At 61.1% G+C, this 55,334-nt stretch carries 56 protein-coding genes (2 of these 56 only partly in view); 37 read left to right on the top strand and 19 right to left on the bottom strand.

The window, feature by feature from the left end:
• The 11 genes from J5M56_RS03870 to J5M56_RS03820 form a co-directional block, all read left to right on the top strand.
• A protein-coding gene (locus J5M56_RS03870; RefSeq protein WP_207869824.1) for a MurR/RpiR family transcriptional regulator crosses the window boundary here: on the top strand, window positions 1-169 show its 3' end. The gene continues 704 nt to the left of window position 1, outside the view; the window shows 169 of its 873 coding nt (coding positions 705-873); its start codon lies off the left edge, out of view; the stop codon is at window positions 167-169.
• A 21-nt stretch (window positions 170-190) separates the two neighbouring features.
• Entirely contained in the window at window positions 191-943 is a 753-nt protein-coding gene (locus J5M56_RS03865) for a transporter substrate-binding domain-containing protein (protein WP_207869822.1), read from the top strand.
• Between the two features lie 100 nt (window positions 944-1,043).
• Window positions 1,044-1,763, top strand: a complete 720-nt coding sequence (locus J5M56_RS03860; protein WP_207869820.1) for an ABC transporter permease subunit — start codon at window positions 1,044-1,046, stop codon at window positions 1,761-1,763.
• Window positions 1,760-2,470 (top strand): ABC transporter permease subunit, encoded by a 711-nt coding sequence (locus J5M56_RS03855; RefSeq protein WP_060479643.1) that lies wholly within the window; start codon window positions 1,760-1,762, stop codon window positions 2,468-2,470. Before J5M56_RS03860 ends, J5M56_RS03855 begins: the two co-directional genes overlap by 4 nt.
• A gap of 15 nt (window positions 2,471-2,485) precedes the next feature.
• Window positions 2,486-3,730 (top strand): FAD-binding oxidoreductase, encoded by a 1,245-nt coding sequence (locus J5M56_RS03850; RefSeq protein ID WP_186477348.1) that lies wholly within the window; start codon window positions 2,486-2,488, stop codon window positions 3,728-3,730.
• Between the two features lie 22 nt (window positions 3,731-3,752).
• On the top strand, window positions 3,753-4,535 hold the full coding sequence (locus J5M56_RS03845) for an amino acid ABC transporter ATP-binding protein (RefSeq protein WP_186477349.1): 783 nt from the start codon (window positions 3,753-3,755) through the stop codon (window positions 4,533-4,535).
• A 298-nt stretch (window positions 4,536-4,833) separates the two neighbouring features.
• On the top strand, window positions 4,834-5,643 hold the full coding sequence (locus tag J5M56_RS03840; RefSeq protein WP_186477350.1) for a type 1 glutamine amidotransferase: 810 nt from the start codon (window positions 4,834-4,836) through the stop codon (window positions 5,641-5,643).
• A gap of 435 nt (window positions 5,644-6,078) precedes the next feature.
• Entirely contained in the window at window positions 6,079-6,990 is a 912-nt protein-coding gene (gene kdgD, locus J5M56_RS03835; RefSeq protein WP_207869818.1) for a 5-dehydro-4-deoxyglucarate dehydratase, read from the top strand.
• A gap of 102 nt (window positions 6,991-7,092) precedes the next feature.
• Window positions 7,093-8,457: an MFS transporter gene (locus J5M56_RS03830; protein ID WP_060479648.1), complete on the top strand. Its 1,365-nt coding sequence runs from the start codon at window positions 7,093-7,095 to the stop codon at window positions 8,455-8,457.
• 78 nt (window positions 8,458-8,535) lie between these two features.
• A complete protein-coding gene (gene garD, locus J5M56_RS03825) occupies window positions 8,536-10,089 on the top strand; it encodes a galactarate dehydratase (RefSeq protein WP_207869816.1) in 1,554 nt (517 codons plus the stop codon).
• Between the two features lie 18 nt (window positions 10,090-10,107).
• Complete coding sequence (locus J5M56_RS03820; RefSeq protein WP_186477352.1) at window positions 10,108-11,688, top strand: aldehyde dehydrogenase (NADP(+)); 1,581 nt, start codon at window positions 10,108-10,110, stop codon at window positions 11,686-11,688.
• Between the two features lie 214 nt (window positions 11,689-11,902).
• Here the strand turns inward: J5M56_RS03820 and J5M56_RS03815 are convergent, their stop codons facing one another.
• Window positions 11,903-12,652, bottom strand: a complete 750-nt coding sequence (locus J5M56_RS03815) for a FadR/GntR family transcriptional regulator (RefSeq protein ID WP_186477353.1) — start codon at window positions 12,650-12,652, stop codon at window positions 11,903-11,905.
• 304 nt (window positions 12,653-12,956) lie between these two features.
• Between J5M56_RS03815 and J5M56_RS03810 the strand changes: the two genes are divergently transcribed.
• Window positions 12,957-13,286: a hypothetical protein gene (locus J5M56_RS03810; protein ID WP_060479652.1), complete on the top strand. Its 330-nt coding sequence runs from the start codon at window positions 12,957-12,959 to the stop codon at window positions 13,284-13,286.
• A gap of 151 nt (window positions 13,287-13,437) precedes the next feature.
• Window positions 13,438-14,343 (top strand): LysR family transcriptional regulator, encoded by a 906-nt coding sequence (locus tag J5M56_RS03805; RefSeq protein WP_207869814.1) that lies wholly within the window; start codon window positions 13,438-13,440, stop codon window positions 14,341-14,343.
• Here the strand turns inward: J5M56_RS03805 and J5M56_RS03800 are convergent, their stop codons facing one another.
• The 3 genes from J5M56_RS03800 to J5M56_RS03790 form a co-directional block, all read right to left on the bottom strand.
• On the bottom strand, window positions 14,344-14,850 hold the full coding sequence (locus J5M56_RS03800) for a DMT family transporter (RefSeq protein ID WP_207869812.1): 507 nt from the start codon (window positions 14,848-14,850) through the stop codon (window positions 14,344-14,346). It abuts the gene before it with no gap.
• Between the two features lie 163 nt (window positions 14,851-15,013).
• Window positions 15,014-16,303 carry a sorbosone dehydrogenase family protein gene (locus J5M56_RS03795; protein ID WP_207869810.1) on the bottom strand — a complete coding sequence of 430 codons (1,290 nt, stop codon included), beginning with the start codon at window positions 16,301-16,303 and terminating at the stop codon, window positions 15,014-15,016.
• Entirely contained in the window at window positions 16,300-16,728 is a 429-nt protein-coding gene (locus J5M56_RS03790) for a DUF2231 domain-containing protein (RefSeq protein WP_207869808.1), read from the bottom strand. The genes J5M56_RS03795 and J5M56_RS03790 overlap by 4 nt, the downstream gene beginning before the upstream one ends.
• Before the next feature lie 173 nt (window positions 16,729-16,901).
• On the opposite strand from J5M56_RS03790, the gene J5M56_RS03785 reads away from it, so the two are divergent.
• A complete protein-coding gene (locus tag J5M56_RS03785; RefSeq protein WP_207869806.1) occupies window positions 16,902-17,201 on the top strand; it encodes a hypothetical protein in 300 nt (99 codons plus the stop codon).
• Between the two features lie 94 nt (window positions 17,202-17,295).
• On the opposite strand, the gene J5M56_RS03780 is transcribed toward J5M56_RS03785, so the two are convergent.
• A complete protein-coding gene (locus J5M56_RS03780) occupies window positions 17,296-19,482 on the bottom strand; it encodes an OsmC domain/YcaO domain-containing protein (RefSeq protein WP_207869804.1) in 2,187 nt (728 codons plus the stop codon).
• Between the two features lie 246 nt (window positions 19,483-19,728).
• On the opposite strand from J5M56_RS03780, the gene J5M56_RS03775 reads away from it, so the two are divergent.
• The 4 genes from J5M56_RS03775 to J5M56_RS03760 are packed head-to-tail and all read left to right on the top strand — an operon-like array spanning window position 19,729 to window position 24,824.
• Window positions 19,729-20,184 carry a (2Fe-2S)-binding protein gene (locus J5M56_RS03775; RefSeq protein ID WP_060479658.1) on the top strand — a complete coding sequence of 152 codons (456 nt, stop codon included), beginning with the start codon at window positions 19,729-19,731 and terminating at the stop codon, window positions 20,182-20,184.
• Window positions 20,184-22,433 carry a xanthine dehydrogenase family protein molybdopterin-binding subunit gene (locus J5M56_RS03770; RefSeq protein ID WP_207869802.1) on the top strand — a complete coding sequence of 750 codons (2,250 nt, stop codon included), beginning with the start codon at window positions 20,184-20,186 and terminating at the stop codon, window positions 22,431-22,433. Before J5M56_RS03775 ends, J5M56_RS03770 begins: the two co-directional genes overlap by 1 nt.
• A gap of 18 nt (window positions 22,434-22,451) precedes the next feature.
• Window positions 22,452-23,798, top strand: a complete 1,347-nt coding sequence (locus J5M56_RS03765; protein WP_207869800.1) for a cytochrome c — start codon at window positions 22,452-22,454, stop codon at window positions 23,796-23,798.
• 12 nt (window positions 23,799-23,810) lie between these two features.
• Window positions 23,811-24,824 (top strand): XdhC family protein, encoded by a 1,014-nt coding sequence (locus J5M56_RS03760; protein ID WP_207869798.1) that lies wholly within the window; start codon window positions 23,811-23,813, stop codon window positions 24,822-24,824.
• Window positions 24,825-24,929: 105 nt separating this feature from the next.
• On the opposite strand, the gene J5M56_RS03755 is transcribed toward J5M56_RS03760, so the two are convergent.
• From J5M56_RS03755 to J5M56_RS03745, 3 genes are all read right to left on the bottom strand, one after another.
• Entirely contained in the window at window positions 24,930-26,282 is a 1,353-nt protein-coding gene (locus J5M56_RS03755) for a PAS domain-containing protein (protein ID WP_207869796.1), read from the bottom strand.
• Between the two features lie 276 nt (window positions 26,283-26,558).
• Entirely contained in the window at window positions 26,559-26,879 is a 321-nt protein-coding gene (locus tag J5M56_RS03750) for a hypothetical protein (protein ID WP_060479663.1), read from the bottom strand.
• 182 nt (window positions 26,880-27,061) lie between these two features.
• Window positions 27,062-27,889 carry an amidohydrolase family protein gene (locus J5M56_RS03745; protein WP_207869794.1) on the bottom strand — a complete coding sequence of 276 codons (828 nt, stop codon included), beginning with the start codon at window positions 27,887-27,889 and terminating at the stop codon, window positions 27,062-27,064.
• A 302-nt stretch (window positions 27,890-28,191) separates the two neighbouring features.
• Here J5M56_RS03745 and J5M56_RS03740 point away from each other — a divergent pair, with 302 nt between their 5' ends.
• The 3 genes from J5M56_RS03740 to J5M56_RS03730 all read left to right on the top strand — a co-directional run bounded on the left by J5M56_RS03740 (window position 28,192) and on the right by J5M56_RS03730 (window position 29,890).
• Window positions 28,192-28,893 carry a DUF3053 domain-containing protein gene (locus J5M56_RS03740; protein ID WP_207869792.1) on the top strand — a complete coding sequence of 234 codons (702 nt, stop codon included), beginning with the start codon at window positions 28,192-28,194 and terminating at the stop codon, window positions 28,891-28,893.
• A 159-nt stretch (window positions 28,894-29,052) separates the two neighbouring features.
• Complete coding sequence (locus tag J5M56_RS03735) at window positions 29,053-29,406, top strand: hypothetical protein (RefSeq protein WP_207869790.1); 354 nt, start codon at window positions 29,053-29,055, stop codon at window positions 29,404-29,406.
• Window positions 29,407-29,479: 73 nt separating this feature from the next.
• Window positions 29,480-29,890 carry a hypothetical protein gene (locus J5M56_RS03730; protein WP_186477800.1) on the top strand — a complete coding sequence of 137 codons (411 nt, stop codon included), beginning with the start codon at window positions 29,480-29,482 and terminating at the stop codon, window positions 29,888-29,890.
• Window positions 29,891-30,081: 191 nt separating this feature from the next.
• Here the strand turns inward: J5M56_RS03730 and J5M56_RS03725 are convergent, their stop codons facing one another.
• Window positions 30,082-30,846 (bottom strand): hypothetical protein, encoded by a 765-nt coding sequence (locus J5M56_RS03725; RefSeq protein ID WP_207869788.1) that lies wholly within the window; start codon window positions 30,844-30,846, stop codon window positions 30,082-30,084.
• A gap of 79 nt (window positions 30,847-30,925) precedes the next feature.
• Window positions 30,926-31,414, bottom strand: coding sequence for a cysteine hydrolase family protein (locus J5M56_RS03720; RefSeq protein WP_186477802.1), 489 nt, complete (start codon window positions 31,412-31,414; stop codon window positions 30,926-30,928).
• A gap of 118 nt (window positions 31,415-31,532) precedes the next feature.
• On the opposite strand from J5M56_RS03720, the gene J5M56_RS03715 reads away from it, so the two are divergent.
• Window positions 31,533-32,381 (top strand): GGDEF domain-containing protein, encoded by an 849-nt coding sequence (locus J5M56_RS03715; protein ID WP_186477997.1) that lies wholly within the window; start codon window positions 31,533-31,535, stop codon window positions 32,379-32,381.
• A gap of 84 nt (window positions 32,382-32,465) precedes the next feature.
• Window positions 32,466-32,762, top strand: a complete 297-nt coding sequence (locus J5M56_RS03710; protein WP_060477134.1) for a DUF3144 domain-containing protein — start codon at window positions 32,466-32,468, stop codon at window positions 32,760-32,762.
• 3 nt (window positions 32,763-32,765) lie between these two features.
• On the opposite strand, the gene J5M56_RS03705 is transcribed toward J5M56_RS03710, so the two are convergent.
• Window positions 32,766-34,391, bottom strand: coding sequence for a methyl-accepting chemotaxis protein (locus J5M56_RS03705; protein ID WP_186477803.1), 1,626 nt, complete (start codon window positions 34,389-34,391; stop codon window positions 32,766-32,768).
• A gap of 217 nt (window positions 34,392-34,608) precedes the next feature.
• Here J5M56_RS03705 and J5M56_RS03700 point away from each other — a divergent pair, with 217 nt between their 5' ends.
• Together J5M56_RS03700 and J5M56_RS03695 are read left to right on the top strand one after the other, a co-directional pair.
• On the top strand, window positions 34,609-34,812 hold the full coding sequence (locus tag J5M56_RS03700; RefSeq protein WP_207869786.1) for a hypothetical protein: 204 nt from the start codon (window positions 34,609-34,611) through the stop codon (window positions 34,810-34,812).
• A gap of 87 nt (window positions 34,813-34,899) precedes the next feature.
• Window positions 34,900-37,065, top strand: a complete 2,166-nt coding sequence (locus tag J5M56_RS03695; RefSeq protein WP_207869784.1) for an HAD family hydrolase — start codon at window positions 34,900-34,902, stop codon at window positions 37,063-37,065.
• 18 nt (window positions 37,066-37,083) lie between these two features.
• On the opposite strand, the gene J5M56_RS03690 is transcribed toward J5M56_RS03695, so the two are convergent.
• Complete coding sequence (locus tag J5M56_RS03690) at window positions 37,084-37,977, bottom strand: LysR substrate-binding domain-containing protein (protein ID WP_186477805.1); 894 nt, start codon at window positions 37,975-37,977, stop codon at window positions 37,084-37,086.
• 168 nt (window positions 37,978-38,145) lie between these two features.
• On the opposite strand from J5M56_RS03690, the gene J5M56_RS03685 reads away from it, so the two are divergent.
• Window positions 38,146-38,319 (top strand): DUF2986 domain-containing protein, encoded by a 174-nt coding sequence (locus J5M56_RS03685; RefSeq protein ID WP_186477806.1) that lies wholly within the window; start codon window positions 38,146-38,148, stop codon window positions 38,317-38,319.
• A gap of 82 nt (window positions 38,320-38,401) precedes the next feature.
• On the opposite strand, the gene J5M56_RS03680 is transcribed toward J5M56_RS03685, so the two are convergent.
• Window positions 38,402-38,602 carry a DUF1289 domain-containing protein gene (locus tag J5M56_RS03680; protein ID WP_060477130.1) on the bottom strand — a complete coding sequence of 67 codons (201 nt, stop codon included), beginning with the start codon at window positions 38,600-38,602 and terminating at the stop codon, window positions 38,402-38,404.
• A 64-nt stretch (window positions 38,603-38,666) separates the two neighbouring features.
• Complete coding sequence (locus tag J5M56_RS03675; RefSeq protein WP_186477807.1) at window positions 38,667-40,832, bottom strand: methyl-accepting chemotaxis protein; 2,166 nt, start codon at window positions 40,830-40,832, stop codon at window positions 38,667-38,669.
• A gap of 244 nt (window positions 40,833-41,076) precedes the next feature.
• On the opposite strand from J5M56_RS03675, the gene J5M56_RS03670 reads away from it, so the two are divergent.
• The 3 genes from J5M56_RS03670 to J5M56_RS03660 are packed head-to-tail and all read left to right on the top strand — an operon-like array spanning window position 41,077 to window position 43,254.
• Window positions 41,077-41,751, top strand: coding sequence for a histidine phosphatase family protein (locus J5M56_RS03670; protein ID WP_207869782.1), 675 nt, complete (start codon window positions 41,077-41,079; stop codon window positions 41,749-41,751).
• Between the two features lie 2 nt (window positions 41,752-41,753).
• A complete protein-coding gene (locus tag J5M56_RS03665; RefSeq protein WP_207869780.1) occupies window positions 41,754-42,611 on the top strand; it encodes a phosphatase PAP2 family protein in 858 nt (285 codons plus the stop codon).
• A complete protein-coding gene (locus J5M56_RS03660; protein ID WP_186477810.1) occupies window positions 42,592-43,254 on the top strand; it encodes a methyltransferase domain-containing protein in 663 nt (220 codons plus the stop codon). Before J5M56_RS03665 ends, J5M56_RS03660 begins: the two co-directional genes overlap by 20 nt.
• A 71-nt stretch (window positions 43,255-43,325) precedes the next feature.
• Here J5M56_RS03660 and J5M56_RS03655 read toward each other — a convergent pair whose 3' ends face one another.
• Entirely contained in the window at window positions 43,326-44,204 is an 879-nt protein-coding gene (locus J5M56_RS03655) for a hypothetical protein (protein ID WP_207869778.1), read from the bottom strand.
• 189 nt (window positions 44,205-44,393) lie between these two features.
• Between J5M56_RS03655 and J5M56_RS03650 the strand changes: the two genes are divergently transcribed.
• The 3 genes from J5M56_RS03650 to J5M56_RS03640 all read left to right on the top strand — a co-directional run bounded on the left by J5M56_RS03650 (window position 44,394) and on the right by J5M56_RS03640 (window position 47,715).
• Window positions 44,394-45,365, top strand: coding sequence for an aliphatic sulfonate ABC transporter substrate-binding protein (locus J5M56_RS03650; protein WP_207869776.1), 972 nt, complete (start codon window positions 44,394-44,396; stop codon window positions 45,363-45,365).
• Between the two features lie 16 nt (window positions 45,366-45,381).
• Window positions 45,382-46,746 (top strand): LLM class flavin-dependent oxidoreductase, encoded by a 1,365-nt coding sequence (locus J5M56_RS03645; RefSeq protein ID WP_207869774.1) that lies wholly within the window; start codon window positions 45,382-45,384, stop codon window positions 46,744-46,746.
• Between the two features lie 132 nt (window positions 46,747-46,878).
• On the top strand, window positions 46,879-47,715 hold the full coding sequence (locus J5M56_RS03640; protein WP_060477124.1) for a bifunctional allantoicase/(S)-ureidoglycine aminohydrolase: 837 nt from the start codon (window positions 46,879-46,881) through the stop codon (window positions 47,713-47,715).
• A 245-nt stretch (window positions 47,716-47,960) separates the two neighbouring features.
• Here J5M56_RS03640 and sodC read toward each other — a convergent pair whose 3' ends face one another.
• On the bottom strand, window positions 47,961-48,476 hold the full coding sequence (gene sodC, locus J5M56_RS03635; RefSeq protein WP_186477814.1) for a superoxide dismutase family protein: 516 nt from the start codon (window positions 48,474-48,476) through the stop codon (window positions 47,961-47,963).
• A gap of 122 nt (window positions 48,477-48,598) precedes the next feature.
• On the opposite strand from sodC, the gene J5M56_RS03630 reads away from it, so the two are divergent.
• The 3 genes from J5M56_RS03630 (at window position 48,599) to J5M56_RS03620 (ending at window position 51,192) form a co-directional block, all read left to right on the top strand.
• Window positions 48,599-49,516 carry an AEC family transporter gene (locus J5M56_RS03630; protein WP_060477122.1) on the top strand — a complete coding sequence of 306 codons (918 nt, stop codon included), beginning with the start codon at window positions 48,599-48,601 and terminating at the stop codon, window positions 49,514-49,516.
• Between the two features lie 47 nt (window positions 49,517-49,563).
• Window positions 49,564-50,175, top strand: coding sequence for a cell wall hydrolase (locus J5M56_RS03625; protein ID WP_207869772.1), 612 nt, complete (start codon window positions 49,564-49,566; stop codon window positions 50,173-50,175).
• A 165-nt stretch (window positions 50,176-50,340) separates the two neighbouring features.
• On the top strand, window positions 50,341-51,192 hold the full coding sequence (locus J5M56_RS03620) for a CAP domain-containing protein (protein ID WP_207869770.1): 852 nt from the start codon (window positions 50,341-50,343) through the stop codon (window positions 51,190-51,192).
• On the opposite strand, the gene J5M56_RS03615 is transcribed toward J5M56_RS03620, so the two are convergent.
• Window positions 51,159-52,163 carry a helix-turn-helix domain-containing protein gene (locus J5M56_RS03615; protein WP_207869768.1) on the bottom strand — a complete coding sequence of 335 codons (1,005 nt, stop codon included), beginning with the start codon at window positions 52,161-52,163 and terminating at the stop codon, window positions 51,159-51,161. The genes J5M56_RS03620 and J5M56_RS03615 overlap by 34 nt on opposite strands.
• 99 nt (window positions 52,164-52,262) lie before the next feature.
• Here J5M56_RS03615 and J5M56_RS03610 point away from each other — a divergent pair, with 99 nt between their 5' ends.
• Window positions 52,263-52,874, top strand: coding sequence for a LysE family transporter (locus J5M56_RS03610; protein WP_207869766.1), 612 nt, complete (start codon window positions 52,263-52,265; stop codon window positions 52,872-52,874).
• A gap of 6 nt (window positions 52,875-52,880) precedes the next feature.
• On the opposite strand, the gene J5M56_RS03605 is transcribed toward J5M56_RS03610, so the two are convergent.
• Both J5M56_RS03605 and J5M56_RS03600 read right to left on the bottom strand, forming a co-directional pair.
• Window positions 52,881-54,080, bottom strand: a complete 1,200-nt coding sequence (locus J5M56_RS03605) for an MFS transporter (protein ID WP_207869764.1) — start codon at window positions 54,078-54,080, stop codon at window positions 52,881-52,883.
• 111 nt (window positions 54,081-54,191) lie between these two features.
• Window positions 54,192-55,091: a LysR family transcriptional regulator gene (locus J5M56_RS03600; protein ID WP_060477116.1), complete on the bottom strand. Its 900-nt coding sequence runs from the start codon at window positions 55,089-55,091 to the stop codon at window positions 54,192-54,194.
• Between the two features lie 118 nt (window positions 55,092-55,209).
• On the opposite strand from J5M56_RS03600, the gene J5M56_RS03595 reads away from it, so the two are divergent.
• Window positions 55,210-55,334, top strand: the beginning of a protein-coding gene (locus J5M56_RS03595) for a cupin (protein ID WP_207869762.1). The gene runs 229 nt beyond the window's last position; the window shows 125 of its 354 coding nt (coding positions 1-125); the start codon lies at window positions 55,210-55,212; its stop codon lies off the right edge, out of view.

Below are 55,334 nucleotides of genomic sequence, written 5' to 3'. Positions count from 1 at the left end.
CAATCTGTTCTGGGAGTCCACCGCGACGATGCTGTCGTGGGTCCATCTGATGGTCAACGAGGTCTGCAAGAAACTCGGGCCGGATGTTGAAAAGCGTTTGCAAGCAACTGCCGCTCTTCATAACGAGTTCGTCGGCTACACCTCGTGGCCAGCGGGCAAACAACAATAGTAAGCGTGCAAGAGGTGTGAGATGACCAAAACCATGGCTATGCTGGGTGCGTGTGCTCTGTTGCTCACAGGTAACGCCAGCGCAGAGACCCTGCGCTTTGCCACCGAAGGTGCCTACCCGCCGTTCAACTATGTCGATGCCAACAACCAGCTACACGGCTTCGACATCGATATCACCCATGCTCTTTGCGAACAGATGAAGGTCGAGTGCACGTTGGTCGCCCAGGACTGGGAGGGCATCATTCCGGCGCTGATGGCGCGCAAATACGATGCGGTGGTCGCATCGATGATCAATACAGAGGAACGGCGCAAGAAAATCGCCTTCACCGACCACTACTATCGCACCCCACTGACCGTCGCAGTGGCCAAGGACAGCAAGATCGAGGATGCACAGACCAACTTCGACGGCTACACCGTCGGCGCCCAGTCGTCCTCGACACAGGCCATCTATGCCGAAGACGTGTACGCCAAGGCCGGGGCCAACGTGAAGCTGTACCCGACCATGGACGAGGCCAACGCCGACCTCGCTGCCGGGCGCCTGGACGGGGTGATCGCCGACAAATTCCCCCTGCACGAGTGGATGAACAAGAACGGTCAGGGCTGCTGCAAGGTGCTGGGCGACGTTGCCGGAACCCGGGCTGATGCCGCTATTGCCGTGCGCAAAGACGACGAGGCCCTGCGCCAGCGGCTCAATACCGCACTGGCCGCGATCGTCGCCAACGGTACCTACCAGAAGATCGCCAGCAAATACTTCGCTTTCGATATCTACAACTGATCTTCGGAAACGACGCGATCGCCAGGGCCGCTCAGCGGCCCTTTGCCCAAACGAGGCCGTAGCAGCACCAAAGCCGCGCTGCCCATGCAAGGGGTTCGTCATGCTCGATCAATTGTATTTACTGTCATTGGCCAATGGAGGCTGGGGCCAAGCGTTGCTCGCTGGGGCGCTGGTGACCGTTTCGCTGGCCCTGGCCTGCCTGCCCATCGGCCTACCACTGGGGCTGCTGGTGGCAATCGCGGCGCGCTCGAACAAACGCCTGCCAAGAGCTTGGGCGACCCTGTTTTCCACCGTGTTCCGCGGGCTGCCCGAGCTTCTGACCCTCCTCATCATCTACTACGGATGCCAGATCGCGGCGCAAAAGCTGCTGGGCGCCATGGGCTATGAAGGCGAGTTCCTGATCAACACCTTCCTCGCGGCGATGATCGCCTTCAGCTTGGTGTTCGCAGCCTTCTCCAGTGAAATTTGGCTGGCTGCGTTCAAGACCCTGCCCAAAGGGCAACTTGAAGCTTGTTCGGCGCTGGGGCTGAGCAAGCGCACCGGGTTCATCAAGGTGGTACTGCCACAACTGACTCGCATCGCCCTGCCGGGGCTGTCGAATAATTGGCTGTCATTGCTCAAGGACACCTCGCTGGTATCGACCATCTCGCTGGTCGATCTGATGCGCCAGACCAACCTGGCAGTCAGCGTAACCAAGGAGCCGATGTTCTTTTACGCCGTGGCCTGCGTTGCTTACCTCCTATTCTCCGCTGTTTCGGGTCGGGCGTTCGCCTACATCGAACGCCGCAGCAACCGCCATCTGCAAGGAGCCCGCGTATGAGTGCCGATCAACTACTGGGGCTGATCATGGACCCTGACCTGCTGGAGCGCTATGGCCCACGTTTCGTCGATGGTTTGCTGGTAACCGCCAAGCTGGTGGCCATTTCCTTCAGCCTGGGCGCCGTCCTTGGCCTGCTGCTGGCCCTGGCGCGTATGTCTGGCAATTTGATCCTGCAACGCTTGGCCGCCAGTTACATCTACTTCTTTCGCGGCTCGCCGCTGCTGGCACAACTGTTCCTGCTCTACTACGGCCTTGGCTCTCTGAAGGGGTTCTGGCAAGACGTTGGGCTGTGGTGGTTTTTTCGTGAAGCCTGGTTCTGCACATTGCTGGCGTTCACCCTCAATACCGCCGCCTACCAAGCCGAGATCTTTCGCGGCAGCCTGATGGCTGTCGCGCCGGGCCAGTATGAGGCAGCGCGGGCGCTGAATTTGAAGCGCTCGACCACCTTCTTCAAGGTGATCCTGCCGCAATCGTTGCTGGTAGCCATCGGCCCGCTGGGTAACGAGCTGATATTGATGATCAAGGCCAGTGCCATCGCTTCACTGGTGACCATCTACGACCTCATGGGGGTGACCAAACTGGCGTTCTCACGCAGTTTCGACTTCCAGATCTACCTGTGGGCCGCGGTGCTGTACCTATTGATCGTCGAACTGGTACGGCGCCTGCTCAAACAACTAGAGGCCCGGCTGGGCCGCCACCTGAACTGACTCAAGGACCTATCCATGCATTGCCAAACCCTTGTACTAGGCGCCGGAATCGTCGGCGTCAGTACCGCACTGCACCTGCAGGCCCGAGGGCGCCAGGTAATCCTGATCGACCGCAACGCTCCAGGCAGTGGCACCAGCCATGGCAACGCCGGGCTGATCGAGCGATCCAGCGTGATTCCCTATGCCTTCCCCAGGCAGTGGGGCGCGCTGTTGCGTTATGGCCTGAACCGTCAGCCAGACGTGCGCTACAGCCTGCAGCATCTGCCCAAGGCGGCGTCTTGGCTGATGCGCTACTGGCACCAGTCGGCACCGGCGCGCCTTGCCGGGGCAGCGGCCGACATGCTGCCGCTGGTGCAGCGCAGTGTCGTAGAGCACGATGCGCTGGTTCACGCGGCCGGCCTTGAAGGGCTGATCCAAGCCAAAGGCTGGATCGAGGTGTATCGCGACCCTTGCCTGTTCGAACAGGCAAAGGCTGAGCTCAAAGGGCTGGCCCGTTATGGCTTGCAGTATGAAATCCTCGAGCGCGGCCAACTCCAGGCCCGCGAGGATGCACTTGGCAGTACGGCGGTCGGCGGTATCCACTGGCTGGACCCCAAGACCGTCACCAACCCAGGCGCCCTCACCCGAGGCTACGCCGCCCTCTTCACCCAGCGCGGCGGGCAATTCTTGCATGGCGATGCGCGCAGCCTGCGCCAGGTCGCCGGCCACTGGCAGGTCGACAGCCAGCGCGGGCCGATTACTGCACATGAGGTGGTAGCGTGCCTCGGACCTCAGTCCGGAGCGCTTTACCAACAGCTGGGCTACCGGATTCCGCTGGGCATAAAGCGCGGCTACCACATGCACTATGGCACCCGTGACGGCGGGAAGTTGTTGCATTCAATTTGCGATACCCAAGGCGGCTATGTACTGGCGCCCATGGCCCAAGGCGTGCGCCTGACCACCGGCATCGAGTTCGCCGCCAGCGACGCGCCGGGGAACGAAATTCAGCTCCAGCGCTGCGAGGCCCTGGCCCGCAAGCTGTTCCCAGCCCTCGGTGAGCGCTTGGACGACAAACCTTGGCTCGGCCGCCGGCCATGCTTGCCTGACATGCGCCCAGTGATAGGGCCAGCGCATCGGCACCCGGGGCTGTGGTTCAACTTCGGCCACGCCCATCACGGCCTCACACTCGGCCCAGTCAGCGGCCGCTTGGTGGCCGAGCTCGTCACTGGCGAACACCCTTTTACCGACCCTGCGCCCTACAGCGCTGCGCGTTTCGACTGATATCCAGCGGGAGAACAACAACATGACCGCACCAATGAGCGTTGCCAGCCCGGCCCCGGAACATGACCCACGCCGGGAGCTTATTCGCATCGAGCGCCTGAACAAGCACTATGGCGCCTTCCATGTGCTGCGCGATATCGACCTGCGCGTGCGCGAAGGCGAGCGTATTGTTCTGTGTGGCCCGTCTGGTTCGGGCAAGTCGACCCTGATCCGCTGCATCAATCGCCTGGAAATCGCCGAGCAAGGTAGCATCCGGGTTGCCGACACCGACCTGGCTGCCAATACCCGCCAGGCAGCTCAGGTGCGTAGCGAAATCGGCATGGTGTTCCAGCACTTCAATTTGTTCCCGCACCTGAGCGTGCTGGACAACTGCCTGCTGGCCCCCACCAGCGTGCGTGGCCTGTCGCGCAAGGATGCCGAGGAGCTGGCCTATCATTACCTGAGCAAAGTCGGTATCCAGAGCCAGGCTAAGAAGTACCCAAGCCAATTGTCGGGCGGCCAACAGCAGCGGGTGGCGATTGCCCGTGCGCTGTGCATGAAACCGCGCATCATGCTGTTCGATGAACCCACTTCTGCGCTCGACCCGGAAATGGTCGCCGAGGTACTGGAGGTGCTGGTGCAACTGGCCGGCTCCGGGATGACCATGCTCTGCGTTACCCATGAAATGGGCTTCGCTCGGCAGGTAGCGGAGCGGGTGCTGTTTCTAGAGGGTGGTCAAATCATCGAAGACAGCCCGCCGCAAGTATTCTTCAATCAACCACGCACCCCACGAGCCAAAGCATTCCTCGCTCAGATCCTGCACTGAAGCGCAGATCATTGCAGCGCTGCAATGAGCCAACTGCATCGTTAAATATAATTGACCTTGGCCCCTGCCAAACCCTTGCTGGCTAAGGCTCGCAAGGAGGCAAGACCCCATGATTTGGGGGCCTGAACGCGTTTGACTCGTTTGACATATCGAACGGCTCTGGCAAGCTATCGACAAGCCCCGACCGGATTCGCCCAGTGACGAGCCGGCAGTGCTCGGGACTTCAGGCAGCACACCCAGGCCACAGGCCGTGCACCTGCACAACAACGACAGGCAGAGCCCTGTCATAAGGTGACATATGTCCAACAGCAACATTGGCAACAAGCAACCTTCCCTGCGCAAACCCGTCGTTCTGATGACCATGGGCAGCCAAGAGCGCAAAGGCCATGACTATCAGGTCATGACTCACAAATACATCACTCCGCTGGTCGACTTCGCCGATTGCGTCCCGGTTCTGGTGCCTACCTGCTGCGGCATCGACGACCTGGAGACCTATCTGGACATGGCCGACGGCGTGTACCTGACCGGTGCCGGCAGTAATATCGACCCGGCGCTGTATGGCCAGGAAAACGAAACACCCGGTAAAGGCCAGGACAAGAACCGCGACCTGTTCGACATCCCGCTGGTCAAGGCAGCCCTCAAGCGCGGCCTGCCGATTTTCGGCATCTGCCGTGGCATGCAGGAAATCAACGTTGCCTTGGGCGGCGACATTTACCAGAAGGTCTATGCCGAGCCTGGCTTCAACGACCACCGAGAAAACCCGCAAGACCCTGTGGATGTGCAGTACGCACAAGTGCATGGGGTGAAGATCAAGCCGGGCAGCTGGCTGCGCGAAACCCTGGGTGTCGACGAGATTCGCGTGAACTCACTGCACGGCCAGGGCTTGCGCAACCTGGGTGCAGGCATCGAGCCGATCGCCCATGCCGAAGACGGCCTGGTCGAGGCAATCCACGCACCGAGCATCTCGCCTTTCCTGTTTGCCGTACAGTGGCACCCGGAATGGCAGGCAGCGCAAAACCCTGATTCGATCAAGATCTTCCAGGCTTTCGGTGATGCCTGCCGCGCGCAAGTGCGCAAAAGCCAGCTCAAGCGCCAACAGGCTGCCTGACACTCTTTTTCAGCTTCGTTAGCTTTGATCGCGGGGCGGCGCAAGGTCGCCCCCGTTCCCTCGGTCACCCTCTGCTGGTCCCAGAACACTTCCCGTAGGAACGGGCGGCGGGCTTGCGCCTGTCTCCGCGATCGTTTTTGAATCCCGCCAAGAGATACGATGACAAGCCTGCAGCTGAGCGGCGTTCAGGCTGCCATTCAGGTCATCGAGCACCAGTAATGACCCGTCGGCCGTGTAATCCACCCCACCCATATCCCCTGACACTATCCCTTTGGAAAATGGTTTGTCCGCGTAGAGGCCGGTAACTCCCTGGGCTGCCTGTTACGCTGCGAAAAATATTCTGCAAAGGGGGCTAGTCATCCGCGAGGTTGTACGATAACTTACCTCCAATGCAAAACAACACCCTCACCCAAGCGCCTTAGGATGCCTACAACAATGAATCCACAAGAACTCAAATCCATCCTCTCTCACGGCCTGCTTTCCTTCCCGGTCACTGACTTCAACGCTCAAGGCGATTTCAACCAAGCCAGCTACATCAAACGCCTGGAGTGGCTGGCCCCGTACGGTGCCAGCGCACTCTTCGCCGCAGGTGGTACGGGTGAGTTCTTCTCCCTGGCCGCCAGCGAGTACAGCCAGGTGATCAAGACCGCGGTCGACACCTGCGCCAAGTCGGTACCCATCCTCGCCGGCGTAGGCGGCTCGACCCGCCAGGCCATCGAGTACGCAAAAGAAGCCGAGCGCCTGGGTGCCAAGGGCCTGCTGCTGCTGCCTCATTACCTCACCGAAGCCAGCCAGGACGGTGTTGCCGCGCACGTCGAGGCAGTGTGCAAATCGGTCAACATCGGGGTAGTGGTGTACAACCGCAACGTCTGCCGGCTCAATGCCAGCCTCCTGGAACAGCTGGCCGAGCGCTGCCCGAACCTGATCGGCTACAAGGACGGCCTGGGTGATATCGAGCTGATGGTGTCGATCCGTCGCCGCCTGGGTGACCGCTTCAGCTACCTGGGCGGCCTGCCGACTGCCGAGGTCTACGCAGCCGCCTACAAGGCACTGGGTGTTCCGGTTTATTCTTCGGCAGTGTTCAACTTCATCCCCAAGACCGCGATGGACTTCTACCACGCCATCGCCCGTGACGATCACGCCACCGTGGCCAAGTTGATTGACGACTTCTTCTTGCCGTACCTGGATATTCGCAACCGTAAAGCCGGCTACGCCGTGAGCATCGTCAAGGCCGGGGCCAAGATTGCCGGTTACGATGCAGGCCCAGTACGCACACCGCTGACCGACCTCACCGGCGAAGAGTACGAGATGCTCGCCGCATTGATGGACAAGATGGGCCCGCAATAAGCGTGCTCTGCGGCCTGCCATTGCCGCCTCCGGAGTGGGCTGCCCCACTCCGGCTACAACTCGTGAGCCCGCACAAAAATAACTAGTGGGAGTGATGCCAACATGCAAGCGACTAAAAAGACGCATGTGCGCTACCTGATCCTGTTCATGCTGTTCCTGGTGACCACGATCAACTACGCAGACCGTGCAACCATCGCCATTGCAGGCTCCAGCCTGCAGAAAGACCTCGGCATCGATGCCGTCACCCTCGGGTATATTTTCTCCGCCTTCGGATGGGCGTACGTGGCCGGGCAGATACCCGGCGGCTGGCTGCTGGACCGCTTCGGCTCGAAGAACGTCTACGCCTTCAGCATTTTCACCTGGTCGCTGTTCACCCTGCTGCAGGGTTTTGTCGGCGGCCTGCCAGTTGCATGGGCAGTGGTGACCTTGTTTACCCTGCGCTTTCTCGTCGGCTTTGCCGAAGCCCCCTCGTTCCCCGGCAACGCCCGGGTCGTCGCGGCTTGGTTCCCGACCCAGGAACGCGGAACGGCTTCGGCGATCTTCAATTCAGCGCAGTATTTCGCCACCGCACTGTTTGCCCCGATCATGGGCTGGATAGTCTTCAGTTTCGGTTGGGAGCATGTGTTCGTGGTCATGGGGGCGCTGGGGATCCTGTTCTCCATGGTATGGCTCAAGACCATCTACAACCCGCGTCAGCACCCGCGCATCAGCCAAAGCGAACTGGACCACATCGAGCAAAACGGCGGCCTGGTCGACATGGACCAGAAGCGTGGTAACAGCGGCCCCAAATGGGGCTACATCAAGCAATTGCTGACCAGCCGCATGTTGCTTGGGGTGTACCTGGGCCAATACTGCATCAACGCCATCACTTACTTCTTCCTTACCTGGTTCCCTGTCTATCTGGTTCAGGAACGGGGCATGACCATCCTCAAAGCGGGCTTTATCGCCTCGCTGCCAGCGATCTGCGGCTTTATAGGTGGCGTGCTGGGCGGAGTCATCTCGGACTGGCTGCTGCGTCGCGGCAACTCGCTGACCTTCTCACGCAAGCTGCCAATCGTCTGTGGCTTGCTACTGTCCACCACCATGGTGTTCTGCAATTACGTGGATACCGAATGGATGGTGGTTGGTTTCATGACCCTGGCGTTCTTCGGCAAGGGTATCGGGGCCCTGGGCTGGGCGGTGGTGGCAGATACTTCACCCAAGCAGATCGCCGGGCTTTCGGGAGGGCTGTTCAACACCTTCGGCAATATTGCCTCGATCACTACGCCCATCGTTATCGGCTACATCATCAGCGCCACAGGTTCGTTCAAGTGGGCCTTGGTGTATGTGGGTGCCAATGCGCTGGTGGCGGTCTTCAGCTACCTGGTGATCGTCGGCCCGATCAAGCGTATCGAGTTGCGCGAAGATGCACCGCTTTCCAATTCTGAGCCAAGCGCTAGCAGCAAGCTGGCCACCTCGCAGCACTGAGTGATCACGCCCGTGCCGGCAATGCCGAAACGGGCGGATGTACAAAAAGCCTGAGAATCCGACAAGTAGGGCCCAAACATGCAGTTGATCGAACATTCCGATTCGCCCCGCTACGTACGCCTGCACGAGAACGATAACGTCGTGGTCGTAGTGAACGACGGTGGCCTAGGTGAAGGGGCGCGGTTCGCCGACGGCCTGACGCTGGTCGAAGCTGTACCACAAAGCCACAAGGTTGCGACCGTAACCATCGCTAAGGGTGAGGCGGTGCGACGCTACGGACAAGTCATAGGCTACGCGCTGGAGGACCTGCGCCAGGGCAGTTGGGTGCAGGAAAGCCAACTGGCAATGCCTGCTGCACCGGAGCTCGATAGCCTGCCGCGCTGCGACGCAGTCCCGGCTGCCCTGCCGCCACTAGAGGGCTTCACCTTCGAAGGCTTCCGCAACGCCGACGGCACTGTCGGCACCCGCAACATCCTTGGCATCACCACCACTGTGCAATGCGTAACCGGCGTGCTGGAGCACGCGGTCAAACGTATCCGCAGCGAACTGCTGCCCAAGTATCCCAACGTCGACGACGTGGTAGCCATCACCCACAGTTACGGTTGCGGCGTGGCAATCAACGCGCGCGATGCGTACATCCCGATCCGCACTGTGCGCAACCTGGCGCGCAACCCCAACCTGGGAGGCGAAGCGCTGGTAATCAGCCTGGGCTGCGAAAAGCTCCAGGCAGGGCAGGTCATGCACGATGGCGACCCTTCGGTTGACCTAAGTGAACCGTGGCTGTATCGCTTGCAGGACGCCACCCTTGGCTTCAGCGAAATGATCGAACAGATCATGGGCCTGGCCGACACCCGCCTGAAAAAACTCGACCAACGCCGCCGCGAAACCGTCCCGGCCAGCGAATTGATTCTTGGCATGCAGTGCGGTGGCAGCGACGCCTTCTCCGGCATCACCGCCAACCCGGCGCTGGGCTTTGCCGCCGACCTGCTGGTGCGTGCAGGCGCCACAGTACTGTTCTCGGAAGTGACCGAGGTGCGTGATGCCATCTACATGCTCACTTCCCGCGCCGAGAACCAAGAAGTCGCCGCTGCCTTGGTACGCGAGATGGACTGGTACGACCGTTACCTGCAACAAGGTGCGGCAGACCGTAGCGCCAACACCACGCCGGGCAACAAGAAAGGCGGCTTGTCGAATATCGTCGAAAAGTCCCTCGGTTCGATCGTCAAATCTGGCAGCGGCGCCATCCAGGGCGTCCTTGGCCCAGGTGAGCGGGTCAACCGCAAGGGCCTGATCTTCTGCGCCACCCCGGCCAGCGACTTCGTCTGCGGCACCCTGCAACTGGCTGCTGGCATGAACCTGCATGTATTCACCACTGGCCGGGGCACGCCGTATGGCTTGGCCATGGCGCCTGTGGTCAAGGTCTGTACCCGTACCGAACTGGCTCAGCGCTGGCCCGATTTGATCGACATAGACGCAGGCAGCATCGCCAGCGGTCGCTCGACCATCGAGACCCTGGGCTGGGAGCTGTTCCACTACTACCTGGACGTTGCCAGCGGCCGTAAGCAGACCTGGGCTGAACAACACCGCCTGCATAACGACATCACCTTGTTCAATCCGGCACCCATTACCTGATATCCCTAGGAGACCCACATGCCAGAGATCCTCGGCCACAACTTCATCGCAGGTCAACGCAGCGCCGCCGGCCCGCAACGCTTGCAGAGCCTGGACGCCACCACCGGCGAGGCCCTGCCTTACAGCTTTGCCCAAGCCACTGATGGCGAAGTCGATCAGGCCGCTAACGCTGCCAAGGCCGCTTTTGCTGAGTTCCGTCAACTGAGCCCGACGCGGCGCGCCGAATTCCTCGAAGCGATCGCCGCCGAACTGGACGAGCTCGATGACAGTTTCGTCGCCATCGTCTGCCGCGAAACTGCCCTTCCAGCCGCTCGCATCCAGGGCGAACGCGGCCGCACCAGCGGCCAAATGCGCCTGTTCGCCCAAGTGCTACGCCGCGGGGATTTCCTAGGGGCCCGGATCGACCTGGCTCTGCCTGAGCGCAAGCCGCTGCCACGGGTCGACCTACGTCAGATGCGCATTGGTGTCGGGCCTGTCGCGGTATTTGGCGCCAGCAACTTCCCGTTGGCCTTCTCCACCGCCGGTGGTGATACCGCAGCCGCCTTCGCCGCCGGTTGCCCGGTGGTTTTCAAGGCCCACAGCGGCCACATGGCCACCGCAGACCTGGTGGGCACGGCGATCATCCGCGCCGCCGAGCGCACCGGCATGCCCCAAGGCGTGTTCAATATGATCTTCGGCAGCCGTGTTGGCGAAACGCTTGTGAAGCACCCGGCCATCCAGGCCGTAGGCTTCACCGGCTCGCTGAACGGTGGTGACGCGTTGTGCCGCATGGCTGCAGAACGCCCACAGCCGATTCCGGTGTTCGCCGAAATGTCGAGCATCAACCCGGTGATCATCCTGCCCGGTGCCCTGGCCAAGCGTGGCGAAGCCATCGCGGGCGAATTGGCAGGCTCTGTGTGCATGGGCGCAGGCCAGTTCTGCACCAACCCAGGGATGGTAATCGGCCTGCGCTCGCCACAGTTCAGTCAACTGCTGACAAATCTGGGGCAGCAGCTGGATGCCCAAGCCGGCCAGACCATGCTCAATGCTGGCGGCCTGCGAAGCTACGTAGGCGGGTTGGAGCATTTGCAAGCCCATGCCGGCATCCAGCATCTGGCTGGTCAAGCCCAGGAAGGCAGTCAGGCCCGCGCGCAACTCTTCAAAGCCGATGCCAGCCTGCTGATCAACGCCGATCCGCTGCTGCAGGAAGAAGTGTTCGGCCCGACCACCGTGGCTGTGGAGGTGCAGGACGACGACCAGTTGCGCGCCGCACTGCTCGGGCTGCGTGGCCAGCTTACCGCCACATTGATCGGCGAGGCTGAAGACTTCGAGGCCTATGCGTGGCTGGTGCCTTTGCTGGAGGAAAAAGTCGGCCGCATTCTAATCAACGGATACCCGACCGGCGTTGAAGTGTGCGACGCGATGGTGCATGGCGGCCCTTACCCGGCTACCTCCGATGCCCGCGGCACGTCGGTTGGCACCCTGGCCATCGACCGTTTCCTGCGCCCGGTGTGCTATCAGAACTACCCGCAGGCGTTGCTGCCCGAAGCACTGCGCGACAGCAACCCGCTTGGGCTGCGCCGCTTGGTCAACGGGCAGTGGAGCGAAGGCTCGATTTAAAGGCTCTGAAACGCGCACGCTCCGCACGTGCGCTAACGCTGCTCAGTGAACTAGGGGGGTCGCTTTGCGGCCCTTTGCCCGCATAAGGCTGAGTACAAGGTCCGAGCAGGCCTTGGATTGACAGCATTATGCGGGCGTTTCCAGCATCAACCTTCTACAGAGTGGGGTGCATGCGGATTTACTTGCGAAGAGACCGGCACAAGCTCTTGAGCAATCAGGCCCCTTGCGCCTCGGCTTGCTCATGGGCCTGACGCAAACGCTCGCGGCTATTGCTCAGATGCATGCGCATGGCCATCTTCGCCCCTTCGCTGTCGCGCCGCGAAATGCTTTCATAGATCGCTTCATGTTCATGCATCAGTCGGCTCATGTAGTGCGCCTGGTCGTCGTGGGCCAAACGTGCCGAATTCAACCGGGTACGCGGAATGATACTGGTGCCCAAGTGGTTGAGAATATCAGCGAAGTAATGGTTGCCGCTGGCCTGGGCAATACGTAAATGGAACTGGAAGTCTGCCGACACCGCATCGTTGGCGTGGGCAGCACCCTCGTTGAGTTCGTCCAGCGCCGCGCGCATACCCGCCAGTTCTTCATCGCTGCGCCGCTGTGCCGCAAGGCCCGCCGCTTCGATTTCCAGGGCGATGCGCAGCTCCAGCACCGCCAGCACCTCGCGCAAGGTAACCACGGTCGCCGGGTCGATTCGAAAGCCGCCAGTCGCTGGTGCATCCAGCACGAAGGTGCCGATACCGTGTCGCGTCTCGACCTGCCCCGCCGCCTGCAGCCGGGAGATCGCCTCACGCACCACGGTGCGGCTGACACCCTCCTCGGCCATGATCTGCGATTCGGTCGGTAGCTTGTCGCCGCGCTTGAGTTGGCCGCTGCGAATGCGCTCGGTCAGCACCGTGACCAGTTCCTGAGCCAGACTGCGCGGCTTGCGCCGGGTCCTAGCCTGTACCTGCTGCTCTGTCATGCCGTGTATTTCACCTTGAAAGACAGCGCCCATGATAGCGCAAGCAGTTGTACGATCACATACACCCTATGCGGTATTTCACGCTCGCGCTTTACGTCGCTGGATTACCCTACTTGTCCGCTTTGCCTAAAGGGGTTGCCAGGGCCGGTCGGTGACATTAGATAGCCGCCATTGCCCCAAGTAGTGAGCGCTAAGAGAAATCCATGGGCACCCGCTAGGTCACAGCCTGATGGGAAAATGCTGGCCCCCAAGTTTCGCAAGCACAGGCAAACTCCTTTGATCTTCAGATGCTTAGGACAGCAACATGCGACCCATTCGAGCTACAGTAGCCGTCTTCTCACTCACCGCCTTGGCCTTCGGCGCACACGCCAAGCCGCTTGATCAGAACGACCGCAAAGTGTGTGGTTGGGGCTCGCAAATCGCCGCCGAAGCCCAGCAGGCGAAGCTTTCGGGTGTAACACTGTACGCCACCCGCAAGAAGCTGCAGGTCCGACGCTTCGCCAAACCTTGGATGCGCATGACCGCGTTCGGGATCACAGAACAGACCTACAACAGCCGCTCCAGGCTACCACCGGCTGCAATCAAGAAAACCTACTATGAGCAATGCATCCAGCACGCGATAGCGAAACGATAATTTATAAAGATCAATGTCTTATAAAGTATTCTTCATCCTGAATATTTCACATTTAACGTGAAGTGCATGCCCTCTTTGCAATTGAATACGCCTTGGGCGAAATTCGTTAGACTGATCTGACTCCAATTCAGCCGACGAAAGCATTCGCCCCATGGATGAGCTGCGTAAGATCGACCTCAACTTGCTGCTGGCGCTGCACGCATTGCTCACTGAGAAGCACGTGACGCGTGCGGCCTTGCGCCTGCACCGCAGCCAACCAGCGGTTAGCCACGCCTTGGCGCAGTTGCGGGCACACTTCGACGACCCCCTACTGATTCGCCAACGCGGCCAAATGACCTTGACCGCACGTGCGCAGGCGTTGGCCAAACCACTGCAGGATGCCCTAGGCAGCCTCAACGGTTTGTTGGCCGCACCACTGTTCGACCCTGGCCAGGCGCACCGACGTTTCAGGCTGTCATTGTCGGACTACGCCTCGCGCATCATTTTGCCGCCACTGGTGCGCTACCTACGCCGGGTCGCCCCAGGGATCGACCTGGCTATCAGTCAGGCCAGCCGTGAAACCATGCTCGCCCAGTTACTCGATGGTGAACTGGACCTGGCATTGGGGATTTTTCCGGACCTTCCAGCCGGGATCATCACCCAAACCTTATTCGAAGACAGTTTCATCAGTGTCGCAGACCATCAGGTGCTGCCGGCTGCAGGCGAACTCACCCTAGAACAGTGGCTGACGCGCCCTCACGTGCTCATGGCCATGCATCCCGATGCCCATGATGAAATCGAGCAGGCTCTGACAGAGCAAGGTCTACGGCGCCATATCGCCCTCGCGTTGCCACACTGGAGCGCGGCAGTGGACGTGCTGAGCGGCACGGACCTGATCCTTACCGTCGCCAAGCGCGCGCTCGGGCCGCAGTTGCACCCTTCTCTGCGCCAGTTCGCCCCACCGCTCCCGATAGCCGCACTGGCCTATCAGCAGGCCTGGCACGCACGCAAGGACAGTGACCCTGGCCATCGCTGGCTGCGCGAGGCCGTGTGGGCGTGTAGCCAGTCAGAGCATTGATCAGCGCTCGATCATGGCTCGGCCGGGCTCTGGGCTCGTGGTCCAGCCTCCCTGCACCAGCAACACGCCGCCAAGGATCAACAACACACCCGCTACCCTGGCCAGGTTCACGGGTTTGCTGGCAGCTCCCACCAGGCCAAAATGATCGACAATCACCGACGTCAGAATCTGGCCTGCCACCACCAAGACCAGAAAGCCTGCCGTACCCAGCTTGGGTGTCAAAGCTGCAGCGCCAGCCACATAGAGCGCGCCCAGCACGCCGCCAATCCATAGCCACCAAGGCCCCTGCGCGGCTTTGCTCAGGTCAGGCATGGGCACACGCAGAATCAGCAACGCTGCAATCACTACCAGCGAACTTACCGTCAGAGAGGTGAACGCCCCCCACAACCAGTGCCCGAGTGCACGACCAACCGCGGCGTTGCTAGCTGCTTGATACGGCAGCACCAACCCCGCCAGCAAGGCCATCAATATAGGGAGAGCAGTCAGTAAAATGGATTTGGAGATCATGATCGAGCCCATCGGTATACAAGATGAGCAGATCATCACTTGATAAACACTGATTATGGAAATCGAAGATATGCACGCTGATCATTCGTGCTACGAATGCCCCACCCTGAAGCCTGTCCCTTTCGCGACATGATGGCGAAAAGGACAGGCTGGGGCTCAAGCTTTACTTGCGGGTAACCCGCCACACCGTGTTCGCCAGGTCGTCGGCGATGATCAGCGCGCCTCGTGGGTCGACGGTCACCCCCACTGGGCGGCCACGGGTCTTGCCATCTTCACCACGGAAGCCCGTCGCAAAGTCGATGGGCTCGCCTGCAGGCTTGCCGCCTTTGAAGGGTACGAAGATCACTTTGTAGCCGACGGGGTTCGGGCGGTTCCAGCTGCCGTGTTCACCCACGAACGCCCCTTCGGCAAACCGCTCACCCATCGCTGCATTGGAGAAATCGACACCCAGCGCAGCGACGTGGGAACCCAAGCTGTAATCCGGCTTGATGGCGGCAGCCACCTTGTCCGGGTTCTGCGGCCTAACGCGCTCATCTACGTTCTGCCCCCAGTAGCTGTAGGGCCAGCCGTAGAAGCCACCCTCACGCACCGAAGTGAGATAGTCCGGTACCAGGTCCGGGCCCAGTTCGTCACGTTCGTTGACTACCGTCCACAGTTGGCCGGTATCTGGCTGGATGGTCAATGCGGTTGGGTTGCGCAGGCCGGTGGCGTACGGCCTATGGGCTCCGGTGACCGCATCCACCTGCCAGACCATGGCGCGGTCTATCTCCACCTCCATGCCGCGCTCGGTGATGTTGCTATTGGAGCCTATGCCCACATACAGATAGCGGCCATCGGGGCTGATGGTCAGCGATTTGGTCCAGTGATGGTTGACCTGCCCTGGCAGGTCGGTGAGTTTGCTGGGTGGGCCGCCGGCTTTGGTCTGGCCATCCTGGTAATCGAAACTCACCAGCTCATCCTGGTTGGCGACGTACAATTTGCCGTCGGCATAGGCCAGCCCATAAGGCGCGTTGAGGTTTTCGGCGAATACCGTCTGCATCTCGTAGGTGCCATCACCATCGGCATCGCGCAGCAGGGTCAAACGGTTGCCACCTTTGACCTGGGTATTGCCCTGGGCCTTTATCTGACTGGCGATCACATCCTTGGGCTTGAGCTTGGCGGCGCTGCCGCCACGCCCCTCGGCGATCAGAATATCGCCATTGGGCAGTACCAGGCTTTGACGCGGAATCTTCAGATCGGTGGCGATGGCGGTGATGCTGAAGCCCTCGGGCACTGTAGGTTTCTGATCACCCCACTGCGCCGGTTGGGCGATTTTCATACTGGGCAACAGCCCGCGCTCAGGCGCAGGCAGCTTCGGATCAGGGCCCAGCGCTTGATTCGGCTCACCGTCACCACCACAGGCGGCCAACAGCAGGGCCACGCTCAACAGAGAAAGTGCGTGCAATGGCTTCATGCTTCAACTCCCGAACGCAGATTGCTCAAGCCCAGCCCAGCGGCCACGCAGGCCAGGATGCTGACGATTACCGACAGCACCAACCCAGCGGGCATCACTGCCCAGGCATCCTTGGCGTGTTCGAAAGCATTGATCAGGCCCAGCACCCACGTCACCAACAGCAGCAGCAGGTAAATGGTCGGCCGCCCAGCTTTGCGCCGAGCGCGCACCAGGTTGGCCAAGGCGAACAACAACGCCAGCCCGCAGAACAACAAGCCACCGGCTATCAACCATGCGGCGAAGTTGCTCCACTGGATCTGATAGCTCATGTAGTAGGCAATGTCGCTCAGCAGTGCGCCGAGAAACAACGGTACCGTGCCGGCCAGCAAAATCGCATGCAGCGGGCTGGGCGTGCATCGGTAAAGAGTGTGCTCTGTAGCGCTCACGGCGCCTCCTTATCAGTCGGTATCCTAAGGCTGGCAGACTGGCGCGCGGCTCGGTCCATCAGGCGTGCGCAGGGTGCGCTTAAGAAGGGATCACCTGGATGTGCGGATAGTTCACCGCTTGGCTTGATGCAAGTGGTCTTGAAGACTCCATGCACGGGTGACAAGGGGGCAGGATGGGCATCGAGAACATACGCCATAGGGCGTGCTGGGCTGCAGCTGTGCTGATGGCCGTGAGCTTGGTCATCAATGCCGGATGCTCGAGCAAAAGCACCAAGGCGCGCTACTATGCCGCGGCGCCTGGTTCCAACTGTTTCGCCAAGGCGTTGCCCAGCATTGGCGAAGGCGGACTTGCCTGGGGCAATACCCTAGGCATCGCCAAGCAGAAATCGTTGAACAATTGCATCCGATACGCCGGCCGCTCCGGCGGCACACCTGGCACATGCCAGGTAGTGCTCGCCAAATGCAAGCACTGAGGTTCAAGGCCGGCTGGCGCCGCAGACGGCGACGGCGCATCGCTAACGGCCAGCCAATTGCGTCGCCAACGGGCGCACAGCGCCCTGCCAAGGCTCAGGCGAACTTTGCCCGGGCAGCATGCAGCTTCTTGTAGCTTTCGATCAGGCGCAGATGTCGGTCCAGCCCTTCGAGTTTCGTGCTGGTCGGCGTCAGGCCGTAGAATCGAACGCTTGCCTCGACCGACCCCAGCGCTGCATCCATTCGCTCATCGCCGAACATACGCCGCAAGTTGGTCTCGTAATCGGCGATTTCAAGTTCATCGTCCAGGTACACCTCCAACACCACGTTCAGCGCCTGGTAGAAAAGCCCGCGATCGACAGTGTTGTCATTGAATTGCAGGAACGCCTCGACCAGCTCCTTGGCATCCTCCAAGCGCTTGAGCGCAAGGCAGATCAGAAGTTTGAGCTCCAGAATGGTCAGCTGGCCCCACACCGTATTCTCGTCGAATTCAATGCCAATCAGCGTGGTGATAGTGGTGTAGTCATCCACGTCGAGGTTGTTCAGGCGTCGGCGCAGGGCGCGCAGCGCTCGGTCGTCGAGGCTGTGCAGGTTGAGAATGTCGGCGCGAAAATCCAGAGCGCGGTTGGTGTTGTCCCAGATCAGGTCTTCAACCGGGTAGATCTCGGAATAGCCTGGCACCAGAATGCGACAGGCAGTGGCGCCGAGATTGTCGTACACGGCCATGTAGACCTCTTTGCCAAGGCCTTCGAGGATGCCGAACAAGGTTGCCGCTTCCTGGCTATTGGAGTCCTCACCGTGGCCTGAGAAGTCCCATTCGACGAACTCGAAGTCGGCCTTGGCGCTGAAGAAGCGCCACGACACCACACCGCTCGAATCGATGAAATGCTCGACGAAGTTGTTCGGCTCGGTGAGGGCATGGCTTTCGAAGGTCGGTTGCGGCAGGTCGTTCAGCCCCTCGAAGCTGCGCCCTTGCAGCAGCTCGGTAAGGCTACGCTCAAGCGCCACTTCGAAGCTTGGATGGGCACCGAACGAGGCGAATACCCCGCCGGTACGCGGGTTCATGAGTGTCACGCACATCACTGGGAACTCACCGCCGAGCGATGCGTCCTTGACCAACACCGGAAACCCCTGCTCCTCCAGGCCCTGTATACCGGCCAGGATGCCCGGATACTTGGCCAGCACGTGCGGCGGAACGTCCGGCAGGGCCAGCTCCCCTTCGAGGATCTCGCGTTTGACGGCACGCTCGAAAATTTCTGACAGGCACTGTACCTGGGCCTCGGCCAAGGTGTTACCAGCGCTCATGCCGTTGCTCAGGAACAGGTTTTCGATCAGGTTGGAGGGAAAGTACACCACCTGTTGATCGGACTGGCGCACGAATGGCAGCGAACAGATGCCGCGCTCGGTGTTGCCCGAGTTGGTGTCGTACAGGTGCGAACCGCGCAGCTCGCCATCTGGGTTGTAGATGCCTAAGCAGTGCTCATCGAGAATCTGCGTGGGCAAAGCGTCTTTTGGCCCAGGCTTGAACCATTGCTCGTTCGGATAATGCACGAACGGCGCATTGGCAATGTCCTCACCCCAGAACTGGTCGTTGTAAAAGAAGTTGCAGTTCAGCCGCTCGATGAACTCACCCAGCGCCGAGGCCAGCGCGGCCTCTTTGGTCGAGCCCTTGCCGTTGGTGAAGCACATCGGCGACTGCGCATCGCGTACGTGCAGCGACCAGACGTTAGGCACGATGTTGCGCCATGAGGCGATTTCGATCTTCATGCCCAGGCCTGCGAGGATACCGGACATGTTGGCGATGGTCTGTTCCAGCGGCAAGTCCTTGCCGGGAATGTAGGTGGTGGTTTCGGCCACCGGCATCAGCAGGCCCTGGGCATCGGCGTCGAGGTTGTCGACCTGCTCGATGATGAACTCAGGGCCGGTCTGCACGACTTTTTTCACGGTGCAGCGATCGATCGAGCGCAAAATGCCCTGACGATCCTTCTCGGAAATGTCCTCAGGCAGCTCGACCTGAATCTTGAAGATCTGGTTGTAGCGGTTTTCCGGGTCGACGATATTGTTCTGCGACAGGCGAATATTCTCCGTGGGAATATCGCGGGTCTGGCAGTAGAGCTTGACGAAGTACGCCGCACACAGCGCCGAGGACGCCAGGAAATAGTCGAACGGGCCAGGGGCCGAACCATCGCCTTTGTAGCGGATCGGCTGATCGGCGATCACCGTGAAGTCGTCGAATTTGGCTTCAAGACGAAGGTTGTCGAGAAAGTTGACTTTGATTTCCATGCGGACAGTACCGTGATTTAAGCGTGCAAAACGAAATTGGCCGGCATTATCCGGGTTTTCGCCCCGGAAGTCCCCTTCGCCATCCCGTGCGCCTACCCAATCCAACGGATTGCTTGCCTGATCCTGCGAACCCCCATCTGCAACCAGACCAGTGGTCGTATCTGTGTGCTAGCGTTTCTGGATTGGGGGGCAACGAATCCCCCAGTCGACAGTCAATGCCATCAACCGATGATCAGCAGGTGAGCCATGGAACTTCGTATCAACCAGACGACCTACCAGGTCGACGCCGATGCCGACACGCCGTTGCTGTGGGTACTGCGCGACGACCTGGGCATGACTGGCACCAAGTATGGTTGTGGGCTGGCCCAGTGCGGTGCGTGTTCAGTGTTGGTCGATGGCAACGTTGTGCGTGCCTGTGTCACCCCAGTAGCCGGGGTGGTTGGCCGCGAAGTCACAACCATCGAAGCGGTAGAGGCCGATGAAGTCGGCAAGCGTGTGGTCGCAGCTTGGGTCAAGCACCAAGTGGCGCAATGCGGCTACTGCCAATCTGGTCAGGTCATGGCGGCCACGGCGCTGCTCAAGCACACCCCCAAACCTAGCGATGAGCAGATCAACGCGGCGATGGTCAATCTCTGCCGCTGCGGCACCTATAACGCCATTTACACGGCGGTGCATGCACTCGCCCAAGGGGAGCAGGCCTGATGAATACTCCCATCGATCATGGCGCAGTGCTAGTGGAGTTGCAAAAGGGCGAAACCGTCAATCTGTCGCGTCGTCGCTTCCTGGCCGGCACCGCCGTGGGTGCACTGGTGCTAGGTTTTGGCCTACCACTGGGGTCGGCTCGGGTACAGGCGGCGACGCCAGCCACAGCAGAACGCGGCACCCAGGTTCCGGCGTTTCTGGAGATCCGCCCTGATGGCAAGGTGCGCCTGCTCAGCCCATTCATGGAAGGCGGTCAGGGCCCGTTCACGGCCATGGCGCAGATCGTTGGCGAAGAACTGGACGTTGACCCTGTCAATTTCCTGGTCGAGAGCGCCCCGCCTGGTGAAGCCTATGTGGTGATGGAAAATGGCATGCGCATCACGGGCGGTAGCATGTCGGTGCGCATGAGCTACCCGACCATGCGCCGGCTCGGCGCTCTTGGCCGGGCCATGCTGCTACAGGCCGCCGCCGAGCAATGGCGCGTGCCAGTCGATGAGCTGACCACCGAGCCTGGCAAGGTCGTGCACGCAAACTCCGGTCGCTCACTGGCGTACGGTGAACTGGCCGGCCGCGCCATGGACCTGCCGGTTCCGGATCCAGGCAGCGTCAAACTGCGCGACCCCAGCCAGTTCCGCTGGATCGGCAAACCAGTACCGCGCTTGGATGCCTACGACAAATCCACGGGCAAGGCCCAGTACTGCATCGATATCAAGGTCGACGGCATGCTGCATGCCGCCGTGCAGCATGCGCCGCGCCTGGGCATGACCGTGGGCAGCCTACGCAATGAGGCGCAGGTCCAGGGCATGAAAGGGGTGCATTCGGTGCACCAGCTGCCAGGGGCGGTAGCCGTGGTGGCCGAGCGCTGGTGGCACGCCAAGCGCGCCGTCGAGGCGATTCAGGTGGACTGGAAGGAGCCTGGGGCCGACAGCCAAGTGCGGGCAATGCCGGCAGACTTCTCAAGCGATGGCTGGCGAGAGCACTTGGCCAATGCGCAAGGCCCGGCCCGCGACGATGAACATGAAGGGGACGTTGAAAGTGCCTTGGCCAATGCCAAGACCACGGTCCAAGCCAGCTACCAGAACCAGTACCTCAACCATGCCCAGCTCGAGCCGCCGTCCGCCATCGCTCGCTTCAACCCTGATGGGACCCTCGAGGTGTGGCTGCCTAACCAGGCCCCGGACATGTTCCGCGATGACATCGCCAAGCGCACCGGCCTGGACGCGGCTCAAATCACCTTGCACTCGCCGCTGCTCGGTGGCTTCTTCGGTCGCCATTTCCTCTACGACTCGGCCAATCCCTATCCACAAGCCATTGCCCTGGCCAAAGCCGTCAATCGCCCGGTCAAGCTGATATGGAGCCGTGAGGAAGAGTTCTTGCGCGACGTGCTGCGCCCGGTGGCGGTGGTCAAGTTCCGCGCAGCGCTGGATGCCGACGGGCTACCGGTAGCCCTCGAAGCGATCAGCGCCACCGAAGGGCCCACCGAAGCCCTCGCGGGCAAACAAGGCGAGAAAGTCGACCCCACTGCTGTAGAGGGGCTTTCGGGCAAAGCCTACGCCATCGCCAACAAGCGTGTCGCCCAGATCTATGTGAAAGGCCCAGCAATGCTTGGTTACTGGCGCTCGGTGGGCAACTCGCTGAACGACTTCTTCTACGAATCATTCCTCGACGAATTGGCCGACAAGGGCGGCAAGGACCCTTACGAACTTCGCCTGCACTTGTTGCGTGACAATCAGCGCCTGACCAACCTGCTGCACGCGGTGGCCGAACTGTCCGGAGGCTGGAAGCGCGGGCCATTCACCGCTGAGGACGGCAGCAGGCGCGCCCGTGGCATTGCCATGGCTTCACCGTTTGGCTCGCAAGCGGCGGCCATCGCTGAGGTGTCCATCGAAAACGGTCAGGTCAAGGTGCATGACATATGGCAGGCGATTGACCCCGGCAGCATAGTCAACCCCTCGATCATCGAGCACCAGGTCAACAGTGCAGTGGCACTGGGGCTGTCGCAGACGCTGGTGGAGGAAGCGGTCTTCATCGATGGCAAGCCCCGTGCTCGCAACTACGACTTGTACCCAATCCTCCCACCCTCGCGTATGGCTCGGGTGCATGTACGTATCGTCGAGAGCGGAGCAAAGATGGGTGGCATCGGTGAGCCGCCGTTGCCGGCAGTGGCGCCTGCCGTGGCCAATGCCGTGGCGCAGTTGACCGGCCAACGGGTACGTAGCCTGCCCTTGAGCCGCCATACCTTCAGCTGACCGGAAAAGGACTGCCCAATGAGCCAAAGTCGTTTCGCCAGAGCCGCTGGCTGGCTGGCCGTGCCATGCTTGATCGCTGTCGGCCTGCTGGCCTGGTACGTGACCCGCGAACCCGCCAGCCCCTTCAGCGCCGACCAAACACCCCATTTCGACCCCGCGCAGGTCAGCCGCGGCGAGTATGTCGCCAGGCTGAGCGATTGCGTCGCTTGCCACAGCCTGCCCGACAGCAAGCCGTTTGCCGGTGGTTTGGCCATGGCCACGCCCTTGGGTACCATCCATGCGACCAATGTCACCCCTGACCGCGAGACTGGCATCGGCAATTACAGCCTGGCTGATTTCGATCGCGCCGTACGCCATGGGGTGGCGCCCGGCGGTCGTCGGTTGTACCCCGCCATGCCCTACCCCTCTTACGCCAAACTCAGCGATGACGATGTGCAGGCGCTGTACGCCTTCTTCATGAGTGGTGTGCAGCCAGCTCATCAGGCAAACCTGCCAAGCGATATCCCCTGGCCGTTGAATATGCGCTGGCCCATTGCCTTGTGGAATGGGCTGTTCGCCGCCAAGGCCCCTTACGCCGATAAGGCCGGGCAGGATGCGTTGTGGAACCGCGGCGCCTACATCGTTCAGGGACCAGGCCATTGCGGCAGCTGTCACACCCCGCGCGGCCTTGCGTTCAATGAAAAAGCGCTCGATGAAGACGGTAAACCCTACCTGGCCGGCGCGCTACTCGATGGCTGGTACGCCCCCAGCCTTCGCAGCGACCCCAACACCGGCCTTGGCCGTTGGAGCGAGGCTGAAATCGTCCAGTTCCTCAAGACAGGCCGCAATCGGCATGCGGTCGTCTACGGGTCCATGACCGAAGCGTTCAACAACTCCACCCAGTTCATGCACGATGAAGACCTGAACGCTATTGCTCGCTACCTCAAATCCCTGCCCGGCGACCCTGAACGAGACGGTGCGCCTTGGCAGTATCAAGCGTTGTCGGCAGCCACACGGTTGGACGACCCCGGCGCCCACACTTACGTGACCCGTTGCGCCAGCTGCCATGGCCTCGATGGCAAGGGCCAGGGGCAATGGATGCCACCGCTGGCCGGTGCCACTTCGGCGTTGGCCCGCGAAAACGCCTCGGCGATCAACATTACCCTCAACGGCTCGCAGCGCGTAGTCGCCGCCGGAATACCGGATGCTTACCGCATGCCCGCCTTCCGCGAACAGTTGACGGACCCGCAGATCGCGGCGGTGCTGAGTTTCGTGCGCAGCGCCTGGGGCAATAACGGTGGCACGGTGGACGCGCAGGCAGTGAGCAAGCTACGTGGGCACACCGACCCGGCCAGCAGCAGCCCAATCATTCTGCACATGCGTTGAGGGCCCGGGCCAATGGAAAGTATCGACTTGTTGGTGCTGCGTAGCGCACACGATTGGCTGCTGGCAGGCGAACGCGTACTGCTGGCCACCGTCGCCCGCACCTGGGGCTCATCGCCCCGGCCAGTAGGTTCGATGATGGCCTTGCGCGGCGACGGCCGGGTGGTGGGGAGCGTATCGGGTGGCTGCATCGAAGACGATCTCATCCACCGCTACACCACCGCCTACCGCGGCGAGGGGATGCCATCAAGCCCACCGCAGGTGGTGCGCTATGGTGTCAGCGCCGATGAAGCCCACCGCTTCGGCCTCCCCTGTGGCGGTACGCTGGAGTTGATCCTCGAATTCGACCCAGCGCTGGCAAGCCTGGGGCAACTGCTGCAGCTACTGGAGGATGGCAAGCTGGTGCGCCGGGCGCTGAACCTGCAGAGCGGTCAGGTTCAATTGACCACCAGCGTGGCGCCTGAACCGTTCCAGTTCGACGGCAAAATGATGGGCAACCCCCTCGGGCCGGGGTATCGCCTACTGCTGATCGGTGCCGGGGTGCTGGCCGAATACCTGGCAACCATGGCGCTGTTCAATGGCTTCAAGGTGGCAGTCTGCGACCCTCGCCCCGAATACATGGACGGGTGGAATGTTGCAGGTGTGGAGAAGATCGTCGGCATGCCGGATGACGTAGTGCGCGCTTTTACCCCCGACCTGCGCAGTTGCATCGTGGGCCTAAGCCATGACCCCAAGCTCGACGACCTGGCACTGCTCGAGGCGTTGCGCAGCCCTGCATTTTACATTGGCGTGATCGGCTCACGGCGCAATAACCAGTTGCGCCGTGAGCGCCTGATCGAGCATTTCGGCGAAACCGAAGCCTCACTGCAAAGGCTGCACGGGCCGATTGGCATCTATATCGGCAGCAAGACCCCTGCGGAGATTGCCGTCAGTGTCATGGCCGAAATCCTGGCGGTCAAGAACGGTATTACCTTGCCGAGCGCGGTCGATGTCAGCGCTGCCAAGCGGGCGCTTGAGGCTCAGGATTAAGCTACCAATCCCTTGGACGCGCGTTTTGAAATGCCTGCGGTCGTCTGAATCAGACCAGGCGTAGCGAAAGGCGATTCAGATCAGCCAGGGGCTATGTGATGCACGCTAGCTGATTGTATGAAGAACGCCGCGATAGCCGATCAGGCGCCCTGCGGCGCTGTGGCGCCTGAAAATCTGCATTTCGAACTGGCCAATGCTGCCATCGGCGCAGCGTAGTGCAGTCCAGACTGACGCCCCGGGCTCGGTTTCAGCGATTACCGAGGCTATATCAGGGCTTGAAGGCTGCGGCGCTTGCAGTGAAGCGAAGGAGCGCCCAAGCATCTGAACCGCCGGGTAACCAAGCAAAGTGCAGAACGCCGGGTTTACTGACGCAATCCTGGCCAGCTCGTCAAGCTCGAAATAGCCGTCTCGCATTGCTTGGAGAATCACACGGTCGCGGGCTTCGTTTTGCTCAAGGCGGTCGAGCACACGGTTCGCTTCGCGTGCCAGGGTGCCCAATTCGTCAACGCTGTCATCTGTCAGGCGTCGCCCGACCGCTGACCCACCCACGGCGAGCAGTTCGCGATGCAAGCGCGCAATGCGTCGCAGTAGATTCACGTTCAGTGCAAGGTAGATCAATAGCCATGCCAGGCAGATAAGCCCGAATGTTACGCCGAGAAAGATAGTTAGCTGCTGCTCGCCCTCCAGATAAAGGTGGCGTTCACGGGTCAATTGCAGCCGCAGTTGCGGCTCACCCAGGCTGTCATGAAACAGCAGGTCGATACTCTGATGGCGGCCATCGACTACCTTGCGATTACCGATGCTCATCAATTCAGTCTGAAGCGCTGGCCGCTGCTGCTCGCTGGTCACAGGCAGCCAGGCCAGCTCGCCGCCCAATTGTTGCTGCAGCATGGTGATTCGCTTGCGGTCCATGAAGGTGCCGGCCAGCAGTACACCGCCGGCCCGTTCGCCGCTGCGAGCGGTATCGACTGCCACGATGATCAGCGGCACCCTGAAAACTGCCAGTAATTGCGCAGGCGGCGCCACATCCTGGGCCTGGAGCAGACGCACCAATTGCTGCTCAGCGCCTTCATGCAGCGCCTGCAAGCTGAAGGGTCGAACGCCAGAGGGGCGTTCCAGCGTCGTGAGGTCAAGCGGCCGCCAACTCTGCCGGCGCATGCCATTGGCAAAATAGCCGATGAAGTCGAAACCGCTGCGGCCCAACGTGGCAGCATCCAGGGGGAAGGCCGCTGGTACGGCCCCCGGTAGCGCCTGGGCCCATTGCCGCAGGCGGTTGGCGTCACGCTCGAAAGTACTGCCTAGCAACGCCCGCAGGCGTTCGGCTTCGGCAACCAGCAGGCGTTCGTCCTGTTTGTCCTGGGGCGCCAGCAGCATGCTCTGGGCTGCGAAGTAGATGAGCAGCAACACCAGCAGCAGCGGCGGGACTAACAGCCAGAGCAGTTTAGCGCGTAGCTTCATGCGGGCCCCCATACCCTTGTTCAACCGCCTGATGCAGCCGGGCGAGCTCGCCTGGCTCGACGCCAGCCCGCGCTACTGCGAGCCGCCCGTACAGGTTGCGGTCAAAACATGAAGATTTGGCATCGGTGCTTGAGAGTAAAGTCGAAAAAAAGCCGATGTGCCCGTTAACACTGTACGGCACGACTGTGCATGCGGCTGCGTGTTTCGCATGCACATCCGGGGGTTAACTGATTGCCGCTGTCCATTGCAGACAGCGGCAGATTCCCAATCTTGCGTTTATCGGCACATGCGCTTGATAGCGCGGTCGGCGGCAGCTTGGAATACCCGCCTGAGCGCCTCCAGTTGCTCCTGGTTGAAAGCCTTGGCACAGGTCAGCCCTTGCAGAAAGCCGATTCCCCAAGCTTTGGTTTCAGCCAGTTCCTGACGGTTTTCGGCGTCGGCGATATCACCCAGGTGCAGTGCTGCGGGGTGCTCGTAGCGGTCTTCCAGCGCCAGTTTGCGTAGCTCCTCCAGCGCCACCTTGAACTCGGCAGCGGCAACATCGTCCAGGCCCAGGTGCTCGTACTGCAGCAGGCTTAGACGGTCGGTGGCGGTCATCTTCGAATCTCCGTTTCACAGTAGTGGAGCAAGTGCGAGAAATTCACCCAACCGCCGCGACGCATCCGGATGCCAGCGAAGGTGGTGTGGTTGATGGTTGTATACCACAACTCAGGCCCATGCCCCTAGCGGCGCGCGCCATACGGCCATGAGCCGGGGGCGGTACTGTCGACTGCGTAAGATCAGCAAAAGCCAAACAGCCGCTGCGGGGTGTCCCACATGACCTGGCGACGTACCTGGGCATCGGGCATCAATCGCTCTGCAAGCTTGAGCAGCGGCCCGTAATCCACCCGCGCGTGCTGGCGTATGAAGGGCCAGTCCGAGCCCCAAACACAGGCGTGCGGGCCAAATCGCTCGAGTAGCGCACGGATGTAATCGTGGCTCTGCCGATACAGGTCATCGGCTTCGGCGAACTTCTGCACGCCGGAGAGCTTCACCCAGGCTCTGCCGCTGTCGGCAAGCCCCAGCAATGCCTGGAAACCAGCCTGTTGCAGCCCCATGGCGGCATCTGGCCGGCCGCAGTGGTCGATCAACAGACGAACCGAAGAGCTTTCTATCAGCTGCTGTAATCCCAGCAGTTGGTCTTGGCACACCTGTACCTGGGCAAACATACCCAACTCGGCCAGCTTACCGAACAAGGGCTCGGCATCGGCCATGCTGGCTACGCCGTTCAATGCTGGGTTGAAGGCCACCCCGACCACGCCCTGGTGCTGCAGCGCGGCCAAGGCGTCCAGTCCGATTTGCCGCTCGACTACCGCAATGCCCTTGAAGCGTCCCTGGCCTGCTGCCAGGGCGTGCAGCAACAGTGCGTTGTCGGTGTGGTAGCCACTGTTGGGCCCCACCAGCAACGCATGGCGCACGCCATACGCGTCGAGCACCTGGTTGAACTGGGTTAGGGTTGCCACCTCCTGGCCAGCCGGTGCGTAAGGGGCCTGGGGGTGGTAAGGAAAGTTTGAGGGGTCGAACAAATGGTTATGGCAGTCGATCTTCGGTTCGTCGTAGATGTTCAAGCGTATCTTCTCCAGGCGCCAATGCGTTTGTTACACCTATAGTCGATGCATTAACCGATCCTGTCGAAACCTATCGACGCGTGCCGGGCTGATACGGTTGCAGACAGTCATCCACAAGCGTAACAGCGCCTGTGGCGGATACAGCACGGCCGGGCGCTCGAGCGAGGGCGGCAAATCGAGGGATTCACCTGGCCGTGGGTGCGCATGGCGAACATTGGATCCAGCGCTGAAAACCCGCTACCCTTGAGCGCCACGCCAGCTTGCCAGCTGGCGTGCCTCAATCCCTATGGAGTTTCATCGACATGAACGTCTCGTTCCGCCCCACGTGGTTGCTTGCCCTCGCCCTGCCTCTCGCACTCGCTGCCTGCGGCGACAACGAACCCAAGCAACGCGCTGCCTTCAGCGAATTCCTGCAAACCCGCATCATCGACAAGCCTGGCGTGCACGTTCCCAAGCTCAGCGCCGATGAGTCGAAGGCGTTCGGCCCCTACAGCGACCACTACGCGGTCATTACCCACTTCAATAGCGCCATGGATGACGCCGTCAAGCCCCTTGGCGGCCTGCTGCAAAAAGGCGCGGTGCGTTCGCTGGACGATATCACCAGCCGCCGTGACGACATCAAAGCAGTACAGACCGGCCTCAACGACATGGGCAGCGAACTGCAAGTGCAAAAAGCCAAGGCCGATAGCGCCCATGCTCAGCTCAAGCAGCCGGAAGATCTCAAAGTGGTCTACGACAAAGCGTACGACCGCACTGTCAGCGTGCCGGCCGATACCTTCCTCCAGGTGCTGCCGCAGATCAACGGCACCCTCGACAGTAGCCTAAAAGTGGCCGACTACGTCGAAGCTCATAAAGCACAGATCCAGATCAACGGGCCGGTCGTCAAGGTCACCGACCCTACAGTGCAGGCGCAACTCAACGCGTTGCTGCAGGACCTGACCAATCAGGCCAAAACCGTGCAGCAGGCTCAGGCCCAGCTCAAGACTGTAATGCTCGGTCGCTGAACCTCATCAAGCCAGGCGTGGCGGCTTGATCGCCACGCTCAAGCCGCCTCTCTAGCCCTGATTTGCAGTGATGGCGCCTCTGTGCAGCTCCACGACGCCCAAGTTCACCGTTGCCTTGGCTATGCTCAAACCCATATGACTAGCCTTTCAGGTAACCTCATGCCCCCCTTCGCCCCCACCGCGCTGGCCACGGCACTACACGACGACGGCCACACATCGCTGCTCGATCTGGTGCAACGCCACCTTGCTTCCCTGCTCGGCTCGCGCTATACGATCACCCTGGCCGTCAGTGGTGATGTACCTGAACAGTACCACTTGGCCATTCAACACAGCCAAAGCGGCGTATCGCTGGAAGACAGCGGCAAGATCGACTCAGGTTTGGCCGAACGGCTGGTTGCCATGGGCGCTCAGGTCAAAGCCATGCTCGAGTCAGACACATTCGCGCGCATGAGCAGCAATGACCCGACACGGCCACTGGTCTGGTTGAAGGGTATTGAGCCACCAATACACTGAATAACCAGAACTTTTCCCCCATAACTTGTCTATCTGCGCATATTCAACGACAACCTTGGGGGTTGCCTGAGTCATGAAATTCATTCTCCCGCGCGTGCTCTTCGCTGGCCTGCTGGCCTTGGCGTCGATTGCCCCGGCGTCTGCCAGGCCAGCTAACACTGCAGCATTGGCCCTGCCCGATCAAACCGTAGTTCAAGCGCCAACCGTACGGGCCGAGAGCCCATGGCCGAGCGTTGCCAGCGTTGCCGAGGGTCGTCCGGGGCCGCTGCTGGCTCACGATGACCGCTATTGGCGGGACGGACGCTGGCACTATCACAGCCAAGACCGCCGCCGCGAAGAATGGCGCCGGGCACAGTGGCGGCGCGAGCAGGCACGGCGCGAGGCCGAGCGCCGCCGTGACTGGGAACGCCGCCACGAACGCGCACATCACTACCAGTACGATCGCCGCCACTACCAGTACGATCGCCACCACTACCGCCGCTGAGCATCCAACCAACGGGCGCCATTGGGCCCTGGCCGCACTACGCCGTCGGAATGGGCAATAGCCCAATCCCACCTAGGCTTCGCTGCCCCCTGCCAGGGGGGCTACCAAGGGACGGTGCGCTTGCTGCTCACTGGCATGGCGCCGCTATCAAGCCTGGGCTCGCGGACAAGGTTGCGGAGCATCGAGTACCCTCAGCGGCGCGACAGCAGCTTGGCCAAAAGGAATGTGGCCATTACCGCAAGCACCACGGCGGCGGCAATCGACGGCACGCTGCCCCACTGCTCGAGAGTCCCCTTGACCATCAGATAGAAGCCCAGCACACCCACGGCACCTATGGCGTTGCCGCGAACGATTGCACCCAGTTCACGGTGCCCTCCCTGCACATGGGCAAATACCGCCAGTGGCCAGGCGATGACGGGAATCGGCGCCAATAGCCCACTGGCCACAGGACCGAGCCATTGGGCGCTTGCGGTGATCGCCAGCAAAAGTGCAGTGGCCGTCAGCATGCGCATCGGGATCACCCAGCGTGGCATTTGCACGACCTTGGCAGCACTGCCGGGCGCCGGTTGCGACGTCGCAAGGATGATCGCACTCAACAGCGCCAGGGTCACCCCCACTGAAAGTACGACCGATCCCAGATGGCTCATCAGCAGCGCCGCTGCGGCATAAACCGCCAGGGCGGTTATGTAGCCAGGCAATGCCCCAATACGCCGTGTGACCCAGAAGTAGAACAAATAGGTTGCCTGTACCGCCGCCAGACCGGCCAAGGCGCCAGGTACGGCCTGCAGGGCAAAGCCAGGGCCCTGCTCAAGGCTGAGAAACAGCACCACCAAGGCTGATGTCACCGGCAGCCCGGACAATAGGCCACCAATTTGCGTGCCCCAGCGCCTGGCTGCCAGCGAGATGGCCAGCATGAGTGTGGGGGTGATGAGGAACTTGAGGTAGAGGGCGGTCATTGGCGCTGGTGCGTGTGAGTGGGGCCTGGTGGGCGGCGCCCCAATGCTAAACGATGCGCAAAGGCTTTTCGCGGTTTATTCATTGCCCTGCCAACATGAGTTGGGCCATCACCTCGGCGCGCGAGGTCACGTTGCCGAAGTGGTGCTTCCACAGGTCTATGCCCAGCTTGCCAGAGCGGTCAAGGGATGAGCCAACGGTGAGGTCGGTCACCAGGGTCGGGCACAACCCGGCATCGAACAAAGCGAAGCCTGCGGCCAGCACGCAGGTTTCGGTCTGCATGCCGCAGACAAGCACGCGCTCGACGCCCATCTGTTTGAGGTGAGCGATCGCCTCGCTGGTCTGACCATAGCCATGCTTGACGAACACGTGGTCGACTTCGACCAGGCACTCATCTTCACTGGCCGGGTGCCAACCCAACTGACGCTGAAACGGCGTCACCTGTTCATCGTGCAGTTCAACCGATGCCACCGCGGGTATGCTCGCCGACAGCAGCCTGATCCCATCGACCAGCCACTCCGGGGGGCTGAAGGTCGACTGGACATCAACGATGAGCAGAACCTGCTGCATGAACGACTCCTGAATGCTCGAAACGGTCGCGGAGTATATCTGCATCAATGGCTACTGGTGGAATCGGCCCGGCACTGTGTATGCTGGCTTCGCCCAGCCCGACCCGTCGTACGCGCCTATGCCAGTTGACCTTCAAGCGCTTTACCCCAAGCTGATTCAGCTGATGCTGGACACCGTCTTCGTGGTCGACAGGGACAACATCATCGTTTTCGTCAGCAATGCCTGCCATGCGTTACTCGGCTACCGAGCCGACGAGTTGGTGGGTACGCCGATCACCCGTTACATGCATCCTGATGACCTCGACGCCACGCGCGCATCGATCGTGCGGGTGATGAACGGCCAGGCCCACAGCGACTTTCGCAACCGTTACCTGCGCAAGGACGGTGAGGTGGTGCATATCCTCTGGTCAGCATTCTGGTCCGATGAGGTTGGCGCCCGGATCGGCGTGGCACGCAATGTCACAGCACTGACTCAGGCCGAACAGGCGTTGCGCTTTCTCGCCCACCACGACTCGCTGACCCGGCTTTGCAATCGCTCCCTGTTCAGCGAACGGCTGGCCGGTGCGGTGCGTCAGGCAGTTCCTTTTGCCTTGTTGTTTCTGGACATCAACGACTTCAAAGGCATCAACGACGTGCACGGGCATGCCATCGGCGACCGGGTGCTGTGCGAGGTCGCCCGGCGGCTGGAGGGGTGTGTCGGGCCTCAGGACACGGTGGCGCGTATGGGGGGCGACGAATTCACCGTATTACTGTGCGGTGTGCATGCCGGCACGGTGCCCGAGAAGACGGCGCAGATCCTCGCTGCCATGGCAGCCCCGCTGGCCAGCGAGCCCGATTCACTGCCCATGCCGTCCTGCAGCATTGGGGTGGCCTGCTACCCGGCCGACGGCGACAGCATCGACGCGTTGCTCAACTGCGCCGATAGCGACATGTACCGCAACAAGCGGCGCAGGTCTTTCCCAAGGTAGGGCTTTGCCGGCAACGGCTGCGCACGGGCGATCTGCTGTGGCATGCTTTGCGCCCGCAACACACGCCCACACAGGTAAATCGTCATGACCCAAGCCACCGACCAGGCATTCTACGACCGCGCCGATGCGCATATCGACCTGGCCAATCAGCAGATCGATACCCTTGCCGACGTCGGCAAGGTCAGCGCCTCGATGACGTTTGCCGCCAGCCGTTTCAGCGCCTGGATCAGCGCCCGTAACTTCAAGTCCGGCGCTGAAATGGCTGCTGCACGCGAGGAAATCGTCAAGTACTTCAGCGACCAGTACCGCATGATGCTTGAGGACAACGTCGACGAGTACATCGATCAGTTCGACCACTACGTCCTTGGCAAACAGCGCTGAACGTCAAACCCGGAACCGCCCCACCAACGCCGTCATTTCCCCGACCAGCCCGGACAACGCCTGGCTGGCCTGGCGTGTCTGCTGCGCGCCTTGCGCCGAATGCCCGGACAACTCGCGGATATTCAACAGGTTGCGGTCAACTTCACGGGCCACTTGCGCCTGTTCTTCCGCTGCACTGGCAATCACCAGGTTGCGCTCGTTGATTTCACTGATAGCACTGTAGATGCCTTCCAGCGCTTGGCCCGAGGCCAGGCTCACTTCAAGCGTTGACTGGGCGCGGCGGGTACTGGTCTGCATCGAGGCCACTGCCGCTTCGGTGCCCTGCTGCACGCGGCCGATCATCTGTTCGATTTCCTGGGTCGAGGCTTGGGTACGGTAAGCGAGGGTGCGCACTTCGTCGGCCACCACGGCAAAGCCGCGCCCGGCGTCTCCGGCACGGGCCGCCTCGATGGCCGCGTTCAGCGCCAGCAGATTCGTCTGTTCGGATACAGAACGGATCACTTCCAGGACCTTGCCAATATCCCGCACCTGCCCGACCAACTGCTCCAGATGGGCACTGCTGGTCTGGATCTCGTCGGTCATGGCCTGGGTACCATCGATGTTCTCGCTGACTTGCTGGCGACTTCTTTGCGCCAACTGATTGGATTGCTGGGTAGCTTGGGAAGTGGTGACAGCGTTACGCGCCACCTCCTCTACGGCTGTGGTCATTTCAGTGACGGCGGTGGCAGCCTGTTCCAGCTCCTGACCCTGTTGCCGAAGGTTTTCTGCGCTTTGCTCGGTAACGCTGTTCAAGGCATGCGCTGCGTCGGACAGTTGCCGGGTGCAGTCGCTGATACTGCCCAGCGTTTCACGCTGACTCTGCTGCATGCGCTGCAGCTCATGGAACAATTGCCCGATCTCGTTGCGTTGATGCACCTGGACCGGCACGCTGAGGTCGCCGCCGGCAATTCGTTGGAAATGCAACCCAGCCTCACGCAGCGGGTGCAATACCCGTTTGGCGATGAACGCCCAGCACAGCGCCGCGAGCATTAAGGTCACCGCCAGCAACCCCAGGCTCAGCAGTTGCGCGCGCGCCAGGCGGCGGTCGGACTCCTGCATGATCTGCTGGCCGCGATCGCCCAGCGCAGCCACCAACTGCTGGCGCAGTGCCTGCAGCCGACCCATGGCGTTTCCGGCATCGATGTTGACCTTAAAGTACGCGTCCAGCGAGCGTTGACGGGTGGCTTCGCGTTGGCCAGCCACGGCCTTAGCGTACTCGCCGAACGTCGCCTGCAGCTCCATTGCCAGCTTGCGCAGGGCCGGATCACGCATGTTTTCTACAAATTCATCCACCAGGCCCTGGCTCTTGCCTAGCAACTCGACCGAAAGTGCCATCCGCTTGTTCGCACTTTCGTCATGGTCACCTAGTTGCTCGATGAATCCTGAAGAGACGTTGGCACTGGAACGAATCGCCATCAACAGGGCGTTGTTCAACCGGTCAGATTGATGAGCGGTCTGGTCCAGCTCGTTTATCTGCGCGTCGCTGCCCAGCGCCGCACGCCAAGCACTGACGGTTGAAAACAACAAGGTCATGCTGAACAGCAACAGCACCCAGGCCATTCCGGTACGAATTTTCAGGTTGGCAAACATGCAAGCAGTACTCCTTCAGTGCTGGTTGTCACCACGTTGGGTCGAAATTTCGACGGTGGGTGAGCAGCTATCGGAGAGGCTGACGCATGCTTGAGGGCATGGCAGGTGCATGTGTTCGATAAACGAACGAATCTTGCTTACGCCTTGCATCAGCGTGCCCATACGTGCAAGGGTAAAAAAGGAACGTCAGTCACCAGAGAAGGAAAACCCTTACCTTATGCTCGGAATCACACGTATCCATCGCTATGTGCGCCCATTGTCCGCCACCCCTTCGGCAGCCAGTGGGCGTGAATTCAAAGCCAACGCCATCACCCGCCTTGCTTCAAAGATCGCCATCCTCCTCTGCACTCCCCGCGCCGTTGCGCCCTACCTCTGGGTAGCGCCCCAGCGCCCCCCTGTCGACCGCCTACCCCCTACCTGACTGGCCACGCTGCAGTGCGTGCATTCACACGTCATTCATTCACCGAAGACGTACGGTTTCCTGCCAACCTAAAAGGGGCGACAGCCAATGATCTTGTTTCAGGGTAAAAAAATTCTCAGCGCCATCTTCGATATGGATGGCACGATGTTCGACACCGAGCGCCTGCGGTTCAAGACGCTCAAACAGGCCTCACTGGAAATCTTTGGCCGGGCGCTAAGTGAGCAGACGCTCATCGGTTCGCTGGGTTTGAGTGCGAAGAAAGCCGAAGCCCTCGCCAAGGCCCACAACGGCGAAGATTTCCCGTACGCACAGATTCGTCAGCGCGCCGATGAGCTGGAACTTGAGCATGTGCGCAATCATGGCGTACCGATCAAGGCAGGTTTGCTGGAAGTGCTCGAGCGGCTGCGCAAATCCGGCCTGACCATGGCCGTGGCCACCTCCAGCCGCCGCGCAATCGCCGAGGAATACTTGATCAATGCCAACGTGCTCAAGTACTTCGACATCACCGTCTGCGGCGATGAAGTCAGCCAAGGTAAACCTCACCCAGAGATATTCCTGCAAGCGGCGCGGGCACTCAACTGCGCGCCAGAGCAATGTTTCATGGTCGAGGACTCGGAAAACGGGCTGCTCTCGGCTATCCGCGCCGAAGGCCAGGCAATTCTGATCGAAGACATCAAACCACCTGCACCTGAGGTCAAGGCAGGCGCACTCAAGGCCTACCGCAGCATGCACGCGTTTCTTGCCGACCTGAGCGAGTGCGTGCCCGACCTGGGTATGCCAGAACTGGCCGAGCCTTTCCCCACCTCGTTCAATCAGTTCCGGGTGGGGATTCATGGTTTCGGTGCTATTGGCGGCGGCTATCTCACTCAGGTATTTGCCCACTGGGACGGCTACACGCGGCCTTGCGAGATCATCGCAGCGACCCGCTCGCCCATGCTCCGGGAGACCATTACCGCATTCGGCAGTTACAGCGTGCGCTATGGGGCCAGCGCGTTCGACCAGACCATCGAAAATGTGCGCATGATCGACATGGATGATGAGCAGGCGGTCATCCAGATGTACAACGATTCGGAAATCATAGGCTTGAGCCTGCCTGAGCAAGCTATCCAGCAACAGGCCGCGGTAATTGCCAAGGGCTTGCTGCAACGCTTCGAGCGGCGGGGCCGCGAACTGACCTTGCTGATCGTGCTGAACAAGATCGGCGGCGCAGCATTCGTACGGCGGCATGTGCAAACGCAGTTGGCAGCGCTCTGCGCTCCAGACATCGCCAGGCAGGTGCTGCTCAAGACGCATTTTGCCGAAACAGTGGTCAGCCGCATCGTGTCCAAGATCAGCAATGATGCGCTGGTTCGGCAATTGCGAATCAAGTCGCAGATGTTGCAGAACAGCCTGGAGGACGAGCAAGAACCGGCGCGCCCAACTGCTGAATATCAGCGTCTGATCAGCCGCTTCAGGCCCTTTGCCCAATCCAGCAATGCCATGAGCCAGCTGCATTTGGTGCTGTTCAACAGCGAGCCGGACATGCCACTGTATGTCGAACGCGGCGGCGACCTGCTGGAGCGGCTGCGGCAGGTGAAGACCGTCAAGGACATCACCCCGATTCAGATCATCAAGAACCGATTGTGGAACGGCCCCCATGCAATCATCGCTTGGTACGCCAGCCTGTTGGGGTACACCTGGGTCGGCCAGGGTATGGGTGATGACCGTGTCAGTGCCCTGGCGCAACGCCTTATCCACGATGAAGTGGCGCCCACGCTGGTGGCCGAGTACCCAGACTTGGCCGAAGTCGTTGCGCAGTTTGCCGATGTCTTTCTGGAGCGCTGCAAGCGCTCATTCAAAGACCCGTGCGCCCGTGTAGGGCGTGACCCGATGCGCAAACTGCAGCGTAACGAGCGAATCTTCAGCAGCATCGACTTGGCCAAAAAGCACGGCATTGCCACACCCGCCCTGGCTCAGGGGGCGGCACTGGCCATTCATTATGCGTTGCGCTGCAACTCGGCCAAGGACCGCGAGGCCCAGCGCATGAAGCAGTTGTACAACGCCAGCGGCGAACGGGTCGACGCGGTGCTGACCCATGATGGCGATTACCACGGCAAGCCCTACCCTGGCCTGCATCCGGTTGAGGACGCGTCGATCATCGACAGTATCGCCGACAGTTTCCATCGTTTGCAGCAGCGCGACAGCGCTCAGTGGGCTGCAGCACCTTCAGCGCCGGTGGCACAACGCAGTGCGCCCAATCACCAGCAACCTTGATGCCTTGCAGAGGCGGGCTCAGTTTTCCGCTACTTGGGCTCTGAGCCACGCCCTGACCGTGCTCAGCGCTTGAGGCTCGTGCATGCGGCGGGGCCACACGAGGTAAAAGGCTTGGTCCAGCCTCAGACACTGGGCAAACACCTGCACCAAGCGGCCGGCCGCGATGTCGGCCTTGACGAAAGCCAAGCTGGCCAGGGTGATGCCCTGCCCGCCGAGCGCGGCATCGATGGCCAAAGATGTCTGGTTGAAACGCACGGTTTTCGCAGTCGCTGGCGGGTGGCCTGGGAATAAGGCCGCGCTGAACGCTGGCCAGAAATCGTGCCCGTCATGCAGGGCCACATACCCCTGCAATGCGGTGAAGGTGTCGGGCTTACCCCGCTCAGCCAGCAACCCTGGGCTGGCCACTGCAACGATGCTCTGGTCCATCAACCGTTCGACGTTCAACCCGCCACCAAATGGCGGTTGGCCGTACCGCACGGCGATATCAACGCCATCGGTGTGAAAATGTGAGAGTCGGTCGGTGGCCAGTAAGCGCAAGTCAATGTCGGGATGGGCCTCGGCGAAGTGACCGAGCCGTGGAATCAGCCACTTGGAGGCAAACGATGGCGTCACGCTGACCGTAACCTGAGATGGCGTCGGACGCAGCAGACGGGTGGCGTCGTCGATCATCCCCAGCGCGCTACGAATGCTCGCAGCATAGCTACGCCCGGCATCGGTCAAGCCTACGCCCCGTGGCAGGCGCTCGAACAGGCGAACTTGCAAGCTCGCCTCCAAGCCGCGCACCTGCTGGGCCACAGCTGCCTGCGTAACGCCCAGTTCCTCTGCGGCGAGGCGAAAGTTCAGTTGACGCGCCACCACTTCGAACACGCGCAGCGCATTGAGTGAAGGCAACCCAGGGAAGCCTGCAGGCATGGTAAGGATTTCAATCGGCCAAGGTCTGCCGAGGCTACCGCTATCACTGGCTGTTTGGAAGCAGCCTTGTTGCCCCTGCGGAGGTGCCCTATGGATGCGGGTCAAAGGCCAAGGGGGCTAGCCACGATGTACAATGCAGCGACCTTTGCTGCACGTCAGAGATGGACGATGAACCGCCAGAAGAAACTCAAACAATTGCTCAAGGCTCACCAGAAAAAGGCCAATGCCAAGCTGGCCCCCAAAAGCAACAAACCCAAATACATCAGCAAGGCCGACCGGCTGAAACTGCAGGCCGACACCATTGACGGGGCTGGCACCGATAGCCTGGCCGAGCAAGGCTAGCTACTAAGGATGCCTGGATTGCCCTTGCTAGGTGAACCTGCGCCTGTAGCGATTGCTTACGGCCTGAGCGAACGCGGCAGATTCACTCGCTGCCCTGACGCTTGGCGGTCTTTTTGGCAATGGCCTTCATTCGCGCGGCAGCTCGCTGCACGGTAGCCATTTTCTCCGGGCGTTTCATGCCGCGCCACTTACGGATTTCTTCGCGGGTGCGACCACAGCTCACACACAGCTCGCTGTTGAGCTGGCAAAGCGAAACGCAGGGGTTTTCGATGTCTTTAGCCATGGCAGGCTCCGATTGCGGGCGCGGATCATACCTTGAATGAGACCGCACCCATACCCTTTGCCATTCATGCTAGAGCAGCGCGCCTACTGTCGCTGCTGACCTCGAACTGCCCCACTAGCTTCTGCAACTTACCGGCATTGACCCTCACCGTCTCTGCACTGCTCTGTAGTACCACGGTTGTCTGGCGCATCTGGTCGGAGGACTGGTTCACCTGCTCGATGGTCTTGCCGTATTGCACACTGCGCCGATTCAACTGCTGAATGATTGCGAACATCGCCTCGACCGCCTGGTGCAATTGCACGTTCTCCGATGACGCATCTTCAGCCAGGCGCAGGCTGTGATCGACATCGCTTACCCCGTGCTCCATGTAGCTCACAGCCTGCTGCGTTTCTTCCTGCAGCCCACCGACCATGTGCCTTATGTCGTCGGCCGCACGCGATGTCCGCGCCGCCAGGCTGCGCACCTCGTCGGCCACCACCGCGAAGCCCCGGCCGTGCTCGCCAGCGCGTGCGGCCTCTATGGCCGCGTTGAGCGCCAGCAGGTTGGTCTGATGGGTGATATCACTGATCAACCCGGTGATAGTCCCAATTTGGCCCATACGGTTGTCCAGCGACTGCACGCTCGCTGAGGATTGTGCGACCACATCGCGAATCGACTGCGTACCGGCCTGCACCGCCTGGAAGTCCTCACGGGCCCGGGTGACCACCTCATCCATGGCTTGTTTCATCTGTTCGGCGCTGACCGAAGCCTGCTGTAACTCGCCCAGTTGTTCTTCCATGATGATCATCATCTGGTGCAGCGACTCGCAGACATCAGCGCAGGTCATGCTCGCCTCATGGCTGCGGCCCAGCATCATCCGGTTAGTGGACCCCACTGTGCGGCTAGCCTTCACCACTTGCCCGACCACCGCATCCAGGCGGTCGATGAAACTGTTGATCCAACGCGCCATATCGCCGGTTTCATCATTGGCCAGGGCTTGTGGATCCAGACGCTGGCGTAGATTACCTTCACCTTCGGCAATGGTACGTAGTACACCGCTCATGCCATTGAGCCGCGCAGCCAAGCGTTTGGGCCCCAGAGCACTGAATGTCAGCGTGGCGATGAGCATGCCCAGGGCCGCAATGGCATCGTTCCACCCCTGGGGCAGCCCGGCGTAATGCTGAACCAGAAAGTTGCAGCCAAATAGGCCAGCCATAATCGCCACATAGGGCTTCATCAGCCCGTAACTGAGCGAGCGTCTGCGGTACACCTCCTCAAGGTCGGCTTCACACATCATGCCCCAGCGGTCGGGTGAGCCAGGCAGCTGGAAGGTAACGCCTTTGCCTACCACCGGCACATGCCGATAGTCCGAGTAGCCTGGGTAAGTCACGAACAGGTTGGCGCCATGGCGAATGGTTTCCCGCACGCCGGGGTGCAATTGGCCAGTCGATGGGTCGGTAAAGCGCAGCTCAAGCTCGGTATGACGGCGGACCTGCACCGTACTCCATGGAGTACGCACGCCGCCCTTGAGGTTCTCGCCATGGGTGAAGGTGCCATCCTCGAAACGCGAGCGCGACAACGCAGTGCCTGGCTCGATGGTTGGGTCAAAACGTGCTTGGGCCATGAACAAATAGTTGTCGCCAGATTCGGCGTATATATGCCCGGCTTCACGCTGGATGAGATCGCCGAGCACATCGTTGGGCACACGGCCGCAAAGGCAGCCTACGGTGGTACCACCGCGTTGGATCGGTTGATAGAACATTAACGTGACTTCATCGTGAAAGCGTGAGGAAGACGGCCCGATTTGCAACGTCAACGGGTCGCTGTACGGCCCGTGCAGGAAAGGCGCCTTCAAGCCTTCGGCCAAGGCATCAAGCTGTGCGCTTTTCGAGTTGCCGCGCCCATCCCAGGTAGACACCATCACATCACCCGTCAGGTCCACCACACACAGCTCGGAAAAATCTTCAGCCTGGGCCAGCTTGTCCACTAGTAGCGCGCGGTCGGCCTGCGTGGAGCTCTGCGCTAATTGCTGCGCCAGCTCTGCCAGGTGCTCCCACTGCTCACTGGCCCAGTTGTGCAGCAACTTTACGCGGGTCTGTGCAATTGCCTCGAAGGTCTGTTCGATTACTGGGTAATGCGTGCGGTTGAGCCGGCAAGCCCAGGCCATCTTGAGCTTGCCCGCACTACCGAACCACGGCAACCAACGTTTTTCTTTAGAAGACAACTGCATGGAACGGCTTGAAAGCGACATTTTATTCACCACATGCGACATCATATGGCCAAGTGATAGCAATTTGTACGCCAACTCGTATGCAAGCTAACGATCTGGCATTAACGGTCCTTGGACCCCACGCTCGAGCACCAACTCGGTGCGCATTGCTCGATATGCACCGTCAGTGGGCCCCCTGCCGGCAAGATAATTTTCACACCCACTTCACTGAGGGGCCACAACACCGAAGATAAGGTGCTGCCAGCCTTATCCTTGGAGTGACAGCATGCTGGAACATGTAATCGCGTTACCCCTACGCAGGCTGCACCTTAAAAGTCGCAAGCTGCCGATCATCCGGCTGCTTGCCATGCTGGTGGCAGCGTCCGCACTGGGCCTCATGCATGGCTTGCCCTCCCGCGTCACCAACCTGGGTAGCTCGCAAGCCCTGCCCGAGGGTATCCGTAGCGCTTGGAACAGCGGCGATATGATCCTTCTGGTTCGCCATGCCGAACGCTGCGACCGCTCCAATCATGCCTGCCTGAGCGACTCTGCCGGCATTACCGTGGACGGCAGCCGGGCCTCTGCTACGGTCGGTGACGGTATACGCCATTTGGGCCTGGTCGGTGCCGACATCTTCACCAGCCCCGAAGCGCGCACCCAGCAGACCGCCTCGTTCGCCTTCGGCAAAGCTGTCGAAACCCAACAGTGGCTGGCGCGCTGCGACAGCCGCTTTGCCGATGCCGTGTTGGCTCATAAAAGAGAGGGGCATAATCTGGTGCTGGTCACCCACAGCGGCTGTATCGACCACCTGGAGCGTAGGTTTGGCGTAGCCGGTGGCGAACGCTCTGCTGGCTATGCCAGTACCCTATTCGTCAGCAGTTCAACCCATGGCACAGCTCACTTGCTCGGGCAGCTCAATGCCAATCAGTGGCCAGCATTCACCAGCCACGCAGGGAGCTAGGCATGCCTGCATCATCGATAACCAAGTTTTACTTCCACAACCTGGTCGTACCACTTCTGCTGGCAGCGGTTGTGTTCTTGATGTTCGATCTTACCGAACTGGATCGCTGGATCAGCAATCTGCTCCTCGACCCCGCCACCGGCCAGTTTTCACTGCTGCATGACCCGGCGTTCGAGAAACTGACGCATAAATGGCCACGCATCCTGCCGAACTGGACTGGCGAAGCGGCAATCGTCGGATCACTGCTGTCGTTCATCTGGCCATGCCTGGCAAAGCATCCCGATGCATTGCTCACCCGCGGCCTGGATGCCAGCAGAGTCACCCCGGCTCTGCGCTTCACCAGCGCGCACCGTCGTGATTTTCTGTTCGTGGTGGCGGCGTTCGCTTTGAGCACAACCGTGATTCATTACCTCAAGAGCCATACCGGCGTGTACTGCCCGGTGGAAACTACGCTCTACGGCGGCGCCGAAGCGCGCGTTGAATGGTACGAGAACTTGCGCTGGTTCAGTAAGGCTGGCGAAGGTCGCTGTTGGCCTGGCGGCCACGCGTCCAGCGGTTTCACTTTGCTGGCACTGTACTTCGTGGCCCTGCGCCACCGGTGGCAACACGCACGCAAGCTGCTGGTGGGCATTTTGCTGATCGGCTTCGTCTACGGCACCACCCGCGTGCTACAGGGCTGGCACTATATGTCGCACACGTTCTGGGCCGGGATATTCGTATGGTTGACCACCTGGGCCACTGCCCTGGCTTTCTATGGGCGTGAGGCGCTGCAAGCCCCGCGCAGACAAGGCGACGCTGGATGCCTATGCTTGAGCACTCACCTTTCCCAGGAGCAGCGGCATGACGACATCCGACGATGACGTGTTGAGCAGCTGGCAACTGAACGCCAGTGCCTGGATAGACGCAGTGCGCGGCGGCGTCATCCAGAGCCGGCTGCAAGTCACCGACCAGGCAGTGCTGCTGGCGATTCTTGGGCGCCAGCCTGAGCGAGTACTGGACCTTGGCTGCGGTGAAGGCTGGTTACTCAGGGCATTGGCTGACCGCGGTATCGAGGCGGTCGGGGTAGAGGGTGATGCAGGGCTGGTGGAAGCTTCGCGGGCCGCTGGGTCTGCGCAGGTGTACCACGCCAGCTATGGGCAGATAGCTGCCGCAGAGGTGGATATCGGAGCCGAATACGATCTGATTTGTGCCAACTTCGCGCTGCTGCAACAAGACGTCATCCCGCTGTTGGCGGCGACCAAGGAACTGCTGGTGCCTGGTGGGGCCTTGGTCATCCAGACTACGCACCCCTGGTGCGTGGCGAGCGATAACTATCAGGACGGCTGGCGCGTGGAAACTTTTGCAGGCTTTGCTGGCAACTGGCAGCCCATGCCGTGGTATTACCGGACGTTGGCCAGCTGGCTCAATGCGTTGCACATGGCGGGCTTCAGGCTGTTGAGCCTACAGGAGCCACAGCACCCGCAAAGCGCAGTGCCACAGTCATTGCTGATGATAGCGGACTAACAGCCCTGCATGGCTCGGAGCAACTGGGTTGGGCGCCCGGCGCCCGCGAAAGCCGCAGGTGCAGCAACCCATCAACGTTGGGCGGTGCTCTGGGCCGCGGGTGGCGTCAGTTGCAACACGCGGTCGCGGCCGCCTTCGGCCAGCAGGTAACCCCCTTTGCCATCTGCGACGATCGACTGCGGCGCCTTGAGGAAGGTCAATACCACGTGCTGAATACCCTTCGCATCCACACGTAAGAGGCGTGCGCGGTGAGTGTTGTCTTCACTGATCCACAAGCCCCGCTCGTCACACATCAGAAACGTAGGGTGACTCAGCCCCTGCACCACTACTGGGTCCCTACCGTCGTCGGCCAAGGCGCGCACGTTGCCACTGCCTTTTTCTGTATACAACAAGCGGCCATCGGCACAGCGAGTCAGCCCTTCGGCTTCGGTCAACCCCGCTCGTAACACGTCAAGCTTGCCGCTTGCCCAGTCGTAGCGCATCAGCCGGCCATTGCCCTTGCGATCTTCGACTGCGTAAAGATGGTCACCATCGTTCCACAAGCCCTGCACACTTTCACCATCGAACAGCTCGGTGAGCTGCCCATCGCGCGACAGGCTCACCGGCGCGCGCCCGCCCTCCTGGCTGAACACCCAGCCACCTTTCACCGCGGCCATGCCGTCCGGCTTGGAAAGGTTATCGATCAGTACGACGCGGTCACCGCTGGCAGTGATTTTCAGAATGCTGCCTTTGCTGTCATCCAGTTCGCGGCTCACCAGCAGGCTGCCATCGGCCTGAGGCAGTAATGAGGCGGCCTTAGCCACATCACGGTGCAGCACCTGGACCTGCCAGCCATCGGCGGCCTGCACGGGGTAGAAAGACTGCCAGGCGAAAAAGCCCAAGGTGGCGACAGTTAGGCAGGTGGTAGCAGTGAGCGCGATACGAACGCTGCGCCGACGCAGGATGGGCATTGAAGGGCTCCCTTGTTTTGGGCCCGAATCCTATCAAGAGGATGTGAAAATTTCGTCACGAACCGCCAAAAACATAAAACGATATAAAAATAGCTAAACGGTCTAACAAAATGGAATAAAAAAATTGAAGGCCGCATGCCAGCTCCTTAGGCTGAGGACATCGTGACCCACCTATCAGGAGCTATCTTTATGCCCTTCTCTGCTCTACGTCGCCTTTTGGTCGGCGGTATCATGGCTACGTTAGTCAGTAGTTTGCTGCCTTGGTCCAATGCCCTGGCCGAAGACGCCAAGACACTGCGCATCGGTTATCAGAAATTCAACAGCATCAACATCCTCAAGGGCACCGGAGCACTGGAGAAAGCGCTAGCGCCGCTGGGTGTGAAGGTTAGCTGGCATGAATTCGCCGCAGGCCCGCAACTGCTCGAAGCACTCAGCACGGGTGCCATCGATCTGGGACATGCGGCAGATGCGCCCTCGGTATTCGCCCAGGCGGCGAACAAGCCGGTAATCTATCTGGCCGCCGAACAGCCCTATCCGCGCGGTATCGGGCTGGTGGTGCGCGAGCAAGACCACCTAACGTCGGTGCAGGACCTTAAAGGCAAACGCGTGGCGACGGGCCGAGGCTGGAACGCCCAGTACCTGCTAGCGGTGGCGCTGCAACAGGCCGGCCTGAGCTACAAAGACATCACCCCGGCCTATGTCAACAACGCCGCCGACGCAGTCGCCGCCCTGCAATCAGGTAGCGTGCAGGCGGCTACCTTATGGGACCCGTTCCTCGCTGCCGCCCAAAGCCAGCCGGGCTTGACAAACCTGCGCGATGGCAGCGGCCTTTCCAACAACCGTACATTCTACCTTTCCACTACGTCCTTCGCGGACAAGCACCGCGACCTGCTCAAGACCTTCTTCAGTGAATTGAGCAAGGTCAGCCAGTGGGCCAATGCCAAGCCTGATGAGGTCGCAGCGCTACTGGCACCTCAGTTGGGTATCAACGCCGATGTATTGCAGGTGGCCAGCGAACGGCGCAACTACAATGCGGTTGCCATCACCCCGCAGATCATCGCTGAGCAACAAAGACTGGCCGACACCTTTGAAGGGCTTGGCCTGATCGCGCACAAGCTGCAGGTGGCCGATGCGGTCTACCCAGTTTCTCTATTGCCATGACCAGGGAGTGAAGGCAATGGCCCGCCCTATTCGCTTTAATGCCTTCAGCATGAACGCCGCCAGCCATCAGTCCCCAGGGCTTTGGCGACACCCACGCAACACCAGCGTGGCGTTCAACCGCTTGGGCTACTGGACTGACCTCGCGCAGTTGCTAGAGCGCGGGCTGTTCGACGCGCTGTTCATCGCCGATGTGCTGGGAATATACGACGTTTACCAAGGTGGCCCGCACGCGGCCCTGCGTGGGGGCGTGCAAGTACCAGTCAACGATCCGTTACTGCTGGTGCCGGCAATGGCGGGAGTCACTGAGCACCTGGGGTTCGGAGTGACTTTCTCGCTCACTTATGAGCACCCTTACCCATTCGCCCGACGCATGTCGACGCTCGATCACCTGAGCAATGGCAGAGTTGGCTGGAACATCGTCACCGGCTACCTCGACAGCGCCGCGCGTAACCTGGGCTCGGCGCGTCAACTGGGTCACGACCAGCGCTACGACCTGGCCGAGGAATACCTCGATGTGCTGTACAAACTGTGGGAGAAAAGCTGGGAAGACGATGCAGTACAACTGGATCGGGAAAGCGGCCGTTACATCGATCCGTCGAAAGTCCATCCGATCAGTCATGTGGGCGAGCACTTCCAGGTGCCTGGCATGCATCTGTGCCAGCCTTCGCCCCAACGCACGCCGGTGCTGTTCCAGGCCGGTGCCTCAGCACGCGGTCAGCAGTTCGCCGCCCGGCATGCAGAGTGTGTATTCATCAGCGGCCCGACACAGACCGTGCTGCGTCGCTACGCCGACGGCATCCGCAAGGCAAGCGCAGTGGCTGGGCGTGCTCAAGCGCAGGTTCTGATCTACGCCCAGGCGTTGCTGATCGTCGCGCCAACCACTGCGCAAGCCCAAGCGCGCTTTGCCGAGTACCGCCGCTACGTCGACTTGGACGCAGCTCTGGCCCTGCTGTCGGGTTGGACTGGCATCGACTTGGCCGGCCTGGACCCGCAAGCGCCCATCGAATACGTGGAAAACGACGCCGGGCGCGCCGCCTTGGCGGCTTTCACGGCCGCCGACCCCAAACGCCGTTGGACGGTGCGTGAAGCGGCCGAATTCATCGGTTTGGGCGGCCGCGGGCCCGTGCTGGTCGGCGATCCCAGCGAGGTGGCCGACCAACTCGAGGACTGGCTCGATCAGACGGGCATTGACGGGTTCAACCTGACCTACGCCGTTCAGCCGGATGACTTGGCCAACGTCGTCGAACTTTTGGTGCCAGAGCTGCAGCGCCGTGGCCGTTACCCGCTGAGCTATGCTCACGGCACCTTGCGGCACAAGCTTTTTGGTCACGGCGACCGGCTACCGGAGGGCCATGCTGGACGCAACGTCTGCATTCAGTAATCGAATGTCGTGTATTTCAACATTTAATTTGTGGATGATGCGGGCTGCCCTCTATGCTGTCCGCACATCCCCTGCACGCACCGGACGGTGTGGTTCAAGGCACGGGGAGAGAACAACAAGTCGAGACCGCACATGTCGAACCATTCTTACTTCGCCCCCCACGGTGGGCACCCAGCTCAAACCGAGCTGTTGACTGACCGTGCCATGTTCACCGAAGCCTACGCCGTCATCCCCAAAGGCGTGATGCGTGACATCGTCACCAGCCACCTGCCGTTCTGGGACAAGATGCGCATGTGGGTCATCGCCCGACCACTGACGGGTTTCGCCGAAACGTTCTCGCAATACATCGTCGAAGTAGCCCCGGAAGGTGGCAGTGAGCGTCCCGAGTTGGACCCTAACGCCGAAGCTGTGGTGTTCATCGTAGAAGGCCAACTGGACATTACCGTCGAAGGCAAGCACCACACCCTCACACCGGGTGGCTATGCCTTCCTGGCGCCAGGTGCCGAGTGGAGCCTGCGCAACAACAGCCAGGCCAACGTCACTTTCCACTGGCTGCGCAAGCACTACCAGAAAGTCGAAGGCCTGGCCGTGCCTGAGTCGTTCGTCACCCACCGTGACAACGCAACCGTCATCGAAATGCCAGGTACCGAAGGCCGCTGGGTAACCACCCGCTTCGTCGACATGGCCGACATGCGTCACGACATGCACGTCAACATCGTCACCTTCCAGCCTGGCGGTGTTATTCCATTTGCTGAAACCCACGTCATGGAACACGGCCTCTACGTGCTGGAAGGCAAGGCAGTGTACCGCTTGAACCAGGACTGGGTCGAAGTGGAAGCCGGCGACTTCATGTGGCTGCGTGCCTTCTGCCCGCAGGCCTGCTATGCCGGTGGCCCAGGCAAGTTCAGCTACCTGCTGTACAAAGACGTCAACCGCCACGTGCACCTGACCCTCAACCCGCAGCGCTGAGTCAAGCCTGCTGACTAAAGCTCACCAGCAGACTCAACGCTGTTTTCTTGAGAGCGCCGGGGCGTTTTTGCGGCCCTTGGCGATGCAAAGGCGCTCCCAATCGGATCGTACAGGCTTGTGCGAAAGGTGTGGGAGCGACCGTCTTGGCTAGCCGCTTACCGATTGCAGTTGCGCTCAAAGCCCACTAGGTCAGGGCTTAGGCGGCCAAGTGCGCATTCAGTAAAGTCGGCTTCGGTTCACTAGCATCACTGCACCACACCACAGGCCACGCGCGCCCCACCACCGCCTAGTTTCTCCGGGTGGTCGCTATGGTTGTCCCCGCCGGCGTGCACCATCAGCGCATGGCCTTTGAAGTCCTCTGCCTTGAGCCGTGGTGCTAGTACCGGGTAAGTAGCCTTGCCATCGGCACCCACATACAACGCTGGCAGGTCGCCCCGGTGGCCACTGTCATCGTATGGGCCTTTGTGCGCGTTGGTCGCGTCTGGGTCCCAGTGGCCGCCTGCCGCGCCCGCCGGCACTGCTTTGCCGTTTTCGGCAGCTGCTGCGCAAGAGCCTTTCTGGTGCAGGTGGAAGCCATGCACACCTGGCGGCAGGTCCTTGAGATCGGGCGTGAGCAGGGTGCCATATTTATTCTGTTCGATGCTGATGGTACCGATCGACTTGCCTGGGCCATCCTCCCCGGCCAGCTTCAGCTCGACCGTCTGAGCGGCTTGAGCGAGGCCGGCGCAGGCCAGCAACGCGGTGGCGACGAATGCTTTCATGTCATTTCTCCATGGCTTGGGTTGGGCGGGCTTCATACCCACGTAACGAATGGGACTGCGCAGCTTGCCAGGCATTCCATCCAGCCACAGACTGAAACACTTCCCTGCATGGAACTGCACAGATGCCTCACCTGCTGTTGACTACGTTGGTGCCAATCATTCTGCTGATCGGGCTGGGCACGGTGCTGCGCACGCGCGGCTTGCTCGCCGAGTCGTTCTGGCCGGGTGCCGAACGCCTGAGCTATTACGTGCTGCTACCGTCACTGTTTCTGCATGGCCTGGCCACCGCGGACCTCAATGGCGTACCGGTGCTGGGCATGGTCGGGGTATTGATGCTTTCGACATTGCTCGGGGCAGTGCTGTTGGTGCTTTACCAAGGTGCAGTGAACCACGAGGGCGCCGACTTCACGTCGGTATTTCAGGGAGGGGTACGCTTTAACAACTACATCGGCGCCACCCTCGCCGCCGGGCTTTACGGCAGCGCCGGTATCGCGCTGGCAGCAGTGGCCAACGCTTCCATCGTGCCGTTGGTGAATCTGCTTTGCGTGCTGGTGTTCGCGCGTTTCAGCGCACGTCACAGCTCACTGACAACCGTGTTGCGCGCCATCTTCGCCAACCCTTTGATCGTTGGCTGCGCCGCAGGTCTGCTGCTGCGGGTAACCGGCTTAGGGCTGCCCGCCGGCATTGAGCCAACTATCAAAGCACTGGGCCAGGCGGCCTTGCCCTTAGGGCTATTGTGCGTGGGAGCGGCCTTGGGCGGCGCCAGCCTGGGTCAGCAGGTGCGGCCACTGGTGGCAGCCTCGGCATTCAAATTCTTGATCATGCCTTTGGCCACTTGGGGCCTGTGTCGGCTGCTTGGGCTCCACGGTCAGGCAGCGGTAGTGGCTGTGCTATTCCAGGCCTTGCCTACCGCTTCATCATCCTATGTGATGGCGCGCCAAATGGGCGGCAACGCCCCGTTGATGGCAACGATTATTGCGGTGCAAACCATGCTGGCTGCCGTGACTCTACCGTTGGTATTAATGCTAACGCTTAAATGACGCCGCTTGGCTAAACTGTCAAACAGCCAATCTCTGGAATAATGACCATGCGCCTGACGTGGATGGTGATCGGTTTGACGGCAGCCGCGCTCACATGCGTCTCGCATGCCGCGGACAACCCAAAAGCCGCGGTTGCAGAAGACAAAGCAGAGCAACTTGAGAAAAAAGTCGTGGAGGACGCCGCGCCACCCAAGAAACCGGAAACCATCACCCCAGCAGAGGTGCAGGCAGTCGACCCGGCCGGCCAGGCACCGCTGGACGACAGCATTACCTGCCTTGCCCGCAGCATCTACTGGGAAGCCAAAGGCGCCGACGCGCGAGACATGAGCGCTGTGGCCAGCGTGGTGATCAACCGGTTAGGCCACGACGGCTTCCCAGACACCATCTGCGGCGTGGTCAAGCAGGGCGTTGAAACCAAGGCCTGCCAGTTTTCCTGGTGGTGCGATGGGCGCTCCGATCAGGTCGAGGAAGCTTCGCGCTACGAGGTTGCCAAGGAAATCGCGCGCAAGGCGTTGAATCAGCAGCTGAAAGACCCCACCGGCGGCGCACTGTACTTCCATGACCGCAAGGTCCACCCCGCCTGGGCGAAGGCCTATCGCAAAACTGCCGAAACCCGGCACTTTCTGTTCTACAAACCCAACCAAGCCTTAGCGCGTTGACGCGCTAAGGCACTTTTCCGGCGTTCGTCGGTCTACCCCCTCTTTCGCCGCCAGCAAGTCAGTGCTGGCGTTTTTTTCGCTTCGCATGAGGCTGGGCCAAAAGCCCTGCGCTTGTGTAGGATGAGCAGCGCATACCCAGACGCTGCCAGCCACAGGGAGATCCACATGCGCGTCCTGTCATCCGTTGCCGCCTTGTCCCTGGGCCTGGTCATGTCGACCAGCGCCCTGGCCGTTACCGGCGAAGAGGCGCAACTGATCGATTCGATCAACACCTACCGCAGCCAGGCTCAACGCTGTGGTGAAGACGTGTCGGTGGAACTGCCTGCGCTCAATAGCGATACCCGCCTTGCCCTGTCGCCGGAGGGCACGCGCGATCTGCAACAGGCCATGAGCCGCGCGGCCTATCCGATGGTCAATGTGCAGGCCATCAGCCTGTCGGGCCCGCGCGATGCGACCGCAGCCATGAATGCCATTAAGGAAAGCTTTTGCCAGGTGGTGCTTGACCCCCAATTCGTCGATATCGGCGTCAGTCAGGAGGGCCGTGATTGGCGCATCGTGCTCGCCCGCCCCTTGCTCAGCGGGCGGCTGGGCGACTGGCAGGCCGAAGGGCAAAAGCTCTTGCAGGCAATCAACAACGCCCGCAAGGCGCCGCGCCAGTGTGGTGGGCAACCTTTTCCTGCGGCATCGGCGTTGAGCTGGAGCCCTGTACTGGCAGACGTGGCCGCCAACCACACGCGGGCGATGGCCAATCAGAACTTTTTCGACCACATCGACAAGGACGGGCGCACACCGGGCGACCGGGCTGAGCTTGCCGGTTATCTGTATCGGTTGATTGGCGAAAATATCGCGGCTGGCCGCGACACCGCCCAGAAAGTGGTAGATGGCTGGCTCGACAGCCCTGGCCACTGCGCCACCTTGATGAACCCGGACTTCCAGGAAATGGGCGGGGCCTATGCCGTAGACCCCAAAAGCGATGCGGGTATCTACTGGACAGGCCTGTTCGGCACGCCGCAGTGAATGTGAGACGCACTGTTGCGCAGTGCCAGCGCGGTGCAGCCAAAGCGCCGACGGATACATTTGCCCAAGTAACTGGCATCGCCCAAACCGACTTCATCAGCGATCTGCGCCAGGCTGTGATGGGTGTTGAGCAGTCGCCAACGTGCCTGCTGCAGGCGCGTCTCCAACCACCAGGCCTTGGCGCTCATGCCGTGACTGGCCTTGAACTGGCGGTCCAACTGCCGGCGGCTGATGCCCAACTGCCCAGCCATGTGCTCGACCGACCATCCTGTACCCAAATGGTGACGCATCAGTGCCGTCGCGCGCTGCACGTGGCGCCCCTGCGCCGCATCGGTTTCCAGCGAACGCAAGGCGTGGCGGCCGTCGCGGGACTCGTCGACGAGCATGTCGGCCAGGCCCTTGAGCGCCCGAGTACGCCCGCAGCTCGCCGTTAGCAACTGCACCGCAAGATCGATCGCTGCGGTGCCGCCAGCGCAGGTGATACGCGCCCCATCGATACAGTACAACTGCTCGCGCAGCACCCGTAGATGCGGGAAGGCTGTACGAAACTCCGCCTCGTGGCGCCAGTGCACCACGACGTCATGCCCGTCCAGCAGTCCGCAGGCAGCCAACAGAAAAGCGGCGTTATCGATGGCGACCAATTTGACCCCAGCCCTGGCAGCACGCTTGAGCAGATGCTGGTAATCAGGCGCCCACGCCGCAGCGGCCTGGGCATTTCGGCAGCCAAATATCACGAGATAGTCATAGTCGCGCCAAGGCAGCCGTTCAGCCACTGCCTGGACCTGCAACACTGCGCCACTGCTCGATGGCACCGGCTGACCGGTAAGGCTCGCAAGGGTCCAGCTGCAGTGGCGCTGCTGGCTGTAGTCCTCGTCATCGGCGCTGAAGCGTAACTTGTCGAGGAACGCACCGAACGGCAACAGCGCGAACTCAGGTAGCGGCAGGATCACCAAGCGAAGGTCTGGAGCCATGTGTGTCCACCGAACACCGTTAGATGTCCAGATAATACCCTGCGCTTGGCGAGCCGTTCCATAGACTTACTTTTCCCAAACCGGCAAAGGCCCCCGACGATGGCTCTGGATACGTGGTTGATTTATCTGTTGGCGAGCATCGGCCTGTCGCTGACTCCAGGCCCAAACAGCCTGCTGGCGCTGACCCATGGCGCCCTGTACGGTGCACGTCGGACGCTGTTCACCATTGCTGGCGGGGTGTTGGGTTTCAGCGCGCTGATCGCGCTGGCGATGTTCGGGCTGACGGCACTGCTGCAAGCCTCTGCCTCGGTCCTGACCATACTCAAGTGGGTAGGCGGGGCTTACCTGGTATGGCTGGGCATAGGGCTCTGGCGCAGCCCCGCATTGCATCTGGAACTGCCAGCGGATGATGCAGGCCGAAGCAACTGGACGCTGTGGCGCCAGGGCCTGATGTCTGCGATGGCAAACCCCAAGGTGCTGTTGTTCTACGGTGCGTTTGTGCCGCAGTTCATCGACCCGCAGCGCGGGCTGCTCGCACAATTCGCGATCATGGCAGCGACGTTCGCTAGCGTGGAATGTTGCGTCGAATACCTACTGGCGCGCCTGGCGTTTCGTATTCGACCGTGGCTGGCCAGGGGCGGCAAGGGTTTCAATCGCTGCTGTGCAAGCCTGTTCGCGTTGATTGGTATAGCCTTGCCGCTGAGCCGCTGAGGCCACTCAAGTGCGCCTGGAAATCAGCAGGAAGACGACCAGCGCAGCCCCCGGCAACGCTGCCCCCACCAGAGCCACCCCCTGCCAACCGTGCTGGGCATACAGGCCACTGGCCAACGCCGAGCCCACGGCCCCGCCCAGGAAGATGCTGGTCATGTACAGCGCGTTGAGCCGGCCACGACTGGCTGGGTCCAGTGCGTACACTTCACGCTGGCCAATGACCATGTTCATCTGCACTGCAAAATCCAGCAGCACCCCTGTCAGCCCCAGTCCGATGACGGTGTACCCAGGCGAGGTCAACCCTAGCAGCAACGACACCGGCGCCAGCAGCAGCGCCACCAGGGAACCGGCACGGGCATGGCCCGCATCGGCCAGGCGGCCGGCGATGGGGGCGGCAATGGCGCCCACCGCACCGACCAGGGCAAACAAGGCAATCTGGCTTTGCGACAGCCCATGCTCACTGGCCAAGGCCAGTGGCGCGGCGGTCCAGTAGAGGCTGAATGCCGCGAACATCACCGCCTGGTACAACGAGCGCTGACGCAGCACAGGGTACTGGCGCAGCAAGGCAATCAGCGACAGCATCAGCCCGGCGTAACTGGCACTGTGCTCGGGCACCCGACGCGGCAAGCTCAGGGCCAGCAGCACGACGATTGCCAGCATCAGGGCAGCGGCCCCGATGAACACCGTCCGCCAGCCAAAATGGTCGGCGATCAAGCTCGACAAAGGCCGCGCCAGCAATATGCCCAACAACAGGCCACCCATGATATTACCCACCACCCGCCCGCGCTGTTGCTCGGGCGCAAGGTGTGCAGCCAACGGGATGAGCATCTGAACGGCCACCGAGCTGAACCCGATCAACAAGGCGTATGCCAGAAATACCTGCCCCTGCCCGTTGCTGCTGGTGCCGGCCAGCAACAGGCTAACGCACGCCAGAACAGCGGTGATGATCATCAACCGGCGATTTTCCACCAGGTCGGCCAGCGGCACTAGCAGCAACAAGCCCAGCGCATAGCCCAGCTGGGTGAGCGATACGATCAGGCTGGCGCGCTCGGTCGACAAGCCAAGGTCTGGCGCGATCAGCCCGACAATGGGCTGAGCGTAGTAAATGTTGGCGACGATCGCGCCACAGCAAAATGCCAGCAGCGCGACCAGGGCACGGCTCAGGCCGGCATGGGCTGGCCGGGCAGCGGCAAGAGAGCCATTCATGCAAGATACCTCGGTAACAGATTCGATGTACCGGCACCTTACCGGGCACCTGATGATCAGAGAATCCAGCCGCTACGCAACGGGGCTTTGCGGCTGGCGCAACGGTGTCCATCAGGGCCTGAGCAGCCCCTGGCAGAAACCAATGAACGCGCTTACCCGGCGCGACCCTCGGTGGTTGGGCAAGTACAGGGCATTGATGCTGTCGTTTGCGCTGCCTGGGCTGGCCTGCCAATCCCCGAGCAAGCGTCGCAGACGCCCGGCTGCAACGTCCTCGTGCACGAGCCAGTCGGCCAATAAGGCGATTCCGCTACCAGCCAGTGCCGCTTCGCGCAACAGGTCAGCATTGGCGCTACGCAGCGGCCCGCTTACATCCAGCTCCAGCAACTGATCCGCACGTTGCAGGCGCCAGGGGCGCGCCTTTTGCCCATAGCGAAACCGCAGGCAGGCATGCTGCAGCAGTTGCTCGGGGTGCAGCAGGGTGTCATGCGCGGCAAGGTATTCGGGGCTTGCCACCAGCCAACGCTGAAACCGCCCCAGCTGTCGGCACACCAGCTCATCGTTCGCGGCGGGATCGCCTAGGCGAATGGAGAGATCGTAGCGGCCATCGAGCAGGTCATCCAGCCGGTCGCTCATATCGATGTCCAGCTCGAGCGCCGGGTGTTTTGCCAAGAAAGGCCCCAGGTGCGGTGCAATCACACGTCGGCCGAACTCCACGGGCAAGCACAGGCGTAGCACGCCGACCGGCTCGTCGCCTCGGTCGGCGACACTGGCGTCCGCCTCTTGCACGGCGTCGAAGATTTCCCTGGCCCTTGCCAAGTAACGCGCGCCCGCCTCGGTCAGGCTGACCTGTCGCGTGGAGCGGTTGAGCAAGGTGGCACCGAGCTGCGCCTCCAGTGCATCGACCAGACGAGTGACCGACGAAGTCGCCACGCCAAGCCTGCGCGCCGCGGCCGAAAAGCCACGGGCGTCGACGGTCGCGATGAACATCCTCATCGCCATGAGCTTGTCCATGGGCACTCCAATTTTCAGGTCTGGGAACACTCCTACAAACCACAGGGGCGGTCAAGAAGCGCGCACCAGAGCATCCAGGTCCATAGTGGTAGCAATTCCTCCGCCACGAGAACGCCACATGACCCTCAGCAACCTGCTCAATAACTTCCCCCACTGCGATGCCACCGCTGCCGAGCGCGTCGACGAGCTGCTCAAGCGCCCCGGCATGCGCATCGAGCGCATCGTTTCCTGCGGCCAGGCCAG

Origin of the sequence: Pseudomonas sp. 51_B (assembly GCF_017491595.1) — a bacterium.
GTDB classification, from domain to species: Bacteria; Pseudomonadota; Gammaproteobacteria; order Pseudomonadales; family Pseudomonadaceae; genus Aquipseudomonas; species Aquipseudomonas promysalinigenes.
The sequence above is the reverse complement of the archived record's forward strand: the minus strand, read 5'-3'. Positions and strand labels throughout refer to the sequence as shown.

Excerpts from the sequence above, each read along its gene's own strand:
- sodC (WP_186477814.1), bottom strand. The coding sequence starts at position 48,476 with ATGAAAGCATTCGTCGCCACCGCGTTGCTGGCCTGCGCCGGCCTCGCT.
- J5M56_RS03860 (WP_207869820.1), top strand. The coding sequence starts at position 1,044 with ATGCTCGATCAATTGTATTTACTGTCATTGGCCAATGGAGGCTGGGGC.
- garD (WP_207869816.1), top strand. The coding sequence starts at position 8,536 with ATGCAGTTGATCGAACATTCCGATTCGCCCCGCTACGTACGCCTGCAC.
- J5M56_RS03600 (WP_060477116.1), bottom strand. The coding sequence starts at position 55,091 with ATGGACAAGCTCATGGCGATGAGGATGTTCATCGCGACCGTCGACGCC.
- J5M56_RS03690 (WP_186477805.1), bottom strand. The coding sequence starts at position 37,977 with ATGCCTGCAGGCTTCCCTGGGTTGCCTTCACTCAATGCGCTGCGCGTG.
- J5M56_RS03775 (WP_060479658.1), top strand. The coding sequence starts at position 19,729 with ATGGAACTTCGTATCAACCAGACGACCTACCAGGTCGACGCCGATGCC.
- J5M56_RS03765 (WP_207869800.1), top strand. The coding sequence starts at position 22,452 with ATGAGCCAAAGTCGTTTCGCCAGAGCCGCTGGCTGGCTGGCCGTGCCA.
- J5M56_RS03845 (WP_186477349.1), top strand. The coding sequence starts at position 3,753 with ATGACCGCACCAATGAGCGTTGCCAGCCCGGCCCCGGAACATGACCCA.
- J5M56_RS03735 (WP_207869790.1), top strand. The coding sequence starts at position 29,053 with ATGCCCCCCTTCGCCCCCACCGCGCTGGCCACGGCACTACACGACGAC.
- J5M56_RS03625 (WP_207869772.1), top strand. The coding sequence starts at position 49,564 with ATGCGCCTGACGTGGATGGTGATCGGTTTGACGGCAGCCGCGCTCACA.
- J5M56_RS03865 (WP_207869822.1), top strand. The coding sequence starts at position 191 with ATGACCAAAACCATGGCTATGCTGGGTGCGTGTGCTCTGTTGCTCACA.
- J5M56_RS03750 (WP_060479663.1), bottom strand. The coding sequence starts at position 26,879 with ATGACCGCCACCGACCGTCTAAGCCTGCTGCAGTACGAGCACCTGGGC.
- J5M56_RS03770 (WP_207869802.1), top strand. The coding sequence starts at position 20,184 with ATGAATACTCCCATCGATCATGGCGCAGTGCTAGTGGAGTTGCAAAAG.
- J5M56_RS03655 (WP_207869778.1), bottom strand. The coding sequence starts at position 44,204 with ATGCCCATCCTGCGTCGGCGCAGCGTTCGTATCGCGCTCACTGCTACC.
- J5M56_RS03755 (WP_207869796.1), bottom strand. The coding sequence starts at position 26,282 with ATGAAGCTACGCGCTAAACTGCTCTGGCTGTTAGTCCCGCCGCTGCTG.
- J5M56_RS03705 (WP_186477803.1), bottom strand. The coding sequence starts at position 34,391 with ATGTTTGCCAACCTGAAAATTCGTACCGGAATGGCCTGGGTGCTGTTG.
- J5M56_RS03725 (WP_207869788.1), bottom strand. The coding sequence starts at position 30,846 with ATGACCGCCCTCTACCTCAAGTTCCTCATCACCCCCACACTCATGCTG.
- kdgD (WP_207869818.1), top strand. The coding sequence starts at position 6,079 with ATGAATCCACAAGAACTCAAATCCATCCTCTCTCACGGCCTGCTTTCC.
- J5M56_RS03855 (WP_060479643.1), top strand. The coding sequence starts at position 1,760 with ATGAGTGCCGATCAACTACTGGGGCTGATCATGGACCCTGACCTGCTG.
- J5M56_RS03815 (WP_186477353.1), bottom strand. The coding sequence starts at position 12,652 with ATGACAGAGCAGCAGGTACAGGCTAGGACCCGGCGCAAGCCGCGCAGT.
- J5M56_RS03630 (WP_060477122.1), top strand. The coding sequence starts at position 48,599 with ATGCCTCACCTGCTGTTGACTACGTTGGTGCCAATCATTCTGCTGATC.
- J5M56_RS03695 (WP_207869784.1), top strand. The coding sequence starts at position 34,900 with ATGATCTTGTTTCAGGGTAAAAAAATTCTCAGCGCCATCTTCGATATG.
- J5M56_RS03850 (WP_186477348.1), top strand. The coding sequence starts at position 2,486 with ATGCATTGCCAAACCCTTGTACTAGGCGCCGGAATCGTCGGCGTCAGT.
- J5M56_RS03795 (WP_207869810.1), bottom strand. The coding sequence starts at position 16,303 with ATGAAGCCATTGCACGCACTTTCTCTGTTGAGCGTGGCCCTGCTGTTG.
- J5M56_RS03675 (WP_186477807.1), bottom strand. The coding sequence starts at position 40,832 with ATGTCGCTTTCAAGCCGTTCCATGCAGTTGTCTTCTAAAGAAAAACGT.
- J5M56_RS03615 (WP_207869768.1), bottom strand. The coding sequence starts at position 52,163 with ATGGCTCCAGACCTTCGCTTGGTGATCCTGCCGCTACCTGAGTTCGCG.
- J5M56_RS03660 (WP_186477810.1), top strand. The coding sequence starts at position 42,592 with ATGACGACATCCGACGATGACGTGTTGAGCAGCTGGCAACTGAACGCC.
- J5M56_RS03640 (WP_060477124.1), top strand. The coding sequence starts at position 46,879 with ATGTCGAACCATTCTTACTTCGCCCCCCACGGTGGGCACCCAGCTCAA.
- J5M56_RS03700 (WP_207869786.1), top strand. The coding sequence starts at position 34,609 with ATGCTCGGAATCACACGTATCCATCGCTATGTGCGCCCATTGTCCGCC.
- J5M56_RS03680 (WP_060477130.1), bottom strand. The coding sequence starts at position 38,602 with ATGGCTAAAGACATCGAAAACCCCTGCGTTTCGCTTTGCCAGCTCAAC.
- J5M56_RS03665 (WP_207869780.1), top strand. The coding sequence starts at position 41,754 with ATGCCTGCATCATCGATAACCAAGTTTTACTTCCACAACCTGGTCGTA.
- J5M56_RS03670 (WP_207869782.1), top strand. The coding sequence starts at position 41,077 with ATGCTGGAACATGTAATCGCGTTACCCCTACGCAGGCTGCACCTTAAA.
- J5M56_RS03780 (WP_207869804.1), bottom strand. The coding sequence starts at position 19,482 with ATGGAAATCAAAGTCAACTTTCTCGACAACCTTCGTCTTGAAGCCAAA.
- J5M56_RS03740 (WP_207869792.1), top strand. The coding sequence starts at position 28,192 with ATGAACGTCTCGTTCCGCCCCACGTGGTTGCTTGCCCTCGCCCTGCCT.
- J5M56_RS03820 (WP_186477352.1), top strand. The coding sequence starts at position 10,108 with ATGCCAGAGATCCTCGGCCACAACTTCATCGCAGGTCAACGCAGCGCC.
- J5M56_RS03605 (WP_207869764.1), bottom strand. The coding sequence starts at position 54,080 with ATGAATGGCTCTCTTGCCGCTGCCCGGCCAGCCCATGCCGGCCTGAGC.
- J5M56_RS03685 (WP_186477806.1), top strand. The coding sequence starts at position 38,146 with ATGAACCGCCAGAAGAAACTCAAACAATTGCTCAAGGCTCACCAGAAA.
- J5M56_RS03715 (WP_186477997.1), top strand. The coding sequence starts at position 31,533 with ATGCCAGTTGACCTTCAAGCGCTTTACCCCAAGCTGATTCAGCTGATG.
- J5M56_RS03805 (WP_207869814.1), top strand. The coding sequence starts at position 13,438 with ATGGATGAGCTGCGTAAGATCGACCTCAACTTGCTGCTGGCGCTGCAC.
- J5M56_RS03800 (WP_207869812.1), bottom strand. The coding sequence starts at position 14,850 with ATGATCTCCAAATCCATTTTACTGACTGCTCTCCCTATATTGATGGCC.
- J5M56_RS03650 (WP_207869776.1), top strand. The coding sequence starts at position 44,394 with ATGCCCTTCTCTGCTCTACGTCGCCTTTTGGTCGGCGGTATCATGGCT.
- J5M56_RS03840 (WP_186477350.1), top strand. The coding sequence starts at position 4,834 with ATGTCCAACAGCAACATTGGCAACAAGCAACCTTCCCTGCGCAAACCC.
- J5M56_RS03760 (WP_207869798.1), top strand. The coding sequence starts at position 23,811 with ATGGAAAGTATCGACTTGTTGGTGCTGCGTAGCGCACACGATTGGCTG.
- J5M56_RS03720 (WP_186477802.1), bottom strand. The coding sequence starts at position 31,414 with ATGCAGCAGGTTCTGCTCATCGTTGATGTCCAGTCGACCTTCAGCCCC.
- J5M56_RS03810 (WP_060479652.1), top strand. The coding sequence starts at position 12,957 with ATGCGACCCATTCGAGCTACAGTAGCCGTCTTCTCACTCACCGCCTTG.
- J5M56_RS03645 (WP_207869774.1), top strand. The coding sequence starts at position 45,382 with ATGGCCCGCCCTATTCGCTTTAATGCCTTCAGCATGAACGCCGCCAGC.
- J5M56_RS03610 (WP_207869766.1), top strand. The coding sequence starts at position 52,263 with ATGGCTCTGGATACGTGGTTGATTTATCTGTTGGCGAGCATCGGCCTG.
- J5M56_RS03730 (WP_186477800.1), top strand. The coding sequence starts at position 29,480 with ATGAAATTCATTCTCCCGCGCGTGCTCTTCGCTGGCCTGCTGGCCTTG.
- J5M56_RS03830 (WP_060479648.1), top strand. The coding sequence starts at position 7,093 with ATGCAAGCGACTAAAAAGACGCATGTGCGCTACCTGATCCTGTTCATG.
- J5M56_RS03620 (WP_207869770.1), top strand. The coding sequence starts at position 50,341 with ATGCGCGTCCTGTCATCCGTTGCCGCCTTGTCCCTGGGCCTGGTCATG.
- J5M56_RS03785 (WP_207869806.1), top strand. The coding sequence starts at position 16,902 with ATGGGCATCGAGAACATACGCCATAGGGCGTGCTGGGCTGCAGCTGTG.
- J5M56_RS03710 (WP_060477134.1), top strand. The coding sequence starts at position 32,466 with ATGACCCAAGCCACCGACCAGGCATTCTACGACCGCGCCGATGCGCAT.